We start from the raw sequence: 57671 nt of genomic DNA, 5'->3' as shown, positions 1-57671 counted from the left end.
GTCAGTGTCAGAGATTCTGGAAGTTCTACAGGGATTTCAGATGCTTTCTTGTCGCCTGATAAAATTTTTGCTGCCATTAGACCTGATTGGTAGCCGATGTCATAGTAGTTGAAACCGCTGGCTGCTACTGCACCGCGTTTCATTGAATCAAGTTCCCCAACAAACAATGGGATCTTCTTTCCGTTTGCTACAGAGATTACTGATTCAAGTGCAGATACGACAGTGTTGTCCGTTGGCACGTAGATCGCATCAACACGGCCTACGAGAGACTCAGCTGCCTGCTTGACTTCGGCAGATGTTGAAATGGAAGCTTCCACTACTTTCGCTCCATTTGCTTCTGCAAGCTTCTTCACTTCCTTCAGCTGAACTTCGGAGTTCTGTTCACCAGCATTGTAGATCACACCGATTTTCTTGGCTCCGATTTCATTTGTCATGAAGTCGATGGTTTTTTTCGTCGCATCTGGATGGTTATCAGTCGTACCAGTGATATTGTCGCCAGGCTTGTCGAATGCTTCTACAAGTCCCGCTCCCACAGGATCTGTCACAGATGTAAAAATGATTGGTATATCCTTTGTTGCATTAAGTGCTGCTACAGCGCTCGGAGTTGCGTTAGCAAAGATCAGATCAACCTTGTCGCCGACAAAGTTGTTGGCAATCGTTGCTGTATTGTTCATGTCAGCTTGTGCGTTCTGGAAGTCATATGTTACATTTTCACCTTCCTTAAAGCCTTTTTCCTCGAGGGCCTTTTTAAAGCCTTCTGTCGCCGCATCTAGTGATGGATGCTCCGCGAATTGGGTCAAACCGATTTTGTATTGATCTTTTTCTGCTGAACCATTTGATGATTCTTTTCCTCCACAGCCAGCCAATAGCAAAGCACTGGCTAGTACAAGAGAAATAGCTTTTACTGATTTTTTCATGTTAATCCCCCTTGATTTTTTTATAAACCGGCTTTGATTTATGTATGTTTAATACTTTTAGACAGCCGGAACGCACCATTTTTAATTTGACTTGGAACTTTTTGAAAGCGATTCCAAAAAGTATGATATTTACTATAGACACCGTAAATATAACGTTATATTAACACCAGCCCATTATAGTGTCAATAATATTCCGAAAATTTAGTATGTTGAGATTTCGCTTTACTTTTTTTCCACCCTCTTGATTAGGAGCTAAATATTCTCCAAGTATAATAAAGTTCTTTCGGTTACTTTACCGCTTTTATGCATAAAAGTAAAGACGTATTTATTATTTTTTCTGATTAATTTAAATTTTTCTTTAGGCTCCTTAAATTAAACTGTTGATTTTCGTTCCAGGCACTTCGCTTTCCGCTGGAAGAATATAGAAAAGACCAACTGCCGTCTTTTTCATAAGCAATTCTTCCTTGGGGCTGGCGCTGAGCCTCCTCGTCGCTTCACTCCTGGGGGGTGCAAATGATTCCTCACGTGAATCATTTCACCTAGGTCTCATCTGACTAGCTGGGCCCGCAGGAGTCTGCGCGCCTTCCACTACAATCAACAGGTGTAAAAATTACATTGGATTTTACGGAGCCTTTATTATAAGAAAAAGCATGCCTCCTTTTAGAAGCATGCCTCTTAGAATTATAATAAAGCCTCTGCGATCTTCAATCGTTCTTTTGCTTCCATTACCATCCGCTCAACCAATTCCTGTACGGTTGGAATGTCAGTAATCAAACCTGAAACCTGGCCGCCATTCATGAAACCGGTTTCTTCGTTTCCTTCCAGTGCGCCTTTTTTATGTATGTCCTCTGTCGTCAGTTCTGCAAACTCATCGGGTGTGATTCCCTGTTTTTCCGCTTCCAGCAATTTTCCTGCATAAGATGTATTCAGCAGTCTTCTTATTTTTCCAACAGACCTGCCAACGATAACTGTTTCATGATCGTTTGCCTGCAATAGCTTTTGTTTATAAACTTCATGAAATGGAGCTTCCTCAGTAGCGATAAAACGGGTCCCCATTTGTACACCGCTTGCTCCCAGTGCCAGCATGGCCGCCAGCCCTTTTCCATCCCCAATACCGCCAGCTGCTACAACAGGAATGTTTACCTGGGCGATAATCTGCGGAATGAGCGCCAAAGTTGTAGTTTCGAGATTCGAGTTGATCCCAGCAGCCTCAAATCCTTCTGCCACTAAAACATCTGCTCCTGCAGCTTCTGCTTTTTTCGCCTGTTTAACAGATGCAACAACGGTTATGACTTTGATTCCAGCTTCTTTCAGCTTGGGAATGAAAGGCGCAGGATTGCCTGCTGATAAAGTGACGACCTTCACCCCTTGTTTGACTGCCAGCTTGAGGATATCCACCACATTGGGTGAAACACTTAAAGCAATATTCACCGCAAAAGGCTTTTTGGTCCTTTTATTGGTTTCCATAATAATATGTTCCACTTCTTCAGCAGCCATTGTACCGGCTCCAATGGTTCCTAATCCTCCAGCCTCTGAAACGGCCGCTGTCAAAATTGCATTGCTGATGTTCCCCATTCCACCCTGGATGATTGGATATTTTATGCCCAGAACAGAAGTGATTCCATTCACAAAAATTCCCCCTTCGTATTATTAATGTTATACTAATTTTAAAATTAAGACAATTAAGAAAAGGAGTGGCTATCGTGATTTTATCTTATTTAGAGAAAAAGCCGGCAGTTCATGAAACGGTATTCAAGGCACCGGGAAGCTATATTATCGGAGACGTCAAGATTGGAAAAAATTCGAGCGTCTGGTTCAATGCCGTTTTGCGGGGAGATGAAGATACGATTACAATAGGCGAAAGCTGCAGTATCCAGGACAATGTAACCTGCCATCTGTATGAAGGCTCGCCACTTGTCATAGAAGACGAGGTGACTGTTGGCCATAATGCAATCCTTCATGGCTGTACCATCAGGAAAAGATGTATTATCGGAATGGGATCCACGATCCTTGATGGAGCGGAAATCGGAGAGGAATGCATCATCGGGGCCAACACCTTGATCCCTGCCGGGAAGAAGATTCCGCCACGCTCTCTGGTAGTGGGTGCACCTGGTAAAGTAGTTCGGGAAATCGGCGAAAAAGATTTGGAACTGATTCAGCTTTCCATCGAAACATATGTCCATAAGGGCAAGGAGTACCGTGAAACACTTAAAGAATCAAAGTAATTGGAAAAAGCCTGGCATTGGCCAGGCTTTCGTTTTCATATTAAACCCACTTAACGATATCATCCAGTGGTCTTCTCGTTTTCGGCTTTGGCTCATTCACACGATAACCAAACGCACACATAACCGAAATGCCAAAGTGACCATCTTCAAGCAACCCTTCTTGTTCCAGCAGCTTGTTCATTTTTTCAAAATTAAAACCTTCAATTGGACAGGAATCAATGCCAATTTGCGCCGCTGCTGTCATCATATTGGCCAGGGCAATATAAGTTTGCCTGCATGCCCAATCAAAAAGCGGACGATCACCATCAAGCAATTTAAAATCAGACTTTTGGAATTCCTCGATTCGCTTCAGGTAATTGGCCATGAATTCCTCAGGCATCTTTTTCTTATTTCTGAAATGATCCTGCAGGTATTCTGAGTTATATTTTGTATCAACTTTCGTCCTCGCAAGGATAATCACAAAATGGCTTGCCTCCGGAAGCTTGCCAAACGCTCCCCAAGCGGTATTTTTAACTTTTTCACGCAACTCTTCACTCTGAACAACAAGAAATCGCCATGGCTCAAATCCAAAAGAACTTGGAGATAATTGTCCAGTCTCGAGGATAAACCGGAAGTCTTCCTCTGGAATCTTTTTGGCTGGATCAAATTGCTTTGTGGCATGCCTGAAATTGAAAGCATCGAGAATCTCCTGCTTCAAAGCCTCTTTGTCTTGCATATGTATCTCTCCTCCAAGTTTTGTTTTTTTAAACTTATCATATTTCTTTATAAATTTCCTACAAAAAAGGATACGCCTCAACTACTCTCCCTTTTCTCCCTTTGGTGGATTCAGCCTGCGAGAGTGAGTTCAGGATGGCTTCCTCGGTTGCTTCAGCTGCAGCCGTGAAAAGCTCGTTCATGAAATGATGGTCATCCCTAATCTGGCTGCTTGTGCAAAGAAATTCTTCTGAATGATGCGTGGTTTTGTTGGCAGTTGAAAAAGCAATGACAATATCCCCGCTTCCATGGCTAAAATGACTTCCGGTCCGGCCAAGACCAATTCCGCATCTTTTTGCCAGCCGCAGCAGCTGGCGGTCACTTAACGGGGCATTGGTTGCCAGGATGATGATGATGGAACCATCTGCTGTTTCGGATAATCCTGTTTTTATTGCCTCAATACCATACTTTCCTGCCATGAACTCTTCTTTTTTGCCAAAATTACTTAGCACCAGGCAGCCAACCGTATAAGCACCGGTATGATCAATCACCCTTGACGCCGTTCCTATTCCGCCTTTATGACCGAAGCAAACCATCCCTTTCCCCGCTCCAACGGCACCTTCTGCGGCAGGAGTCGGTGAAGCCTTCTTTATTGCTTGTATTGCATGGTGAGATTTTACCGGAAAAAGGCGGATCGAGTTTAAATAGCTGTCATTACATTCACCCACCACAATATTAATCGTACCGGTCGTCTCGCCAATCTCTTCATTTTCAGCAAGCATGTATTCCAGAGTACCCTGAGTGACTGCCGGTACCGCAAACGTATTCGTCAGCATTACGGGCGACTCGATTGTTCCAAGTTCATTTAGCTGGACAAGCCCCGTCGTTTTGCCAAAACCGTTAAGGACATAGCTGGCAGCCGTAACTTTCTCTCTGAACAAATTTCCGCCGTGCGGCAGAATCGCCGTCACACCGGTACAGGCATACTCCTCACCTTTATCATCCAGTGGTTCATCCAGTGTCACATGGCCCACCATTACTCCAGGAACATCGGTTATACAATTGTTGGCTGCAGGGGACATCCTGCCAATTACAAAGCCTCTGTCTCTTATTTTCATGTTCATTCTCCTAGATTCTATTTGTAGAAAACCAGTTACGTTTTCTTCTAGTGGAAATCGATAGTTGCTTCGGGCATTCTCCTGCTGGGTTTGTTGAAGCTTTGTACGAACCTGAAGCTACTTCGGACAGCTTTTTGCTTTTCCTCCTGAAACCTGTCCGAACTCCGCGCTACTTCGGACAGCTTTTCTCCTTCTTCCCTTAAACCTGTCCGAACCTGAAGCTACTTTGGACAGCTTTTCTTCGTCTTCCTCTAAACCTGTCCGAACCACGGGCTACTTCGGACAGCTTTTCTCTTTCTACCCCTAAAGCTGTCCGAACTCCGGGCTACTTCGGACAGCTTTTCGCTTTTTCTCCTGAAACCTGTCCGAACCTGTAGCTGCTTCGGACAGCTTTTCTCCTTCTTCCCCTAAACCTGTCCTAACTCGGCGCTACTTCGGACAGCTTTTCTCCTTCTTCCCCTAAACCTGTCCGAACCTGTAGCTACTTCGGACAGCTTTTCTCCTTCTTCCCCTAACCCTGTCCGAACCTGTAGCTACTTCGGACAGCTTTTCTCCTTCTTCCCCTAAACCTGTCCGAACTCAGGTATACTTCGGACAGCTTTTCTCCTTCATCCACTAAACCTGTCCGAACTTGAAACTACTTCGGACAGCTTTTCTCCTTCTTCCTTTAAACCTGTCCGAACTCGAAGCTACTTCGGACAGCTTTTCTCCTTCATCCACTAAACCTGTCCGAACCTGAAACTACTTCGGACAGCTTTTCTCCTTCATCCACTAAACCTGTCCGAACCTGTAGCTACTTCGGACAGCTTTTCTCCTTCATCCACTAAACCTGTCCGAACCTGTAGCTACTTCGGACAGCTTTTCTCCTTCTTCCATTAAACCTGACCGAACACGCGACTACTTCGGACAGCTTTTCTCCTTCTTCCACTAAACCTGTCCGAACCACGGGCAACTTCGGACAGCTTTTCTCTTTCTACCCCTAAACCTGTACGAACTCCGTGCTACTTCGGACAGCTTTTCGCTTTTTCTCCTGAAACCTGTCCGAACATGAAGCTACTTCGGACAGCTTTTCTCCTTCTTCCATTAAACCTGACCGAACATGAAGCTACTTCGGACAGCTTTTCTCCTTCTTGCCCTAAACCTGTCCGAACTCGGAGACTAAAAGAAAGCCATCCAGGACGGATCGAGGATGGCTTGATGCTACTCTAAGATATACGGGTGGTCCATAACATTGTAGTCAACGTCTTTATGCTTGATTTCATTGCCATCTTTAAAAACAGATTCAAAGAAGCGGGATGCTGGTTCTGCGAGTTCTTTATAGTATTCACTGAATAAAGCTGCTGCATGGCTGCCGAGCCATTTTTCCGGCAGAAGTTCTTCAGGGAGTCCTGGGTCAAAGAAGAGGAATTTCCTGTATTCATGGACCAGCTTGGTCCGTTCAACGAAGCATTCAGCGTCGGTCATGCTGCCTTTTTGAATCTTGTTTTTATCGATGATGTATTTTTGGCTGTATTCACTGATAAATTCCTGGTACTTTGCGTTTATTTCAACAAGGTCCCAGCTCTTTTCCACCAGTCGCTGGTTTTCATGGGGGCCTTTATACTCGGCAACGAAGAAATCAACATATTGTTCTATTTCGTATTTCTCAATTAAGTCCTTGACCTGTCTTTCAAGATTGTTGGCCGAGATCCAGAAGCTGTTCGACATCGAACCAAAGCCGCTCCAGATCAGTTCCTTGCGCAGCTCGTCCCGGACGTTGCGGATTTCCTCGGGAATCGTATACATAAGGATTCTCCATTTGCCGTCCCATTCTTCTGGCTTCAATTTGAAAATACGCTTACCTGCTTCATCGATTCTTTTCTGGCCGCGCGGTGTCAGCGAGTAATAACTTTTGTTCCCGATTTTCTCAGCCTGCACCCACCCCTGCTTATTCATGCGGGAAATTGCAGCCCTCACCGACTGGTCATTGTGTCCAAATTCATTTAGCAACCTTATCAAACTGCCGATCCAAATCTTGCTGCCATAGTGGGAAATATAGTCTCCATACAGGGTGAAAATCATTGATCGTGTATTCAAATTTTCTGTCATCCTCATTCATTTTTAATAGTCGTTATAAAACCGTTATAAAACATTTTACAGTATAATCACTATTTTGCAAAAATAATGCGCTTAAATGTGAAAAAACCACAGGGATTTCTCCCTATGGGTTATTGCGCAGTGAAAACTGGCTTTCGTTTTTCACTGAATGCGTTCAATGCTTCTACACGGTCTTTTGTCGGTATTGTTACCTCATACGCCTTCGATTCGATGGCGAGACCCGTCTGCAGGTCAGTACTGCTTCCATGCTGGATCGCATACTTCGCTTGCCTTACCGCAATTGGTGCGTTCTGCAGAATTTCCTCGGCTAATTCCTTGCAGGCAATCATGACTTCCTCTTTAGAGGTAACGGCAGTGAGAATTCCCAGCTCATAAGCGGTCTCAGCTGAGATTTTCCTTGCTGTTAAAATCAATTCCTTCGCCTTCATCTCTCCAATCAGCCTTGACAGACGCTGTGTACCGCCTGCACCTGGAATGATCCCCCAGCTCACCTCTGTCATTCCCATTAAGGCGCTATCTGCGGCAATTTTAAAATCACAGGCGAGCATCAATTCGAATCCTCCGCCAAATGCAAATCCGTTAACAGCGGCAATCGTTGGCTGGGGCAGCTCTGCAACAGCGCTGAAGACATCACGGATTTTTTTCACATTGCGGCGCACTTCTTCCTCGGTCAGATGCTTTCTTTCCTTTAAATCCGCCCCGGCACTGAATGCTTTCTCTCCAGCGCCTGTAAAAATGACCACTCTTACATCCGAATCCGTATGGAGTCTGTCAATCAGGTCCCCAAGCTCCACCAACGTTTCATAATTGAAGCAATTCAATGAATCCGGGCGGTCGATCGTGACATATGCGATGTGCTTTTCTTTCTGGAATTTGATGTTGTTCATTTATTTCTCTCCTATATTCTCGATAATTGTCGCGATTCCCTGGCCAACGCCAACACACATCGTCGCAAGTCCGTACTTGGAATCCCGTTTTTTCATTTCATATAAAAGGGTCGTTAAAATTCGGGCACCGCTTGCCCCAAGCGGATGGCCAAACGCAATTGCTCCGCCGTTGACATTGACCTTAGACTGGTCCAACCCCAGCTCTTGGATGCAGCCGAGGGATTGGGCAGCGAATGCTTCGTTCAGTTCGATCAGATCCATTTCGTCAACAGACAATTTCGCACGCTTTAATGCTTTCTGGACAGCATAGACCGGCCCCATTCCCATGATCGAAGGCTCAAGGCCTGCAGTTGCGGACACAACATATTTGGCCAGCGGCTTCAGCCCCAGCTCTTCCGCCTTCTCACGGCTCATTAGCAGCAGTGCAGACGCGCCATCATTCACTCCAGATGCATTCCCCGCTGTAACAGTACCATCCTTGAACAATGGCTTCAGCTTGGACAGTTTCTCGATTGTCGTGCCTGGTCTCGGATGTTCGTCTGTGTCAATTACCGTTTTATTGCCTTTTTTATCTTCATACACAACAGGAACAATTTCATTTTCAAACTTCCCTGCCTCCATCGCTTTTTGGGCGCGAAGCTGGCTTTCTGCTGCAAATTCGTCCTGGGCTTCACGTGAGATGCTATATTTTTTAGCAACATTTTCTGCAGTCTCCGGCATGCTGTCAGTTCCGTACATCTCCTTTAGCTTGCTGTTGATGAAACGCCAGCCAATCGTTGTATCAAACATCTCCATATTGCCGCGCGGAAACTCTTTTTCAGGCTTTGCCATCACAAGCGGGGCCCTGGTCATGCTTTCCGTTCCCCCGGCAATGAAGATATCGCCTTCTCCGGCCAGGATCGCCCTTGCTGCATAGTTGACCGCATCCAGTCCTGAACCGCATAAACGGTTGATCGTTGTCCCGGCAACCTCCACCGGCAGACCGGCCAACAGACCTGACATCCTCGCGATATTCCGGTTATCCTCACCAGCCTGGTTGGCATTGCCCAATACAACTTCTTCGATTCCAGCGGCAGGCACGGCTGGATTACGCTCAACCAATGCCTTGATGACAATCGCACCTAAATCATCAGGGCGGATATGACGGAGACTGCCGTTGTATCTTCCAATCGGAGTCCTGACTGCATCTACAATCACAACTTCTCTCATCCTGATCCTCCTCTATTTTGCCGTCACTGATTCTCGGTAGTCATATACACCGCGCCCAGTCTTCCTGCCTAGACGGCCTGCTTTGACATATTGCTCAAGCAGTGGTGCTGGACGGTATTTTTCACCGAGTTTCTCATGAAGGTATTTTAAATTATTCAGGCGTGTATCCAGACCTACAAGATCGCCCAATTCAAATGGTCCCATTGGATAATTCAGTCCTAGCTTGATCGCCTTATCGATATCCTCTGGCGTGCCCAATCCTTCCTGCAGCATATAAAATGCTTCGTTCCCGACGAGCGCGCTGATTCGGCTAGTCACGAAACCGGGGAATTCATTGACAATAACCGTTTCCTTGCCCATTTGGATGGCGGCCTGCTGGATTGCCTCTGCTGTCTCATCGCTCGTTTCCAGACCGCGGATGATTTCAACTAGTGGCATTTTATGGACCGGGTTAAAGAAATGCATCGCAATGACCTTCTCAGGACGCTTCGTAAAAGAGGCGATTTCCGTAGGGCTCATTGTCGATGTGTTGGATGCAAACAGGCAGTCTGACGGTGCATGCTGGTCAATTACTTCAAAAATCGTCTTTTTGATATCGATTTTTTCCGGGACAGCTTCGATTATTAGATCTGCATCCTTCACGTTCTCAGCGAGAAAGTTGGAATAAGATAATCTGGATTTTGCAGATTCTGCATCGTCTGAGCTGATTTTACCGCGGGAAATCCCCTTTTCAAAGATGCTGTTGATTTCCTGTTCAGCCTTGTACAGTTGTTTTTCATCAACATCGATCAATACTGTTTCAAATCCGCCCAGGCAGCTGACGTAGGCTATGCCTCGGCCCATTACACCTGAACCGATTATGACGAGTTTTCTCATTATATATCCTCCTTAATAAAGGCTGTTTTCGTTAGAAAGTTGTTAAAATCCTAAAGCCTATTTTAACGCGACCATTGCTAATTTATATGTCGGTACCAAGTCTGCAAGCTCTTTTCTCATAATCAGCTTTAATTTCTGAAGAAAGTTTGGTCATTTCAACCTTATTTTGCAAGCAATAGCAACAAAGTTTGAAAAAAGAGCCTTTATAAAAAACTGAAAGGCGAGCACCCGAATCGAGGAGTGCTCGCCTCATTTTTTATACGTTAAACGGGTTTAGCGGGCGGCTGCCGTAGTAAGAGACGATACTCTTTGTTTCTGTATATAAATCAAGTGTTTCAATGCAAAGTTCGCGGCCGAAACCAGATTGCTTGTAGCCTCCGAATGGCGTGCCTGGGAATGCTGAGAATGGGCAGTTGACCATCACGATTCCTGCCTGGATCTGCTTGGAAATCCTGGTCGCTCTGCCGTAATCCTTTGTCCAGATTGCAGAACCAAGGCCATATTCACTGTCGTTGGCCAGTTTGACTGCTTCTTTTTCGTCCTTGAACTTCATGACGACTACAACCGGTCCGAAGATTTCTTCTTTAACAGCTTTCATGCTGTGGTTTGTTTCAGCAATGATGGTAGGCTCATACCAATAGCCATTTTCAAAGCCTTCCAGATTGGCAGCCTTTCCTCCAGTCAAAACTTCAGCACCGTCTTCAATAGCTGATTTCACATATCCATCGATTACATTCAACTGGTCTTCACTGATGACAGCTCCGACATGTGTTTCTTTATCGAAAGGATTACCAAGCTTTAGCTGCTTTGTTTTTGCCACGAATTTCTCGATGAATTCATCGTATACATCTTCATGGACGTATAAGCGTGAACGGGCTTCACATGATTGGCCAGTATTATAGAAGATTCCAAACAGGGATCCATCTACTGCAGCATCAATGTCAGCATCGTTAAAAACAATGCTTGGTGATTTTCCGCCTAGCTCAAGTGTTACGCGCTTAAGAGTCTGGGAAGCTCTTGCCATGATATCCTTGCCGATAGGCGTTGAGCCCGTGAATGCAACTTTGTCGACTTTATCGTGTTCGACGAGATAGTTTCCGACGACAGAGCCGGAACCTGGGATGACGTTCACTACTCCTTCCGGAACACCAGCTTCGATGCAGATTTCACCAAGGACGATGGCGGTCAAAGGTGTCAGGGAAGCTGGTTTAATGATCACGGAGCAGCCGACAGCAATAGCCGGAGCAACCTTCCATGCCGCCATCATCAAAGGATAATTCCAAGGAATGATCTGGGCACATACACCAACCGGCTCTTTTTCAGTGATATTCTGGAATGCACCAGGCATGCTGTTGACAGCACCGCGGTGGCTGACGATCGCACCTGCGTAAAACTCGAAATCTTCAATAGCCTGCATCACCTGTCCCTGTGCGGCAGCAAGAGATTTACCAGTATCAAGAATCTCCAATTCTACTAATTCATTAAAACGGGAGCGCATAATGGATGCGATTTTATTAAGAGTCCGTGAACGTTTGTTGACAGGGAAATGGCGCCATTTCCCGAAATCGAATGCGTTTCGTGCTGCCTGGACAGCAAGCTCCGCATCCTCTTTAGAAGCTTTGGCAACGGTGGCGATTTCTTCGCCAGTAGCAGGATTATATACCTTATATGTTTCGCCATTCGCGCTGTCCTGGCGACCTCCATTGATAATCAGCTGATATGTCTCTCGTTTTACCGCCATTGGTTCGAATTTTTGTTCTTTTACTGTCGTCACGCGTAACATCTCCTTTTAGTGGATTGATCGTTTATTCACCTTTGAAAACAGGTTTTCTTTTTTCCATGAACGCCTGGACGCCTTCCTTATGGTCAGCTGTCTGTCCGGCAATCCGCTGGCTCTGGGCATCTCGTTCAAGATACTCTTCAAAGCTTGAATGCCAGCTGGCTTTCAGATTTCTTTTGATCAGGCCGATTGCCTTCGTTGGCATACCGGCAAGCCTTTCTGCGAATGCCGCGACATTTTCATTCCAGTTATCCAATGAGTAGACTTCTGTTATCAGTCCTAGATCCTTTGCCTTTTCAGCAGGAACCTTCTCACCAAAAACAGCCAGTTCCATTGCTTTTGCATGACCGATCAGACGAGGCAGGTAATAAAGGTTTCCTGCATCAGGCACGAGGCCAACATGGATAAATGCTTCTACAAAACTGGCTTTTTCCGAAGCGATCCGGAAATCGCAGGCAAGTGCAAGGCTCATGCCGGCACCGGCCGCTACACCATTGACAGCGGCAATCACCGGTTTTTCACAGCGGTCCAATTCAAGAAGCATTGGGTTATATCTTTTTCGAAGCACTTCCCCGTGATCCATGTCATCAGACACGCCAGCCAAATCCTCCCCCGAACAGAATGCCCTGCCTGCACCAGTGATGACCAGGGCACGGACTTCTTTGTCCCTTGATGCAGTCCTGATTGCCGACTGGATCTCCCTGTTCAGCTGCTCTGTGAAGGCATTCAATTTATCAGGACGGTTCAGGGTGATGTAGGCTACCTTGTTCCGCACTTCATACAAAACGGTTTCGAACACAGCTATGTACCCCCTTATCTTCCCTTGAATTCCGGCTTCCGCTTTTCCTTGAAAGCCTTCATGCCTTCCTTCTGGTCTTCAGTGGCAAAAAGCATATAGAAATTCTTGCGCTCATATTGCATGCCTTCGTACAGAGAATAGTCCACTGCCTTCAGTACTGATTCCTTGATCAGCCTGACGGCGATTGGTGCCTGATTTGCGATTGTATCCGCAAATTTCAGCGTTTCCTCCATCAATACTTCCTCTGCAAAGGTCGAATTGATGATTCCGAAATGAAGAGCTTCTTTTGCAGTTATCCGCTTGCCGCTGAGAATCCATTCCATTGCTTTCGTTTTGCCGACTAGCTTGGTCAGGCGCTGTGTTCCCCCGGCACCAGGCATGACACCCAGGTTGACTTCAGGGAATCCGAACTCTGCATTCTCAGCAGCAAACAGCATATCGCAGCAGAGTGCCAGTTCAAACGCACCGCCAAGCGCGAATCCGTGGACAGCACCGATGACCGGCTTCTTAATCCAGGCTAATCGATCCCAGTCGGTGAACTGGTTTAATGTTTCCATGCTGATGGCATCGGCATCCACCATTTCTTCGATATCCGCACCAGCTGCAAACGCCCTTCCTTTTCCTGCGAGGACGATGACTTTAACTTTTGGTTCATTATCGTAAGCTTCCATCGCGGAAAGAACCTCTGAAACCATTTGCCTGTTCAGGGCATTAAGAACTTTTGGGCGGTTAAGCACAATCAGGCCAACTTCCCCTTTGACAGACGTTTCAATCAGTTCATAGTTTTTATTCATTCACTTCTTCACCGATCATCATCGTGACCAGATCACCTGCAAAGCTCATGACATCCTTGCCGGACGCCTTTCCTTCCGCTGATTTCATGCCAGCCTTCAGCGCTTCATGATCGTCATAATACATTTCGCACATCAAATAATATTTGCCTTCCCCACCCATTGGGCTGCCGACGATGCGGGTTACGTCCATTTTGCGGAGGCCAGGAATTTTAGCAGTCATTGGTGCATGCGTTTCGAAATAATGCTTGTCGAATGCCTCTTTGTCCTGTGGATGCTTATAAATCGCGATTAGTTTTACCATTAATAATCTCTCCTTTTGTAAAATAAATGTTTTAATACCAAAGTGAATTTATGCGCAGATACTTGAAGCTATTAATCAATTGATCTGACATTTTAAGTCACATCAATGTTGATACCGGTTTCATTGCCTCAAATGGGTTTTTACAAGACTTGCAGTAGAGTATACTGCGGCATGCTGTCGGACCAAAAAGGTTATCCATTGTTGTATAAGTCGACCCGCAATATGGGCAGTCCGCCTGCCACTCGCCTGTCTCAGCAATATGCCTCGGCGGCGGAGCGATGCCGAATTCCTTGAGCTTTTCCCTGCCAGCTTCACTAACCCGATCAGAGGTCCAGGGCGGATGGAAAATGAATTCCACCTCTACCTTTTCGACTCCCTCAATCGCGGAAACTGCTTTGACAACATTGTTTTTAATGATATCAAGCGCCGGACACCCCATGAATGTCGGCAAAAGCTTGATCAAGACACCGTACGGCAGGACTTGAAGCTCTTCTACCATACCAAGCTCGAGAATCGAAACACTATCGATTTCAGGATCCCTAACAGTTTGCAGTGCATCGTAAACTTTATCTCTCAGCATCTTTCATCACCAGCTTGCTGCCGGATCAAAGTTATAAACCTCACCCAATGTATCAAGAGCTGTCTCTAAATCTGCTGTATGTTCGCCATTTCGCCCATTTCCGCTCTTCATCCCGAATTTCTCCGGAATGCCAAGGTTCAGTGAATCGAACATTGGCGTCATCATTTGGACCCACTTAGTCTTAAGTGCTGCCTCAGAATCTATTAAGCTATGTTCCTCAAACTCTTCACCTTTGGCTCCGAACGAAAACAAGCCATCAAGCTCTTCAAACACCGCTTCAATTGCAGCTTCCATTCTTAATCTTGCTTCCCCACCTGCACTGATAAGCTGCGAAAACCAGGTCTTCCAGTGCAATAAATGATAGTACAGCTCCATATTGATTTTGACAGCTGCCTCGGCCAGTGGCTGGTACGAAGAATTCTTCAATGATTCAATCTTCACTTTCTTGGCCTGTGCGTAAAAAAAGTTCCTGACGACCGCAAATGCCCAGTCATAGTGAGGTTCCGTCAGATAGGTTCCAGGACCATTCACCTTTTCCAACAGGACAGCATTCTTTCGTTCAGCTGCCGGCCTTGCATGCGCAAGCCTGTCAGGGTCACCCGCTCCCAAATCACTTAGAAGCTGATAGAACATCGCGGCGTGCCCCATCGTATCCTGGCTGATGGATGAAAACGCGACATCCTCCTCAATATGTGGTGCGAGGCCCAGCCACTCCGAGCCACGATAGGCAATGATGAAATCGTCATCGGCCAGCTGGAACAGGAGTTTATGAACAGCATCGCAGTAAGCTTTATTTTCCAGTGCATCTTCAAGTGCATATTTCATGTCCCCTGTTTCCCTCCCCACGACAGAATTTCTTTTTCATCAAGCATCTCCTGCTCATAATGGCGCCATTTCTTTTTCAAATAGCCATAGCCTTTCGTATTGCGGTAGTCCTTATTATCAAGCCTTTGCAATGTTTGCCGTTCTTCGAGCGACATCTTCCTTACATCATCCCGTTTAACCACCCAAATATCGGCAACTGGTTCGCGGCGCATAAAGTTTTCCTGTGCCATCACGAGCGCCAGCTCATGGTTCGGAGCGAGCAATGAGAATTGATATTGCATCGGCGATGTATCCGTCCGCTTGCTGAATACCTCAAACTCCTGGTAAAATCCTTTCCCAGACATGAATTCATCCCCTTTCCCTTGAAGTCAGAGGGCAGTTGGATCTGCCCCATCTGTTTTATGCTTGAGCGCTTAACGCATCGATTACCCATTTATTGTTGCTGTAGGAAATCTCCCTTAATCTAAGACGCTCCTTAGATTTTGGCCCATTGTTCTTGATGATTTGCTTGAACTTGCTCCAATCCGGCTGCTTGTATTGCCACATGCCCGACTCCTGGTCAAAATGCATGGTTTCATCTGGAAGCTTCAGGCCAAGCGAAAGGACCCTCGGGATATACTTTGTGAAAAAATCCTGGCGCAGGTCTTCATTTGTTTTGGTTCTGATCCTGTATTTAATCGTCGTATCCTGTTTTGAAGCTCCTGTTGTCGATGCATCCCCGGGTCCAAAGAACATTAACAGCGCTTCCCACCATCGGTCAATCGAATCCTGGATCATCGCTTTTTGCTCATCTGTTCCTTCAGCGAGCGCCATGATGATCGCCTCTCCATGCTGGGCGTGGAAAACTTCCTCTGCACATATGCGTTTCAATGCTCTTGCATATGGACCATAAGAAGCATCAAGCATATTCGTCTGGGTGATGATTGCCGCTCCGTCCACAAGCCATCCGATCAATCCGGCGTCCCCCCAGGTCTTCGCTTCCATATGAAACACGTTGTGGAACTTGAGGTCACCGGACAGCAAATCTTCGATGATGTTTTCCCTTGATTTTCCTAGAGGCTTCATCAAATCCTCTGCCACTCTTAATAGCAGCTGCCCGTGGCCCATTTCATCCTGGACCTTTGCCATGATTCCAAGCTTTCTTTTTAATGAAGGAGCTTTAGGTACCCATTCCTTTTCAGGAAGTGCCCCCATAATTTCACTGATGCCATGCATTGAAATCAGCTTAATCAGCGTCATCCGGTAGTCTTCCGGCATCCAGTCATCCGCCTCGATTTTTTCTCCAGCTTCGATCCGCTTCATAAAATGCTGATATTTTTCCTCATCCGTCAACTGGTCGAAGGAAATTGTATTTTCCATGCTGTTTTGCCTCCTTATGATTCCGTTCCAATTGCTTCCTTTGTTTTATCGATGATCCGTACTGCTTTCCCTTCAGAACGAGGGATAGTTTTTGGACGGTGGACACGCACCTCCATCGAAATCAGGCACTGGCTTTTAAGCAGCGATTGAATCCTTTGCTCGAGCTGATAAACCATATCGGAAATCGGATCCTCACCAATCAGGGTAAAGTATTCCTCATTCATCTCAACATGCAGTTCCAGAACCTTTAATGTCCGCTTCTGTAAAATTTGAATCTGGTAATGAGGAGCCAGTTCCGGGACTGTCAACATGCAATGTTCGATTTGTGAAGGGAAGACATTGACACCATTGATGATCAGCATGTCGTCGATCCTGCCCTTTACTCGCGACATTCTCACCGTTGTCCTGCCACAGCTGCATTTCTCCCTCGTCAGCGACGCGATATCTCCTGTCCGGTAACGGATCACCGGAAATGCTTCCTTCGTCAGGCTTGTGAAGACCAGTTCTCCTTCTTCCCCATCAGGTACTGGTTTTAATGTTTGGGGGTCGATGACTTCTACGTAAAAATGATCTTCTGCGACATGGAGCCCTGCCTGTGCTTCATGACACTCATTCGCGACACCAGGCCCAATCACTTCACTAAGCCCGTAAATATCACATGCTTTGATTCCCAGCTTTTCTTCTAGCGTTTTTCTCATTTCTTCTGACCAGGGTTCCGCACCGAATATTCCATATTTCAGTGATGTGTTACGAGGGTCCTTGCCCATTTCCTCCATCGTCTCAGCGATGTTCAGAATGTATGAAGGAGTTCCGCATATGACTTCCGGTTTAAAGTCTTCAATCAGCATGATTTGTCTCTGGGTATTCCCACCAGATACCGGAACTGTCACCATTCCCAGCTTTTCACTTCCGTAATGAAGCCCGAGCCCGCCGGTAAATAGGCCGTATCCATAGGCATTATGGAGGAACTTCCCTGGTTCACCGCCAGCCAGAGCGATTGCCCTCGCGACAATTTCTCCCCACATATCAAGATCATTCTGGGTATAGCCTACAACTGTCGGCTTTCCGCTTGTACCAGATGAAGCATGCACCCTCACAAGTTCACTCTGGGAAACAGCAAACAATCCAAATGGATAGTGGTCACGCAAATCCTGTTTCTCGGTAAAAGGAAGCGCTTCCAAATCTTTCAGACTGTTCAGCATTTCAGGAGAAAAATTAGCTTTTTCGAATTTCCTCTGGTAGAACGGTACTCTCTGAGCTACTTTTTCCACTACTGACTTAAGCCTTTGCAACTGAATTTCCTCAATAAACTCTCGGCTCTTCGTTTCGATTTCATGTAAAATCAAGATTCCGCCCCCTGCATTACATAAAATTTTATTTATATAACGTTATATTACCGTAACACAATAAATGTGTTATATATTTTAAAACAAAGATAACGTGTAAATAGGAAAAAGTCAATTATTTTTCTGAAAATTTTAATTTTTGATTGTGAGTTTTATCCAACCGATGGAAAAAGTAGTGATTTGCGGGGATTTCGTTGTGATTAAAGAGCTTTTCGTAGTGATTGAGCGGAAAAACGTAGTGTTTATAGATAAAAAAATTAATGTTCGTCGATAAAAACACAGTATTCATTGATACCAACGTAATGTTCATGGATAAAAACTTAGTATTTTTTGATAACAACGTAGTGTTCAATAATTAAATGACTAGAATTCACAGATCAAAGGGGAGTGTTTACAAAATAACTTAGGAGATGCCACATTATTTTGTTACCTTACACTTTTAAATGAATCTGATTTCTGCTTTTCAAACAACCATAAAATAAAAAAGGTCTCTTGATATCAATATCAAGAGACCATATAGATCCTATTAATACATGCTCATATACTGTTCGCGTTCCCAAGGGTGAACCTGTGTGCGGAACATATCCCATTCAATCTCTTTTGCTTCAATGAAGTGTTCAAGGATATGGTCGCCCAGTGCTGCGCTGATTACTTCATCTTTCTTCAGCTGGTCAAGGGCAGCTGCAAGTGTTGCCGGCAGATCGTCGATTCCTTCTTCTACACGCTCTTCTTTGTTCATCACGTAGATGTTGCGGTCGACTGATGCTGGAGGAGCCATCTTCTTCTTGATGCCGTCAAGTCCTGCAGCCAGCAATACTGCCATAGCAAGGTATGGGTTAGCAGCCGGGTCAACACTGCGAACCTCGACACGTGTGCTCAATCCGCGTGATGCAGGGATACGGATCAGTGGTGAGCGGTTCTTTGCGGACCATGCTACATAGCAAGGTGCTTCATAGCCAGGAACCAGGCGCTTATATGAGTTGACTGTCGGGTTTGTTACGGCTGTAAAACCAGCAGCGTGCTTCAATGTACCTGCGATGAACTGGTAAGCTGTTTCACTTAGTTCAAGTCTTTCATCGGATGGATCATAGAATGAATTTTCGCCGTTGCTGAACAATGACATATTGCAGTGCATTCCTGATCCGTTCACACCGAACAATGGTTTTGGCATGAATGTCGCATGCAATCCATGTTTACGTGCGATTGTTTTTACAACAAGCTTGAATGTTTGGATCTGGTCACAAGCAGTTAGTGCATCTGCATATTTGAAGTCGATTTCATGCTGTCCAGGAGCTACCTCATGGTGTGATGCTTCGATTTCAAAGCCCATTTCCTCTAGCTCTAGCACGATATCACGGCGGCAGTTTTCACCAAGGTCAGTCGGTGCCAGGTCAAAGTATCCTCCATTATCGTTCAATTCAAGTGTTGGCTCGCCATTTGCATCAAGCTTGAACAGGAAGAATTCCGGTTCTGGTCCAAGGTTGAAGTTCGTGAAGCCAAGCTCTTCCATTTCCTTCAGGATACGCTTCAGGTTTCCGCGAGGGTCGCCAGCGAATGGTGTGCCATCAGCATTTTTGATATCACAGATCAAACGGGCAACTTTCCCCTTTTCTGCTGTCCAAGGGAAAATAACCCATGTGTCCAGATCAGGGATCAGGTACATATCAGACTCTTCGATTCGAACGAAGCCTTCAATTGAAGATCCGTCGAACATCATTTTATTATCAAGTGCTTTTTCAAGCTGGCTGATCGGAATTTCAACGTTCTTGATTGTTCCCAAAATGTCAGTGAACTGCAAACGAATGAATTTTACATTTTCTTCTTTTGATAAACGAATAATATCTTCTCTCGTATACTTCTTAGCCATCCTAAATTTCCTCCTAAAATTTAAACTTTATCAATAGTACATTAGTGAAAGAATCTCGACATGTCGCCTCGATCTGTTGATCGGTTGAAGCGGCCTGCCTGGAGCAGTTCTTTGCGAAGCAATTTTCTTAAGTCTGCATCGGAAAGATCCCGTCTCGTTTTTTCGGCTTGTTTCTTCTCAGCAGCACTCAAGTGCGCTTCTTGTTTTACATTAAATATTTTCTTGATGCCTGCCATGTTGACACCCTGGTCAATCAAATCTTTGATTTCTAAGAGTTTGTCTATATCATTCAAGGAAAAGAGGCGTTTGTTTCCTTCGGTTCTAGCCGGAGAAATCAATTCATGCTCTTCATAGTAACGGATTTGCCTGGCAGTCAAATCTGTCAGCTGCATGACAATCCCGATGCTGAAAAGCGGCATATTCCGGCGAATTTCACTTCCGCCCATTATGATTTCTCCTCCTTCCTCTTAAGATAATCTCATTATATTCAATGTAAGGTATCTTGTCAAACATATGTTAGATTATCTAACATGAAAAATCATAAAAAAACAACAGGACCAATTTAGCAAGCGCCCTGTTGTATATTTACCTATTTTAATAAGATTAAACCTTTTTCAATCAAAGAATCAATCGCGATCAGAACTGCCATCTTCACATGTGAATAGGTCAATCCCCCCTGTACATATGCTACATATGGCGGCCTGATTGGTCCATCCGCAGTCAATTCAATGCTTGCACCCTGGATGAATGTACCAGCAGCCATGATGACATCGTCTTCATAACCCGGCATGTAGGCTGGATGTGCAGTTACATGAGAATTGATTGGGGATGCATACTGAATGGCCTGGCAAAAGGCAACCATTTTGTCTCGGTCATCAAATTGGACAGCTTGAATTAAATCAGTACGCTCCGCATCCCATTTGGGAGATGAATTCATTCCTAAGCGATCAAGCATCGCAGCCGTGAAAACAGCTCCCTTCAATGCCTGGGCGACAATATGCGGTGCCATGAAAAAGCCCTGGTACATTTCCTGTAAAGAATACAGGGAAGCCCCCGCTTCAGCACCAATTCCTGGGGAAGTCATCCGGTAGGAACAGGACTCTACATATTGTGTTTTGCCCACAATGTAACCGCCAGTCTTTGCAATTCCACCACCAGGATTCTTGATCAACGAACCTGCCATCAAATCAGCACCGACATGGCATGGCTCCAGTTCTTCCACAAACTCACCATAACAATTGTCAACAAATACGATGACGTCTGATTTTATTTCTTTCACAAACCTGATCATTTCGCCGATTTGTTCAACTGTGAACGATGGACGAGTCGCATAGCCTTTCGAGCGCTGGATACCAATCATTTTCGTTTCGGGCTTGATTGCTTTTTTTACCGCGTTCCAATCGATCTCGCCTTTTTCTGTAAGGTTGACAGTATTATAGGAGATGCCGAATTCTTTCAAGGAACCATTTCCTGTTCCACGAATGCCGACAATTTCTTCAAGTGTGTCATAAGGCTTTCCAGTGATGTATAAAAGCTCGTCTCCAGGACGAAGGATCCCAAACAGCGCAATTGAGATCGCGTGTGTTCCTGAAATGATTTGGGGGCGAACAAGTCCCGCTTCAGCACCGAACACCTCTGCATAAATCTTTTCGAGTGTTTCTCGTCCAGCATCGTCATAGCCGTATCCAGTTGTCGGAATAAAATGCGAATCACTTACACGATGTTTCTGGAAGCTTTGCAGCACCCTGAATTGATTGGTGTCGATTCGTTCTTCAATTCCCTTGTGCACTCCGGCAATTTGCTGTTCCACTTCACTGATTAGCGGCTGCAGCATATGCCCGTTCTTCAATTGTGTATACATGTTGCTCTCCTATCTAATAACTCATTTTAAATTGTATATCGCTTTAGCTGACCGGTTATTTGATGATCAGTTAAAGAGAACCCTCTGCATACATAGCCTTGTTTTTCTTCGTCAAAGGCGAGTTCACGGAGAATGGTCTCATTTTTCAGCTGAGCCAGCAGTTTCCCCTCATCAGATGGCACCAGGACATGGAATGGCTCCATCATGCTTATGATCGTCTGTTCAATCTTCAGGAGCAGGTTCCTCCGGTCTTCCTCACTGAACGCACTTATGAATGCCGTCTCGTTCTTGGCGTTTGGCACGAAATCCTGATGGGCGATATCCCGTTTATTGTACACGGTAATCTGGGGTATCTGATGGACTTCGAGATCCTCCAACAGTTTATTGACTGTCTGCTCATGGGAAAAATAATCCTCATTTGACATGTCAACAACATGAAGGAGTAAATCCGCTTCACGGACCTCTTCCAGAGTGGAACGAAATGCGGCTATCAGAGTTGTAGGCAGGTCCTGGATGAATCCAACAGTGTCCGTCAGCAGCGCTGTAAAGCCACTTGGCAAAACTACTTTCCTTGTCATCGGATCCAAAGTTGCGAACAACTGGTTTTCCTCGAATGAGTCTGCTTCAGTCAATCGATTGAACAATGTAGATTTTCCTGCATTTGTGTAGCCGACAAGTGCAATCTGGAAGGCCTTGTTCTTTTTCCTTCTTTCCCTGTAACGATCCCGATGCTGGACGATGACTGACAGCTGATTTTTGATGTCATCAATCCGTCTGCGGATATGGCGGCGGTCAGATTCCAGTTTTGTTTCCCCGGGTCCTCTGGTACCGATACCTGCACCGAGCCGTGACATTTCAGTCCCCTGTCCGCCAAGCCGCGGGAGCAAGTATTGGAGCTGGGCGAGCTCAACCTGGAGCTTCCCTTCCTTCGATCTCGCCCTTTGCGCAAATATATCTAGAATCAGCTGTGTCCGGTCAATGATCCTGGCCTTCAAGCCAGCTGACAGATTCCGATTCTGGCTGGGCGAAAGCTCATCATTGAATATGATCAGGTCCGGCTCGAGTTCGTCAACGAGCGCCTGCAGTTCTTCTACCTTGCCTTTCCCTATGTATGTAGCAGGATGGATTTTGGGCCGCTTTTGAATAACCTGCATCAGGACATTTCCCTTCGCGGTTTCCGTTAGCGATTCAAGCTCCTCCATGGAATACTGAAAACGAAGATCATCTTCCTCCGTCGTCTGGCAGCCTACAAGAATGACTTTTTCGAATACATTATCCTGTTCCACGCAGCACCCTTCTCTCCTTATATAGCTAAAGACATCATACCAAAATACATCGTCAAATAAAAATTTTGAAAACAGCGGAGAAATACGTTGTAAATTGGAACAGACATGATAAAATCAATATGTTTGCATTTTCATATTTTAGTATTATGACACCATTTGAACAAGAGGAGAAATAAGGATGACATGGGAAGTTCTCAGCATGATCGGAACAATAGCATTCGCAATCAGCGGAGCGATCATTGCGATGGAAGAGGAATACGACATCTTCGGAGTTTATATATTAGGGATCGTGACAGCATTTGGAGGCGGGGCAATACGAAACCTCCTCATCGGGGTTCCGGTTTCGGCGTTATGGGATCAGGGAATATTCTTTAATTTGGCGTTGCTTTCAATCACCATAGTCTTTCTGTTTCCCCGCAATCTTTTAAAACACTGGCAGCGATGGGGCAATTTCTTCGATGCGATTGGACTTGCAGCCTTCGCGATCCAGGGAGCGATTTATGCTTCCAATATGGGACACCCATTAAGTGCAGTTATTGTAGCAGCTGTTTTGACCGGAAGCGGCGGTGGAATGATCCGCGATCTCCTGGCAGGCAGAAAACCACTGGTGCTGAAAGCTGAAATTTATGCAGTATGGGCAGTGCTTGCCGGCCTGGTCATTGGACTGGGAATGGCAGATAAAGCAGTCGAACTTTATGGACTATTTATTGTCATCACTGCCCTTCGTGTCCTTTCCTACACATATAAGTGGCATTTGCCCGTACGGAAATTGGGAGTTAACTAAAGACGAACCAAAAGAAGCAGAGCCGAAAAAATGGCTCTGCTTTTTGATTTGCTGTTCAAAGATCTATATGATTTTCCGCCCCATCTGGCCAATTGCATAATGAATACCATGCTGCAGGGTCTGGAAGCAATCGAATTTCGCGAGGTTGATGTTGGACTGTGTAATTTCAATTCCCAGCGTGGATGAAATGCCTACGAGAATTGTCTTCGTACCGATGAGCCGTGCAGCTGATCCGATTTTCTCGATTAGACTTACGGCATGTGGTCCGATTTCCTGGTCCAATCCTGTTAAATCCAGGACAAGATAACTTGCTTTATAGGATGGAAGTCGATTCAGTGTCTTGACAATCAGCTGGTCTGCCCTTTCTTCATCATATTTTCCAATAAGCGGGACAACCACGATTCCTTCGAGGACAGGGATGATTGGAGAAGAAAGCTGATGGACCAACTCTTTTAATTCAGCTGTAGTTTCCTCGACCAGGGATTCCAGCTTCTTGATTTGTTCAGACTCTTTCTTGCGGGCCAGCTGATGGATATTATCAGCAATGGTCACGCTGGACGGAAAATACTCAATTACGCTGTATTCATGTCCTTCAAGTTGATGCTGCTTGATTTCATACCAGATATTCGTTCCAAATAAGCCGGAAAACACACCTGCATAATGTGCAGGCAGGAAGCTGCCTCCCTTTTCCTTTCCCTGGGCGACATTCACTTTATGCTCCCAGCTGTCCTTCATAATAGCGGTAAATGTTTTTGTCTCAAAATCCAGGTCCTTGATGATTGTCAGGCCCCATCCTGCTGAAGCATATGTATTGGTAATCATCTCAGCTGCTTCTGCGACACTGACTTCTTTCATCTTTTCAAAATATTGTCCAACTACAAGACCCTGGCGGAATCCTGTGGATTCAAACACAAGATTGGAAGCTTCTTCACCTGATATTTCTTCAATTGTATCGAAAAAGGTTTTCATCGCGGAAGAGATCCAGAAAAGAACGGCATCATCACCTTCAAAGATGAATCTTCCCGATTTTATATCCCATCCAAAATCAATACCTTTGATATCATAATGATACTCATACCCCATCATTCATTAACTCCTTTATCTCTGTCTAATTGGTTTTGCCAATTTTGTTATTCCCTCAAAGAAACACCATACTATTTACCCAGTTAAGCGTTTTTTAAACATACCGATTAATAGTTTGTCCAATTCTTCTGTAAATCGTTCAGGATATTTGAAGCACTAAAAAAGGGATTCCAGCTCCCCGGAATCCCTTTCGTTATTATTTTATTTTAGAAATGACATGATTGAATTTGGATCAAACCCCAGTACCCAGTTTCCATTGACATTGGATTGTGGCACACCCATTTGCCCTGTTGCATTTACCAATCTTTGTGCTGCAATCGGGTCTTGCTGGACATTCACTTCTTTGTAGGAAATCCCTTTATCATCCAGGAAATTCTTCAGCATTGTGCAATAAGGACATGTATTCGTTGTGTATACGGTAATTTCGTTCATTTCTAAATACCCCCGTTAAAATTTTAATATACCCATATGGGTATATTAACAAGAATGAAAAATAATGTCAACAGGATTGCTGACATTATTTCCCCTTTTGATCATCCGAAAAAACGAGATCATTGCTCCTCAGCGTCATCAGTTCATGGCGGTCATATTGATTCTGCATAAGCAAGCGCATGGCCTGTGCCCTGATCGATTTTTCAATGACGTTCCTGACATATCGTCCATTCGAGAAAGCTGCAGCACCAAGGGTAGATTTCACTGTTACTAGATGTTCCCTTAGTTTCCGTTCGGCCTCATGGCTCAAGCTATATTCTCTTTCCTTCAGCATCCGCTGGCCGATTTCCATGAGCTGGTCGATGGAGTAGTCGGGGAAGTCTATGACCAGCGGAAATCTTGAATGAAGGCCGGGATTCAGGGTCAGGAAAAAATCCATTTCCCGCGAATAACCCGCCAGAATTAAGATGAATTCGTGCTGCTTATCCTCCATATGCTTTACCAATGTATCGATTGCTTCCTTGCCGAAGTCTTTCTCTCCCCCACGGCCCAGTGAATATGCCTCATCTATGAACAGAATTCCCCCCATCGCCTTCTTTATCAAATCCCTCGTTTTTTGTGCTGTGTGTCCAATGTATTCCCCAACAAGGTCCGCTCTCTCTGCCTCGATCAAATGTCCTTTTGACAGGACATTCATCTTGAGGAAAAGCTTCCCGATAATCCTCGCCACCGTAGTTTTACCGGTTCCCGGATTTCCTTTGAACATCATATGGAGAGCCTGTTTTCCGGCTTTTAATCCCATCTCTTCCCGCTTTTTATTCACATAGATCCAGGCATAGATTTCTTTGATCATCCTTTTCATTTCTTCCATGCCAACCAGGGCGCCGAGCTCTTCCTCTATTTCCTTCAAAGCTGTATGCTCCTGCGGGATGGACTTTGGAACCAGCTGCGGCTCAGGCAATTCCTTCGTCAACGCCTTTCTTTTCTGGGCGTTCAATACAATGCTGATTTGACCGTTGTTTTTCTTGCGTAGCGGTTGGTCCAAAGATATCACCTCTCATTCTGAAAACAATATACGCATTATCGCTGTATATGTGATATTCACCTATGAATCATGAAGGTCATTTTTGATTATTTTTTCATAGATTTTTTGGGATGGTATCTCGACAAAATTCCAGCAGGACTTTTATTTTTTGTCATATTATGCGGTTTCCCAAGAAATAAAACTTCTATATTTATATGTATTCAAGGACGATGGAATTCATTTTTAAAATAAACATTTAATCTTTACCTCTTACTTTTATGCATCTTGCCAAATAAAAAAACCCGCAGTCAGCGGGTTTCCTTCATGAGTTATTAATTAAGCCTGTCCCTCGAAATCGATCTGGACATTTTTTTGCGGCGCAAAGGTTGAAATGGCATGCTTATACACAAGCTGCTGTTTTCCTTCTGATTCGAAAAGGACGGTAAAGTTATCAAATCCTTTGATTTGTCCTCTCAGCTGAAATCCGTTCAATAAAAATACGGTCACATTGATGTTGTCCTTGCGTAACTGGTTTAAATACTGGTCCTGAATGTTCACTTGTTTCATGGGCGGGATCCTCCTCTTTTATCTCTATTATTATGTATTCGCTTTTATCTTGAGCTTTCCTTCAATGAACTGGGAAATTTCAGCGAATTTTTTTTCAGCGCCATTAGACTCTGACATATCAAACCATTCCACATTCATCTTGTTTCGAAACCAAGTTAGCTGCCTTTTTGCATAGCGGCGGGAATTTTGTTTTAAATTTTCAATAGCTTCCTCCAGGCTAACCTTCCCATCAAAGTATTCGTAAAGCTCTTTATAGCCAATTGCCTGGATCGATTGACAATCCTTCAATCCATTATCATAAAAATACTTTACCTCATCGAGAAGCCCTTGCTCCATCATAAGGTCGACACGGAGGTTAATCCGGCTGTAAAGCAATTCCCTTTCCATTGTCAGCCCAATGATCGCAGTATTATACATCAACTCTGTTGACTGGTTTGCCTGCAATTCGCCCGCAGTTTTTCCAGTACAGTGGTTGATTTCGAGCGCCCTGATGACCCGGCGGATATTATTGGGATGAATTCTGGATGCACTTTCCGGATCCACAATTTCCAGCTTCCCATGTAGAGATTCCGGGCCTTTTTCTTTCGCTTCATTCTCTAAGCGGCGGCGAAAATCCGGGTCGGAAGGCGCCTCGGTGAAATGATAATCATAAATAGCGGACTGAATATATAATCCGGTACCGCCAACAATCATCGGTATCTTCCCGCGTCCGCTGATCTCATGTATTTTCTCGCGGACGATTTCCTGGAACTCCGCAGTTGAAAAACCTTCATCCGGGTCTTTCACGTCAATTAAATGATGGCGGATTCCTTCCATCTCTTCCCGGCTGATCTTAGCCGTTCCGATATCCATTCCTTTATAAATCTGCATGGAATCCCCGCTAATGATTTCACCATTGTACTTTTTAGCTAGTTCGATACTTAACTTTGTTTTGCCAACAGCAGTCGGCCCAATTAATACAATCAGATTCTGTTTCTCTTCCAAAAAATTTCACACTGCCTTTTCATTGAGGGTGTCAGATCGTTAAATCTGACATCTTACATTTATTTTACCATTAAGTAGAAAGCAGTTGAACATCTATGCATTATACCCCTTTTTTACAAGTATTATTCTCATATATCATTTCTTGATAAAATTTTCCTAAACCTTTACAGTTACATAACGATTCGGTAACAAAAGCCCTTTCACCCCCAGAATCATGGTAGTTTAATAGAAGTCTATGATGGTTTTATAATTTATAGGGAACTGGGTGAACACAATGTTATCTACTACAGAAATCGGAATTGATTTAGGTACTGCAAATACTCTTGTATATAGTAAAAATAAAGGAGTCGCCCTTAACGAGCCTTCAGTTGTGGCGATTGATACTGAAACCAAAAATGTTCTTGCTGTCGGCAAGGAAGCGAAGGAAATGATCGGAAAGACACCTGGCAAAATCGTTGCCATCCGCCCTTTGAAAGATGGAGTGATCGCGGATTTTGATGTGACGACCGAAATGCTGAAACAAATTATGAAGAAAGCCTCCAAAAAAGGCGGTTTTTCACTTCGTAAGCCAGATGTAGTCGTCTGCACACCATCTGGTTCGACAAGCGTTGAGCGCCGTGCAATTCAGGATGCTGTCAGAAATGCCGGCGCCAAAAAGGTCCATCTGATTGAGGAGCCGGTAGCTGCGGCGATTGGGGCTGGCCTTCCTGTTGATGAACCAGTGGCAAACGTTGTTGTTGATATTGGCGGAGGTACGACTGAAGTAGCGATTATCTCTTACGGAGGCGTCGTAGCCTGCCACTCGATCCGAATCGCCGGAGACAGACTTGACGAGGATATCATTCAATATGTACGCAAGGAATACAATGTACTGATCGGGGAAAGAACCGCTGAGAGAATCAAGATGGAAATTGGTTACGCGCTTGTAGACCATGAGAAATTGGAAATGGACATTCGCGGCCGTGACCTCGTAACAGGACTTCCAAAGACTGTTACTCTTAATTCATATGAAATCAGGGATGCCATCAAGGAATCTCTTCTTCATATCATGGAAGCGATCCGCGCGACTTTGGAAGATTGCCCCGCTGAATTGAGCGGAGATATTGTTGACCGCGGCGTAATCCTTTCTGGAGGCGGCGCCCTGCTGAACGGTATGCAGGATTGGCTCGGAAGCGAAATGGTTGTACCTGTCCATATCGCTCCAAACCCGCTGGAATCTGTAGCAATCGGCACAGGGAAAGCACTGCAGTATATCCATAAACTTCAGCCAGCTGTAAGATAAATATCAGATTCTAAAAAAAGATCGCTATTTAGTTAGCGATCTTTTTCTATTCATTCTGTTAAAACACAACTATTTTCAACTAGATCCTCATCTTACCAGATACCTTTTATGTCACATAGTGTATATGAATATTTGTAAATCCTGCTCATATCTTTGTAACACTTGCAATCTATTTGATTCCATAGCATCTATCTAAAACTGTGTTGATTTAATCTTTCAAATACTTTTCCTGAATGATTTTTATATGATGAAGTTCATGTCCTGCAATCATATAAGCGATCGTTTCCACTGTTACTTCAAATCCATTGGCATTGCCCTTGTTCTGTAAAGATTTTTGTGGCAGGCCTTTCAACAAACTGATCGTTGCTCTTCTAACATTTTGATAGTCTTCCAGCAGATCAGCTATCGGTCGTTCATTAAAGGAAGCCTCTTGTACATATTCATTTTCGTCGAATCCCATCAAAGGACTCTTGTCCCCACGGGCAATACGGAGGATTCTATAGTTCATGATCCTTTCGGTATCAGTTAGATGTCCCAATACTTCAGATAAAGTCCATTTTCCTTCTGCATACCTGTATTCAGCCTGTTTTTCTGTGACCGCAGAAAATATTTCCTGCGTCGATGCCATTTGTCCGTTGAGGATTTGGATTATGTCGCCTTCTGGTATCAATTGAACATAACTCCTCATATATACTGGAAACTCTTCTAGATCTGGTCGTTTTAACATTTGATCGCCACCTTTCTTCGTTCGATTTCTAAATTCGTTATAATGTGGTTTATTCCTCTTAAAAAATAAAAAAAGGCACCAGATGCAGTGCCTTCAGGAAATTTAAATTCACTCTGATTGCTGCTTTCTTAGCCTGTTGAAATAAAGGAAAACCGGAAGCGGAATGACAATAAAGCCGAGACTCTTGATGATTTGGTTGATTGCCCTGTCCTTTTGCCGCTTTTCTTCCTCTTTAACATAGACCTCATAGTTACTCCGCAGTTCTTGTTCGCTCATTTCGGTTTTTGAACCTTCTATTTTACCAGCTATCGTCAATTGCTTATATTCTGTAAAACTTTGATAATAGCCTGACGGGCTTGCAAGATCAGCTGCCGCCATGAAATTTGACACCCCTCCGCCTATGACCATCATCAATGTTGCAAATAAAACTAGATAAGTGTATAAATGTCTAACCACTTTTTCTCCCCCCTGCTCCTTATTTTTAACTGCAAAAGCTACAATAAAAACGAGTACCACAATCGGCATGATTGTAAATAATAACGAAAAGGCAACCAATGAATCTCCCCCCTCCTTCTATCATATTAAAATCAGCTGGTATGGATGATGATTTGTAATTATTTTTCTATTAGTGTAATTTTACACCATTTTATACATAAATTAAAGCATTTTTATCCTATTGATGAAAATCTTTCATTATTAATAAAAAAAACAGTGTCTCCTTTTGGGAAACACTGCTTTCTAGCATTACATTACTCTTTTGAACATTTTCTCCATTTCATAGGTTGAATAATGGACGATTATGGGCCTGCCATGCGGGCAAGTGAAGGGATCAGACGAGCGGCGTAGTTCATCAAGCAAAGCCTGTATTTCATCCATACGCAAGTGATGATTCGCTTTAATGGATGCTTTGCAGCTCATCATGATCGCTGCTTCCTCCCTGAGCTTTTTAATATCCACCTTTTTCATCAGCAAAAGCTGTTCGATCATGTCTTCAATCAGCTCTTTTTCCTCGCCGCGGGGAAGCCACTGTGGGTGCGAGCGGACAATGAAACTGTTGTAGCCAAATGGCTCCAGGAATACACCGACCTTCTCAAGTTCGTGTTGATATTCACTGATTTTCATGCATTCATCGGCAGAATATTCAAGTGTAATCGGAACAAGCATTTCCTGAAGCTCTGTTGCCACCTGGCCGACCTTTTCCCTGAAATATTCATATTTGATCCGTTCCTGGGCAGCATGCTGGTCAATGATATATAAGCCACGGTCATTCTGGGCAAGTATATATGTTCCGTGCATTTGCCCGATTGGATATAAAGGAGGAACCCGGGAGGATGTCACCTCTGGCTGGTTTTCTGGAACGTCAATAAAAACCTCAGGTTCACTCGCGTTTTTGCCATCATCATCTTGTTCATCCCTTGCATCGAACTTCGTCTCCATGAAGGGCTCCTGGGCTACGAAGGCATTTTGCCAGTTTGGCATCTCTGTTTTTGGGAAATCCTGCTGTCCTGCTGCTTTGTAACGCCCGCTCAGTTCTTCTGCTTTTTCCTCAACGAAAGGTTTGCTGGCCATAGAGCTTTGCCCATTATCTTGCTGGTTAGCAGGATTCTCCATGTGGTCAAGTTCCATAAAAGTTTGTTCCGATTTGGGTTTTTCCTGTTTTTGTGCAACAAACCCTGCTGGGATCAGCTCTTTCGTTTTGAAAGCATCCTTAATCACGCTTGACACAAGATTATTAAGTTCCTGCTCCTTGCTTAAACGCACTTCCATTTTCGAAGGATGGACGTTCACATCAATGAGCAGCGGGTCCATTTCGATGTTAAGCAGGACAACCGGATACCGGCCAATCGGAAGCAGGGTATGATACCCTTCCTGGATTGCCTTCACCAGCGCATAGTTTTTGATAAAACGTCCATTGATCATCGTCGATATATAGTTTCTCGATGCCCTTGTAATCTCAGGCATTGAAATATAGCCGCTGATTTTATAATCCAATGACTCACCGGAAATGGGAATCATGGATTTGACCATATTGATGCCATAAATAGCAGCGAGCACCTGGCGAACGTCTCCATTTCCGGTCGTCTTCAATAGCTGGCGCCCATTATGGACAAGCCTGAATGAAATAGTCGGATTCGCCAGTGCCAGACGATTCACGACATCTGTGATATTGCCGAGCTCTGTATGGATGGTCTTCATATATTTAAGTCGTGCCGGTGTGTTGAAAAACAGGTCAGAGATACTGATATCCGTTCCTTTTCGGCTGTCTGCCTTTTCTATTGATTCGACTTTGCCGCCTTCGATCAACACTTTATTGCCTTCCAATCCGGTAGATGTCTTCATTTCAAGTCTCGAAACAGAGGCGATACTTGGCAGTGCCTCTCCCCTGAAGCCGAGTGTCCTGATCCGGAATAAGTCGTTTTCATTCTTGATTTTGCTGGTAGCATGCCTTTGGAAGGCGATAAGAACATCCTCTTCCTCGATGCCATCACCATTATCTGTAATCCGAATCCTTGCAAGCCCTGCTTCTTCCAAATCGATTTCAATTACAGTACTGTTGGCATCGATTGCGTTCTCAAGCAACTCCTTTACAACGGAAGCCGGACGTTCAACTACTTCACCGGCTGCGATTTTATTCGATAGTGCATCATCCAGTTGCAGGATCTTTCCCATTTCTTCACCTCCAGCAATCTTGATTTTTTTATTTTAAGGCTCTGTTAAACAAGGCTGTTGATTTTCGTTCCAGGCGCTTCGCTTTCCGCGGGGGAAGAATGATGAAAAAGCTCAAGTGCCAGCTTTTTCAAAGACCAAATTCTTCTTGGCTGGCGCTGAGCCTCCTCGTCGCTTTGCTCCTGCGGGGTGCAAATGATTCCTCACGTGAATCATTTCACCTAGGTCTCACCTGACCAGCTGCGCCCGCAGGACATTGAATTGGCTTCCTCGAACCTGCCCACGCACGATGGAAATGCGTTAGCATTTTCGGAGGAGTCTACGCGCCTTCCACTACAATCAACAGGAATAAAAACAACGTTAGGCTTTAACAGAGCCAATTTAAAATAGTATCTTGTTATTCATTACTTTCTTAGCTTTTTTTGCAATTCATAAAGTATATTCATCGCCTGTAATGGCGTCATATCCAGAATCTCAAGTCCGCTCAATTGATCGAGGACCTGCTTTTCTTTCTTGCTGGCCTTATTGGTTTTTTGTTGTCCGGGCTCTTCATCAAAAAATGACAGTTGTGCTGCAGCTGCTGTTTCCCTGGCCTGAAGCGAACTTTGGTCTACCTCCGTAGATGCCATGACAGTATCCAGGCCATTTTCAAAGCCCACATCACCTGAAACCTGGCTGTCCGTCTGCTCTAGGATCTGCAGGATTTCCGCAGCACGTTCAATCAGTTCTGACGGCAATTCAGCCAGCTGGGCAACGTGGATACCGTAACTCTTATCCGCTGCGCCTTCTCTGATTTTATGAAGGAAGACGACCTTGCCGTTTTGCTCCACAGCACTGACATGGACATTTTTCAATTTATGCAGTTCCTTTTCAAGCGTAGTCAATTCATGATAATGGGTTGAAAACAATGTTTTTGCGCCAATTTTGTCATGGATGTATTCAATCATTGCCTGGGCGAGAGCCATTCCATCATAGGTAGATGTTCCCCGGCCAATCTCATCGAATAGAATCAGGCTGTCCCTGGAAGCATTAATAATCGCGTTCCTCGCCTCAAGCATTTCAACCATGAAGGTACTTTGACCTGAAACGAGATCGTCGGCAGCCCCGATTCGGGTGAACACCTGGTCAAAAATCGGCAGCTCAGCCTTCTCAGCAGGTACAAAGCAGCCAATTTGAGCCATGATGGCGGTCAATGCAACCTGGCGCATATAAGTGCTTTTACCAGACATATTCGGACCTGTGATCAGCAGGACTTCACGTTCATTATCCATATAGCAATCGTTGGGTACATATTCCTGCGCGTCCATCACCTTTTCGACTACAGGATGGCGTCCATCCTTCAAATATATTTTCCGGTCAGCGGAGAACACAGGTCTGGCATAATGCCTTTGTTCACTAAGTTCTGCGAACCCAAGCAGGACATCCAGTTCACTGAGCGCCTTTGCAAGTCCTTGCAATCTCGGAATATATTCTTTGATTGTTTCGCGTATGCCGGTAAATAGCTGGTACTCCAGCTCGACACTTTTTTCCTCGGCAGCAAGGATCAATTCTTCCTTTTCCTTCAGCTCAGGAGTGATGAAACGCTCTGCATTTGAAAGAGTCTGCTTTCTCTCATACTGTCCTTCCTGCAGCAAATGCAAATTCGCCCTGGTCACTTCGATATAGTAGCCAAACACCCGGTTATAGCCAACTTTAAGCGATTTAATGCCCGTCTTTTCACGCTCTTCACGTTCAAGCATCGCAATCCATGTCTTCCCATTGCGGCTGGCATCACGATACTGATCCAGCTGCTGGTCATATCCGTCACGAATGATGTTCCCCTCTTTTACGGAGATAGGGGGATTTTCCACGATTGCCTGTTCAAGCAAATCGGCAGCTTCCTCACAAGGATCTAGCCTTTCTGCCATCCTGGCAGCTTCCTCATGGGAGAGATTCTCCAGTATATCTTTCAGCACAGGAACCTGGAGCAATGATCTTTTCAACTGCATTAAGTCTCTAGGATTCAAATTGCCAAAAGCAACGCGGCCTGCCAGGCGTTCCAGGTCGTATACGTCCTTCAATTTTTCCCGTAATTCCTGTCGTTCGAAAAACTGGCCAACGAATAATTGAACCAGCTCCTGGCGGCGGCCGATTTCAGTTTTATCAATCAGCGGCCTGTTGATCCATTGCTTAAGCATCCTGCCGCCCATTGCTGTCATCGTCTCATCCAGCAGCCATAAAAGCGTACCTTTTTTCGCTGTGGAACGGATTGTTTCAGTAAGCTCTAAATTCCGCTTTGAAAAATAATCGATCTTCATATATTGCTGAACATGGTAAACTGAGACCTTTTGCAAATGGTCAAGACTTCGCTTCTGGGTTCGGTACAGATAATTGAACAGTCTTGAGACAGTGGTGATCAGTGCCTCATTATCCAGTTCCGCAAACAAATCTGAAAAACTCTCATTCACTTCGCTATTATCCTCTATTGAAAGAGCCAGAATGGATCGTTCCCGGAGCTTTTTCTGGATCTCTGGTGAAAGTGTGCTTTCGATGACGACTTCCTTTGCGCCAGACATCGATAATTCGTTGATCAGCTCATCAATACTTCCATTAATCAATGTTGCCCTGCTTTCTCCAGTTGAAAGGTCGCTGCAGGCAAAACCGAATTGATTATTAGAAAATACAGATACAGTGGCAATGAAATTATTCTCTTTTTCAAGAAGCCCTCGCCCTTCCATCACTGTTCCGGGCGTAATCAATTGGACCACTTCACGCTTCACGACGCCTTTGGCTGTCTTCGGGTCTTCCGTTTGTTCACAGATGGCCACTTTGTACCCTCTGTTTATCAATTGTTCGATATAGTTAGGAGCAGAATGGTATGGAACTCCGCACATCGGAATCCGTTCCTCACCGCCGCCCTCTCTGCTGGTCAGTGTGATCTCAAGTTCCTGGGATGCCTTTAGCGCATCCTCAAAGAACATTTCATAAAAATCTCCCAGACGGAAAAATAAAAAGGCATCCTGGTAATCTGCCTTCACTTGCAGGTATTGCTTGATCATAGGGGTATATGCAGCCATATTATCCTCCAAAATTCACATTGCGTAGTTGTTGAGTTTATACTCACGTTTACCATTTCATATACTTCTCTGTTTTAAGGAAGAGAAGCACCTCTGATTTTACCTTTTCACGGTTCTTTCCCTTTTTCAGACAAAGTAAAGAGCCGCTGTTTCGACTCTTATTCTAAATATCTATTATAACTCGACAAATTATAATTTTCGATAGAATCCACTTAAAAAGAATTACCAGCCCATAAATGGACTGGCAAAAATTCAATCAAATTTCATTTTCCTTAAGCCAATAGTAAAAAAGATCGTACTGAAAGTGAGCAGTACCAGTGTGGAGCTGACAATTGCCGGGGTATAAAGGCTGCCACTGACGATCTCCCGAAATCCTGTGATCATCCAGCTCTGAGGCACTGCTTTGGCAATCTGCTGCATGAACTCCGGTACAATCTCAATCGGCCAATAGACTCCCCCAAGCATACAGGTACTGACAATCAGTACTGCACTTAATGCCCCAGACTGTTGTCTGGTTTTCACGATGCCAGCCATCATCAGGCCAAAGCCAACAATCGTTATGATCACCAATGCCGCAAAAGGAGCAAAATAAACCAGATTTCCCCAGGAAGAACCATAGGTCAGGTTCATCACCGCCATCAGTACGGATAATTGAATAGCTCCCATCAAGAAATAGGAGATTAAATACCCTGCCATGACCTGGAATTTGGTAGCAGGAGATGTGAGCAGCCGCTGCCAGGTTCCGCCGATTCTTTCGTCAAGGATGGCTGATGCAGCTCCTGAAATACCAAACATCATAAACATGATGGTAAAACCAATCGCCAGCATTCCCACAGACTCTGATTCTGATTGCTCTTTTTTGGCTATTTCCCTGTTCACCCCAATCGGATCCTTTGCTGCCACTTCGCCAATCATATCAAAAGCTTTCTCTTTGCCTTGAGCCGCGCTGACTTCCATTGACTGTCCAACTGTCCTTCCGACTCCTTTGATATAGTTGTTCAAAGCAAGATACTCCTGGGTTTTTCTTTGGACAATCATTTGAAATAGAGGTTGTTCCTGTTCATAATTTCCAATCATTGAATCAGCCATGACCACTGCTGCGATTGCTTTCTGGTTGTCGACCGAATCTCTTGCTGCTTTTTCACTAGCCCGCTGCCATTTGTACTGGCTGTTAGAGGATAAGAGCTTCATGATCGAGCCATCCACATCCTCTTTTGATTCTACCACCATGACCACTGGCTTATTTTTTTCAGAGGATCCACCTGAGCCAATTCCGCCAAAAATCAAGCTGAACATAATGGGCATGACAAACATCAAAATGAGTGCGGAAGGTGTCTTAAACAATGTTTTCAGATGTAAAACCGCAATGGAGAACACTTTAAGCATGTGAAGCCCTCCTTTTTACAGAAAGGGATGCAAACGCAAGTACAATCGAACCGACTCCGATGGCAATTAAAATACCAGCTTCCACTAACACTTGCCACACGTCTGCCCCGGTTATCAAATCAAGGAATGTCTGGAGTGCAAGAGCATTGGGAAGGATTTTCACGACTGAATTCATCCACTCCGGAAAAACATATAACGGGACCATGCTTCCCCCAACGGCCGCCATAATCTGCGTGCCAAGCATACCAGCCGCATTGAAGGTTTTCTCTGTTTTCACAAGCGTGCCCAGAAGGACTCCCAGCCCGCATACGCTAAAAACGAAAGACTGGCCAACCACCATGACACCCAACATCGAATTTCCCCAATCAACTCCGTACAGGTATCTTGTTCCGATAATGATGATGAAAAATTGAATTGAGGACATGAACAGCAAACCGATGAATTTGCCTATAAGGTAATCAGTATTGGTCAACTTGGTGATCAGCAGACGATTAAAAACATCTTGTTCCTTTTCTTCAATCATTGTGCTTACACCCGTAATAACGGTCATAAGTAAGAACATCACTCCCATACCTGCTGCATAATACTGGAACGAGCCAACGGGCTTCTGTTCCTGCTTCACTGCAACCTCTTCGACAAGGTCAAAAGTTTCAATGGCAGGCAGAGCAAATTCAGTAACGGACTTTCCAGGGTCTGGAAGACCAGTAACCTTTATGGCTGCCATATTAACGGCAGCACCCTGCGCGAATTGCAGCACTGCGCTCTCTACGATCGACGACTGGATCGAAGCAGATGGAATGGAGATGATTCGAACTTTTGATTCTTCACCTAAAATGATATGATCAGAAAAATTTGGTGGAAGAATGACTCCCACGGAGATGGCCTGCTGCTTTAATTGATCGTTTAATTCGTCTTCACCCATTGCCTCAGCAGAGATAAGATCTGGCAGTCCTTCCATGAAGACTTCTTCCTCTAAAACCTTGCCAAGTGGACCTTCATCAAGATTGACAATTCCAATCTTGAATTCTTTGATGGGAGCTTCTTCTTCATTTCCCATCATATTGCCGAATACTGCGCCAAGAATACCAATTAATAAAATAGGCATGAAAACAAGTGTCAGCAACGCTTTTTTGTCTCTTCCAATCAGGAGCGCATCCTTCAATGCCAGCCACCAAAATCCCATGATAATCCCCCTCAGTCTCTTAAGCTTCGTCCGGTCAAATGGAGGAAGACACTTTCAAGATTTGGTTCAACGATCTCAACAGATGTGATATCGAATCCTGCTCCAGTAACTGTCTGAATCAATTCACTCAAGACCTTTTGCGGTTCATTATGAAAGATGGCTAGTTCACTTTCTTGGATAGCCAGATCCTCTTCAGGCACTAATTGGCTCAGTGCCTTCTTTATGTTCTCAGGTTCGTGCGCTTCCGAGAAATTCATGACAATCCGAGAACGATCACCGATTGTCTCCCTTAATTCAGAAATTGTTCCTGAAGTGATGAATTTTCCGTGGTCCATAATGCCAATCTTTTCACAAAGATACTCGACTTCCTCCATATAATGACTTGTATAAATGACTGTCATTCCTTCTTGATTCAGCTTTTTTACTGTTTCAAGGATGTGGCTCCGTGATTGGGGATCGATCCCTACAGTCGGCTCATCCATGATTAATAACTCAGGATTATGTAATATGGCAGCTCCAATATTGACTCTCCGCTTCATTCCTCCAGAAAAAGTCTCAACCTTTTCCTTTGCCCGATCAGCCAGCCCGATGATTTCCAGCACATCGTTTATCCTCTTTTGCAGGTTTTGTCCCCTTAAACCGTACATCCTCCCCCAGAAAGCAAGGTTTTCCCTTGCACTCATCGTTTGGTAAAGAGCTATTTCCTGTGGAACTATTCCTAAAAGTCCCTGTCCTCTCTTGGGTTGCCTGATCATATCAATGCCAGCAATCTCGATGCTTCCCGAACTTGGAGGAAACAGTCCGGATACCATCTGGATTGTCGTTGTCTTACCAGCGCCATTAGGGCCAAGCAGACCAAATGATTCCCCCTTGTTAACAGAAAAAGAGACATTTTTTACAGCCTCAAAATCTTTGAATCTCTTGGTTACCTGATTCACTTGAAGTACTTGCAACACAAAACACCTGCTTTCGTACTATTATTCTTCCATTATCGCAAAAAAAATCCCAGCATGAAATAATCCCAAAAAAAAATGGACATTTCATCAAAAAATCACTTTGGATTACAGCCCTTATTTATATAGTAAAAAAAACAGGACATTTTTTTGCCCTGTTGTTAAGAGTAAAATACATTGTATTTCCTTGCAGTTTCAACCCATTCATAACGCTTGTGGGTACCGAGCTTCTCACCGATTTTCTGTCTGTGATTTTCAACAGTTTTGACGGAAATGTCAAGCCTTTCTGCTATATCTTTTTGCGAGTATCCTTTAACAGTCAGTACGAAAACCTCTTTTTCGCGTTTTGTTATCGGGAGGTCGACCAGATTAAAATGATCCCCTTCTGAACTATCTTCCCAAACATATGTATCGAACACCTTTTGATTTGCCAAAATCTGATCAAGGGATTGGATGAGATCATCCCGCTTCAACTGTTTGATTAAAAAGCCGTCAGCTCCTGCCTCATAAGCTTTTTTCTGGTAGACTATATCATCGTGCATTGAAAAGATGACAATCTTGGCCTCCGGCAGCAATTTCCTCAATCTTTCCAGAGTTGACATACCATCCAACCCGCCGGGCATCGAAAGGTCCAGCAGGACGAGGTCTGCCGGAAAATTCTCCGCAGCTTTTACAGCTTCATAACCATCACAGGCACAGATCCTTCCATCAATGCAAAATGATTGTTGAAGAAGCATGCTCAATCCATCCCTGACAATCTCATGGTCATCGATGATCATTAAGTTCACTTTCCCTCTCTCCCTCCGCTTTGATCAAAGATACAAATCCTTCCACCCTTGTCGGCCCGCCCTCTTTGCTAAGCCACTTGATATCTCCATCAAGCATTTTACAGCGCTCATACATATGCTTTAAGCCAAGTCCTTTCTTTTTACAGCCTTCTGATAAGAATCCGATTCCGTTATCGTATAAATTGAAAAAGACATATTGATAATAGGTTTTTAAATGAATGGAGACATAGGTTGCTTGACCGTGGCGAACCGCATTGGCAACACTTTCCTGGATGACCCTGAATAGATGGAGCTCTTTTTCCGGGTCAAGCTCCTGTTTTTTATCCAGCTCCATTTCAAGGAAGATTTCTATCTGATATAATTTCCGCCAGTCCTTAACAGCCTGGCGAAGTGATTTTTCGAGGCCGATATCGTAGACAATTTCTGGCCGGAGACTTTTGGTCAGCTGTTTGATATTTTTAAGCGTTTTTTCCATGACATTCATCATATTGAAAAGATGGTGCTGATATTTCTCATCGCTGAATCCCTGCTTTATGACCTCCAAGCCAAGGAATATACTATATACGCTTTGGCCGATATGGTCGTGCAATTCCCTGGCAATCCTCTTCCGTTCTGCTTCTTGGGCAAGCAGCGTCTCCCGGACAAGCAGCTCATGGAACCTGGCGCGTTCGCTGTTTTCATTCTGCACTGGCTGTCGGATGCGCAGGACATAATAGGTTACTTCAGCTATTATCAGTTTTTTCAGGGACATTTCAAACTCTTCAAGTCCTTCATATACAGCCAGATGGGAGTTAAAAGAAGGAATTGGCTCATCAGCCGTAAGAATACAGCGGTTCTCATCCTCATTCACTTCACGTTCCTGGCAATAAGTGCAATATGGCACCTTCTCTCCAAGTTTCCAGCCTGTCATTTCTATAGCCTTTTCATTAAGGTAATGAATCTTCCGCTCTGTATCCATTACAATCATACCCTCAGGCAAATGATTCACAATATCTGCCAAATATTCTTTCTGCATCAACATAGCAATCCCTCGCAACTGCGGTATCTTTACAACTCTATTGTAACCTCTGTTTTTGTGGGTAAAATGTTTTGTTTATTAACATTGAGTGACATCTTCCCATTGCTGTATAAAAAAAAGACCCGCATAGAGTCCTCTGATTCATCCTTATAATTTTTTTTGGTATTTGCTATGATGGTCCGTTTCGCCCAAATATTCAAAGCCGTTGTCTAAATAAAACTTGTTCAATTTCCTGTTATCCGAAACGCAATCTAATTTGAGGAATGATTTGTCTGTTGATATGTTTTGATGAATCCAGTCCAATAGTTCGCTTCCCACACCGGTTCCTATCAATTCTGGAGAAATGGCCAATCTGTGCAAATAAAGTGAATCCCGGGCGAAATCTTCACCAAAGATATGATGATCCCATTCACTCTGGTTTTCCGAAATAGTAAAGGTAGCAATCACTTCATCTTCATTCAAAACGATATAAGTTTCCATCTTCTTTACCGCATGCAGGATTTCTTCATCATCCCCGCCACTAAGAAGGTATCGCCACTGATTGATATCATTGTCCTTCATCCACTGTGCGATTCGCTTTAAAAACTGGACCACCTTTTGACCGTCATCCATTCCGGCAATTTTTATCTGAGATTCCTTGAGCAAAATACCACCCTGCTTTCAATCTTTTGTATAGGCTCTTTTCTCAAACATTGTTGCTATTGAATACAAATTAGGATGGAACTACCTAAGTTTCTTCACAAAATTCACGCTTAATATGAGAAAAGAGCTTGCCAACTTAGTCCCGACCAACAAAATGGCTTTTATCACGTTAAAATCGGCTTTAGGATTTTAACAACAATCTTTACGAATACAGCCTTTGTATAAGATTTCGCGATGAAATGTGATTTTCCTCTAAAAAAAACAGGCTGGTATCAGCCTGTTCATAAATTGGGCTATTTCAATGATTTAAGGACTTCCTCAATATCCTCCTGGACCATTTCAGCAGCTTTGGCCATTGTCCTGACATCCCTTGAGGCCCAGTAATCATAAAGCCGTGCCAAATCATTCCGATTATACACCTGATTCCCATAGTGGCTGTAAAAATAAGCCACCAAAAGGTTCACAACATTTGCCGGAAGCTTGTTCCGTGTCGAAATCGAACGAAGCGCAATATTCTCAAGCCCGCGGATGTTATGGTTGGTGATTTTTTCAACTACTTCGATCGGTTTGGCAGTTTCACAGAAAGAAAGGAATTCTGGATCAGTTATTTGTCTACTCATAGTAAATCTCCTGCTTTTTTTTTCATATAGCTTTAAGCGCATTTTCCAAAAGTTCAATGTCATTGGCAATTGATCTCTTTATTGTCACATCTTCACAACGCTGAAAATCTTTTTTCAGCTTTCTTAATTCTTCGTGGAAGATCTGAAATTCATAGTTGATATCCATAATCACCCTCATTATTCTTTGCTGTTCTATGAAATATTTTCCCACTAAATGCTTCCATCAAACTATTTTTATGTAAGGAAAAGGTGATTAAGCTAACATTACCATTAAGCAGGTGTGAAAGAAAAGAGGTAATTTGGGTCATTTGATTTTCCCAATTGGCACGGATTCTCCTTCTTTCACCATATTCTAAATAGAATGCAGATGGTGACTCTTAGCCAGCTTCAAAACTTTTCGGACAGACCAGCGCTGGTGCTCATGAAATAGTTTTTCAATGGCTTCGTCCAATTCGATCCATTCCAAGTGGTGGTCTAGTTCAGCAGGCCCATCGGCTTGTCCCGCAATTTTAGCTAAATAGAAATCTCCTTCGGACAAATAATGTTGTTGGTCATTTTTCGAATAAAAATATTGCTTCGCTTTGCCAATCCATTCACCGACTGTAAGAATCATGGCGGTTTCTTCTATACCTTCCCTAACGAGACATTCCTCGTGAGTTTCACCATCTTCCAAGCCGCCACCTGGAAGGAAATACTTCCCATCATCAGTCCGGATCAAGGCGATTTGCTTCCTTTCATTAAAAATCAATCCATAAACTCCTGGTCTCCATTTGTAACTGATGTCTGCTTCCTTTTTACCAAAGATTATCATATTCGTATCCTCTCAGTTTATAAGGTGCATTTTAAGTCATTATTGCTGGAAATCCCTTTTAATGTCAACAAGTTGAACATCGATAAGGATTCAGCTTAATTATTGGTTTTTTAAGGTGATAATTCTTCTGCAATCGGGAGTTTTTTTGAACACGATTATAGTTCAGACATTTTCGGATGTTGACCGCATGGTTTTGTTGTCTGAACACGCACCTACTTTACACATTTCGAGTTGCTGAAGCCAGGCTTTTGTCCGAACATGGTCCTACTTCAGACATTTCTAGCGGCTGATGCCTGAGTTTTGTCCGAACATGGACCTACTTCAGACATTTCATGCTGCTGATGCCTGAGTTTTGTCCGAACATACTCCTACTTCAGACATTTCGAGGTTCTGAAGCCAGGCTTTTGTCCGAACACGACCCTGCTTCAGACATTACCAGCTGCTGACGCCAGGCTTTTGTCCGAACACGACCCCACTTCAGACATTTCCAGCTGGTGATGCCTGAGTTTTGTCCGAACATGGACCTACTTCTGACATTTCCAGCTGCTGATGCCTGAGTTTTGTCCGAACATGGACCTACTTCTGACATTTCGAGTTGCTAACGCCGGACTTTTGTCCGAAGACTACCCCACTTCGGACATTTATAGCTGCTGACGCCAGGCTTTTGTCCGAACACGACCCCACTTCAGACATTTTCAGCTGGTGATGCATAAGTCTTGACCGAACATGGACCTACTTCAGACATTTTAAGCTGCTGATGCCTTAGTTTTGTCCGAACACGACCCTACTTCAGACATTTCCAGCTAATTATGCCTAGGTTTTGTCCGAGAAAAAGACAAATTAAAAAGCGTGAAATCTTATATCAAGATTTCACGCTGATTCGTTTTGTTCTTATAAAAAGATGACAGGTACTGCTGCGGCTAGCAATAGATAACGAAGGATGAAGCCTCCGGTAAGAACTGCGCTTTCGGTTATGAGGGTTGCGGCAATCCCGCTTGTACCTCCGGCTGCAACTTCCAGTCCTGCGCGGCTGGTGTTCAGCTTTTTGAAGTTAAATAACTCCAGACCTTCGATGATGATTGGCACAATCAGCCCTATTGCAATCAAGCCGACCCAAAAAATTGTGCTGTATTCGCCAGTCAGCAGCATGGATACCGATTGGGCAGCCGATTCATTGGTTGAAGATGTGATCAAGAACATTGTGAATATCAGGAAGACTTCAGCAATCAGCAGCGATAGGTGAATTTTTTTGATGGACATCACATGATGGATGACTTTTTTATCCATTATCGATGCCGCAAGCATCGTCCCGGCAATCCCTGTTGAGAAGGCAGATACAACAAACAGGATAGGCAAAATGGCCGTGTTCCAAAGTGGTACAGCACCAATGACACCAATTAGGAAGCCTGTATAAATTGCTGTTGCAACAGCAAAAACCATGCCGACGTATTCGATTATTTTGTTTGTTTCTTTTTTCAACAATTCCATCACGGCCATGTAGGCTGCAGCCATCATAAAGAAGCTGATGAAATAAGTCCCAATGGTCATGACTGAATTGAAATTCGTGAACAAATAGATGAAGCGCAATGGATCTTTCAATCCTGCCTCTGCATCGACAATGAGAAGCAGTAGACCTATCCCCATCAGGATTGGACTGATCAGCCTGCCAGCAAAACGGACGGCAACAGCATCAGGATATTTCCTTGCTGCATAGGAAGAGGTTAAGAACGCCCCTGCACTCAGCCCGGCAAGGAATAAATAAGCTGCGATAATAGTTCCCCAAACCATTTATAATCACCTCACGTAATAAATTTTTGCCTTCCCTAAATCCGGTCTCAAAGGCTGGGCATTCAATTTTACAATCGCCTTTGATACTTCACTGTTCGGATCATCAAGGTCACCGAAAATCCGGGCATTGCTAATGCATGTTGTGACACAGGCCGGCTGTTTTCCTTCCGCCACAAGTTCGGAACAGAAACGGCATTTTTCCACTACTCCCGTCTCGTGATTCTGTGTTCTTGCTCCGTAATGGCAAGCAACCATACAATATTTGCAGCCTATACATTTTTCTGAGTCTACAAGTACGATGCCTTCTTCTGTTGTGTAGGTAGCCTTGGTCGGGCAGACACTTACACATGGTGCATCCTCGCAATGCTGACATTGCACAGGGATGATTTCGTTCTTTACGTTCGGGAAAACGCCCGTTTCTTTTTCGTAAAATTTAATAAAGGACTCTGCGACCGCAAGTTCATTCTGCATCTGGCAGCTCACCCGGCATGCGTAACAGCCGACGCATTTTCTTGTGTCTATCACCATTCCATAGCGTGCCATCAGCCATTCACCTTCCTAACCTTCACGATTACTTCGTGGATATTTCCTGCTCCGCTCCATTTTTCAAAATCAAAGGGTACATGTTCCATGTAGCCAAAGCCCACACCGTATCCGGTCTTTAAATCCTTGGAAGTTATCCCATAGTGGCTTGGAACAAAGATTGCTTCCGGATGGATCCTCTCCGTTACTTTAACACGGATTTTGCTGGTGGCTTCGCTGGATTTCACTTCAACCATATCCCCATCCTTTATTCCCAGCGCTTTGGCACGAACAGGGTTGATCCAGATTCTTTCTAAATCATAATCTTTAGTAATCTGCATCAAGATTGGGATATTCGCAGTTTGGGTATGGCTATGGATTGCCTGTTTTCCTGTGATTAACCGGAAAGAATCATCTGCAGGACTAACTTTTGGCTCGATCCATTCGACAATTGGGTTAAAACCGGCTTCTTTATACGTTTCACTGTAGAATTCAATTTTTCCAGATGGTGTCTTTACTTTCGGCATTTCACCCATCGTAATTTCCTCAGCAGGGAACATGATGGTGCCTTTTTCCCTCAGCTGCTTATAAGATATACCTGTTGGTGCAAGCATTGCTTCGTTCAATTCATCCAGCGTGAAATTGAAATATTGGCCGACACCGCAGGCTTTTGCCAGCTCTGTATAAATCTCATGGATCGGCTTTGTCTTAGGATGGACTTTATCAACCATCTGCTGTCTTAAGGCGATTCCCGGTACTTTACCGGATAACTCTTCAATGACCTCATCACGCTCGATATAGGTGACTTCCGGAAGAACATAATGGGCTAATTGAGCCGTTTCAGACATTTGGACATCAATGGCTACAACCAAATCCATTTTTGAAAATGCTTCTTTCATCACTTTTGGATTCCCATAGCCAAGGGCAGCATTTGAATGGTAGTAAATAGCAGCCTTCATTTTGCCTTCCAGTGCTTCTTTCGCAACGATTGTTGCGACACCGCTACCCTGGTAAGCAAGAGGGAATTCCTTTTTGCCTGCCTTTGGTGACTCTGGTTCTTTCGGGTTTGGATATTTCACCTCATCTAATTTGCCCAGGTGGGGTTTAGCTCCAAAGATACTTCCGCCTTTTTGCTGGTAATTACCCAGTAAAGCATTGAACATGGCGACGGCGCGGCCGGTTTCTGTGCTATTTTCATAGTTGCAGCCAAATGCGCCTCTCCAAGATTGTTCAATCAGGGCTTTTGGTTTTGCTTTCCCCATATCGATTGCAATACGGGTGATATCCGCAGCAGGAATACCAGTGATACCCTCTGCCCATTGCGGAGTGTAGTTTACCAATTCTTTGGCATATGCTTCAAAACCAACTGTATACTTTTTAATAAAATCCAAATCATGAAGGTTTTCCTTGATAAGAACATGTGACATTGCCAGCACGAGGGCAAGGTCAGTACCTGGACGAATGGCCAGCCACTCAGTAGCGAGATTGCCCGTGTTATTCAATCGCGGATCCACGATGACAATCTTTGCTCCATTGTCCCGTGCAGCTGCCAAAGACTGGACCGAACTCGGACGGATTCCATCGCCGTAGCTTCTGCCAATGAACATAATATATTTTGCATTGCTGATGTCCGCACTGGTAGCAGTCACTCCGACTGTATGAAGAAAACCCGCATCTCTTGAATTTGAACAAACGACATGATGTGTATAATAATTGGCCGAGCCCAGCGCATTAATAAATCGTGGAGAATAGAACTTTCCTGTAGCTCTTGGGTCTTCTGTGAGCGCCACCGCCTCGGGACCATGCTCTTTGATGATCTTATTTAATTTTTCAGCAATTTCTTTATAAGCCTGCTCCCAGGTAATGGGCTCGAAGTTATTCTTTCCATCCCGTTTCAGCGGCTGGGTCAGCCTGTCTTGAGAATAAACAACCGTCGCATACCCATGTCCTCTGGCGCAAAGCTTTCCTTTGGAATATGGATGGTCTGGATGCCCGGTAAGCTTCCATAAACGCCCATTCTTGATGTGGCCAACCATTCCGCATTTGCTGGAGCATGCATTGCATGTACTGGGAATTTCTTTAATTTCCGCGTTAGCACTAGCTTTTACATATTCTTTAGACCATTCATTAAAGCCAACAGTCCCCGCAGATGCCAGGGCAGCTGTCGCGGCAGAAGCTTTTATGAATCGCCGCCTTGATAGTTTTGTTTCTAGCATTATACTAGCCCTCCTTTTTCTCTTGACCCTTTTCCGCCTTCAGTCAGGCAGGCTGCTTCACAAACCTTGAACAGATCAAACCCAGCCTTCCCTCTTTGCAATCGTCTCATTGCTCGCACCGAAAGCATCACCACCTTATGTTGCAGACCTTTTTAATTATCCATTTTCTGCTGCGCTTCAATAACTTTTATTAAAAAACGAGTAATCCCTTCATAGAAAGAATGGATCGATTTTTCTTTAAGTTTTATTTCAAATTCACTCAGCCAGTCCAGGTGATCCTCAATGAACTCTCTGCTGAATTTTTCAGGAGCATGTTCGATGAAGTATGCTGCCAGCTCAAGCAGAATGGATATATGATCGGGAATGCCTTTGTACTGCATTGGAATTTCCATTTTCAGTTCATTTAAGAGGAAGGTAATGTGCAGGGCCGGATCACCTTGCAGGTAGCCTTTTTCCCGAGCAAATGGAAGAGTACAAGTTTCATCCTGGGTCCACGGTTTATATAGCGACTCTATCGGAAGGACGGCTTTCTCTTCTGCTGACCCGATCGCCTTTTTATGTATTTTGCATAATTGTTCAAAGTCATCAGGCAAGATCCCGTCTAATGAAGATTCAAAACCATATAAATCCCTGGCCAGTAACTCTAGCCTTTTCAGTAAATGGTTTTGCTCCATCTCTTTCCAGGTCTCCAAAACAGGCGGCTTATATAAGTCTGCAATAATGTTAAAAACCACCGCAGTTCCGGCTCTCTTTTCGATTGACTCAATCATCTGGTTACACCACCTTTCGATTACATCTTCACTATATTTCAAGCAAGTTTGTGAAACAACAAACATTCTGTGGAGAATAGCCTTTTAGTATGTGAAGGATTTCACCTAATAAGACTGGAAGATTTTCATTGACCTTCCCGCCATACACTGTGCTAAGTCCGCTCTAACCTGCTTTTTTTCTATATTTGTGCTAGAGGTTTTGTGAACATTCCTTAACATCTATATGAATTTCTGGCGAACACGACTTTTTTAAAAGACTTTAATCGTAGAATGGTAGTGTAGTAAAAATGAATGTTGAGGTGACCTTCAATGTCGCTGATTGGCAATTGGATTGAAAGCTTGAGTTATGAATTGGAGATTTCCTCCTCCTGTACAAGAAAAATCAGTCACATGAGTTCCTGTACAGCCTGCATAGACGAATGCCCCACAGAAGCCATACGTGTGGAAAATGGCGAAATAAATATTAGCAAACAATCATGCACGACTTGTGGTGTCTGTATCACGATTTGCCCGGTACAGGCGATTAAAGGACAGTCACCACCAAGGAGAATCATCCAAAATCATATTTTATTGGAGAATGGTTCTGCTTTACCTACTGTCACTGAACTTCTTTATTATCATAAGAAAGGAATACGACGCGTCCATGATCCATTGATGTGCGAGGAGCTAAAGGAGAAAGTCAAGCGGACAAATGAACTGCTCGCGAAAATGGAATTTGAGCCACTATCCCTCGTAAATAAAGTTGAATTAGATATAGGAGATCAGCTCCTGATATCAAGACGTGCCTTTTTTGCCAAGCTTACTTCAGACAGCAAAAAGACCGTTCTTTCTTCTATGACTCCAATCAAATGGCGGTTCAATGAAAGCAGCTTCAAAACCTCGAACCTTTTTAAAGGTTGGTCATTTTATGAGGTAAAGTTGAATCAAGAGGATTGTACATTATGCGAGGCATGTTTTGCGATTTGTCCCTCTGATGTATTCCGCCTTGTTGATGATTCATTGAAACTTACGGATCATAACTGCAGCGGCTGCCGTCTTTGCAGTGACATATGCAGAGAAAAATCAGTGCAAATCTTCCCTAAAGTCCATAAAAGTGATGAAGAGAGATTCCCGGTCATCAAAACTAACTGCCAAAAATGCCATACTCCCTTCCATTCCTGGAGAGCAGCAGAATTATGTCCAATTTGCAGCTCTGTTGAAAAACCGAATTTCTTCTTATAAATACATGAACGAAAACAGGCAGCAGCGACCCCGGGTTACCTTACAGGGTAGCTGCTGCCTGTTTATTGCGTAAAAAAAAACTAGGAAGTAGAAGCTTCCTAGTTCGATGTTATTCTTCCTCACCAAGCAGGAAGTCTGGGTTCAAGTCTTCAAATTCATCGTCATCGACTCCGTGACCCCACTCGTCCTCGTCACAGTCACATCCGCCTGGGTGAGTGACGACACAAACCTTGGTTTCACCGATGACTTCGACCAGGAATTCCCTTTCGACGTGAACGATGATTTTGTTGCCATTTGGCGAAATGACCGCTTCGATGCAGTTAGGCTGCTGAAGGACTTCAACGAGCACATCATGGTCATCCATGCAATCTGGATCACGGTACTTAAGCTTGATGACATCGCAGTAAGTTACTTTCTCCGTGACTACTTCTGTTTTTGTATTATCATCAAAGGAGTACCAGATGTTGGCTTCGTAGGACCCGTTTACCTCAACCACTTTCCCTACTTTCTTTGCCTTGTACTTATGGTTTATGACCCAAGCGCCAAGAATGCTGCTTGGATGATGCGCTGGGTTGATCGTATGATTGGACTGTGTGAATTTACGTCCTTTCGCTACGACGGCTTTCGTGATAATCTCTCTGTAATCTCCCATGCGAGCGAAACCTCCTCAATCTTTTTCAATTCATCCTATGCGTGATATTAGACTAGTGTGCGATTAATTTTAGAACCGCTGTTAAAAATTTAGGCATAGTTCATTGTATGCCCACAGGCGATGAATGTTCCCGATTGATGAAAGATGATGGGTAATTCATTTGAGCATTCACTGGAGTCCATTTATAGTGAGAAACCTGAAAAAGAAAGCAAAATAATGTTTTGCACTTGTAGACGGAAAGCTCTTTTTCGCATGGCTCTGTTAAAGTTCAATATTGGTTTTACACCTGTTGATTGTATGTAGTGGAAGGCGCGTAGACTCCTCCGAATTTTTCCTCATGCGTTGGCGAGTTCGAGGAAGGTTCTCAATATTCTGCGGGCGAAGCTGATAAAGTGAGGCCCCGCTGGAGCAAAGCAACGTGAAGGCTCAGCGGAAAGCGAAGCACCCGGAACGCATATTAACTGTCCTGTTTAACAGAGCCTTTTCCATAAAAAAGACACCTGCTATAAACAGGTGCCTTGTTTTAACTAGTGATTTAATGTTCGTGGGTGTGGCAGCTTGCTCCGTTCTGGAGTGAAGCGCCGGTTTCGCCGCGGAGGATATCTCCTCCGGTTGATACAACGATTTCATCTGTAACAGTATTAGAAATAGTCGTTGCGACCATCTGCAGCAAGTCATTTACATCGATCTGGGATTGCTTGAATTCCTGTACTACCGGAATTGCGTCAAGCTGCGCTTCTAAGGAAGCGATTTTTTCCTCGGTCTTTTTCAAAGCTTCTGTTTTTCCGTAATGCTGGAAGTTTACAGCTTGTTTTTGAAGACCTTTTATAGAAGAAATAAGCGTTCTTACTTTTTCATTCTCATGAATTTGTGCTTCAGCACGCTTAAAAAAGTCCACTTCTTCTGTTTCAGCAATCATTCGTGCGATTTCTCTTGAACGTTCGATAATGTCATCTTTATTGTATTTTGCCAACTTACTTCACCTCAACTGGTTCGTTTTCTTCTACCATTTCCCCGTTTAAAGACCATGTTTTTGCATCTGTGATCTTTACTTTGACGATTTTGCCGATTGCCGACTTAGGAGCTACGAAATTGACGAGCTTCAACTTGCTTGTATATCCCGCAAGTACATCCGGATTGTTTTTGCTTTCGCCTTCGACCAGTACCTCAACAATCTGATCTTGATACTTCTTCATCGACTGGGCAGACTGTTCATTCACAAGTGCATTCAGACGCTGAAGACGCTCCTTTTTCACTTCCATAGGAACATTATCCTGCATTTTCGCTGCTGGAGTTCCCTCTCTTGGAGAGTAGATGAAGGTATACGCTGATTCATAGCCAACCTCACGGACGAGTGACAATGTCTCCTCGAATTGTTCATCCGTTTCATTCGGATATCCGACGATGATATCCGTTGTCAAAGTGGCATTCGGAATGGCTGCCTTAATCTTGCGTACAAGTTCAAGGTATTGTTCACGCGTATACTTCCTGGCCATGATTTTCAATACATCGGTAGAACCTGATTGCACAGGAAGATGGATATGGTCCATCAGGTTTCCGCCTTTTGCCAGGACTTCTATCAAGTGATCATCGAAGTCACGTGGATGGCTCGTAGTGAATCGAATCCTCGGGATATCGATTTTACGGATTTCATCCATCAGGTCTCCCAGTCCGTATTTAATATCTGAGAAGTCTTTTCCATATGCGTTTACATTCTGGCCCAGCAGGGTAATTTCCTGATAGCCCTGTGCCGCAAGCTGGCGTACTTCCTGGATGATATCTTCCGGACGGCGGCTTCGCTCTTTGCCCCGTGTATAAGGAACGATGCAGTATGTGCAGAATTTATCGCAGCCATACATAATGTTAACCCATGCCTTGATATTGCCGCGGCGTACCTTAGGAAGGTTTTCAATGACATCCCCTTCCTTGGACCAAACTTCCACGACCATCTCTTTGGACATGTATGCTTCCTGGAGAATATTCGGCAGGCGATGGATATTATGCGTACCAAAAATCATATCAACCTGGTTATAGGTTTTCAGGATTTTATTGACGACAGATTCTTCCTGTGACATACAGCCGCATACACCCAAAAGCAGATCCGGTTTTTCACGTTTCAGATGCTTTAAATGACCAAGTTCACCGAACACCTTGTTTTCAGCGTTTTCCCGGATTGCGCATGTATTCAGCAGGATGACATTTGCATCCTCGACACTGTCAGTAGGCTCATAGCCTAACCCAAGGAAAATACCAGCCATGACCTCAGTGTCATGTTCGTTCATCTGGCACCCATACGTACGGATATAGAATTTGCGGCCTTTTCCCATCCCGATGAATTCTTGTGGGATGTCGAAGTCCTTATGGTACTTTACCTCTTCTTTTCCGCGCTTTTTCGCATCCTTCAAAGAAGGAGCAGTATATACTGTTTCAAAGTACTTGCTATAATCCTTGCTGGATTTTTTGTCCGAAGAATTTTCAGTTTGTACTTGCTGTCCTTCCAGGCGTTGATTTTCGTTCATGACAGATCTCCTTTCAATAGAAAGCTTGCAGGCAGCATAGATTCCCGGTAATTTTTCCTGGGAAGCATACTGAACTGCATTCTACTTGCAAAAAGGGCGATATTTTACCCTGAAATTATTAAATATACACATTATAATAGTATAAACTCTTGAATCAATGAAAACAATAGTATGCATTGGAAATACAGCATTCACGGTAAAAAAAGCCGACTCAATCATATTACCTTATAACTGTCATTATAGTAGTGATACTTATCACTATAAATCATTTCGCAAGTTTTCAGTTTCATACTCTTACTGAAAAATAAAACCCCAATCCATGATGATTGGGGTTTTATTGCAATGTGCAGATTTATTACATGAATTCAGCAACAAGCTTATCAAAATGAGCCTGGTCAAGCTTAAGGTCTGCTTTTGAAAGCGGAGTTTCAGAATAACCGCTAACCAGATCCTGATAAGATTTTTGCTCTGTATTTTGATAGATTAGGCCAGTAACCAAACCTTTATGTTCCATCAAAGTCTGCATAGCCGCTTCACGATTTGACGGGTCATAACCTTCAATGTCGCTCAGCTTTGTCAAGTTTTCCTTGAACCAGTCATATGTGTTTACCTTGTTGTAAGTTACACAAGGGCTGAAGACATTGATCAGCGAGAAACCTTCATGCTTAATACCTGCTTCAATCAGGGCAGTTAAGTCTTTCAGGTCAGTTGAGAAACTTTGTGCCACAAAAGTAGCACCAGCTGTCAAAGCCAGTTCCATAGGGGAAATAGCTTGCTCGATGGAACCAGCAGGTGTTGATTTTGTCTTGAATCCAGCTGCCGAACGCGGAGAAGTTTGTCCCTTTGTCAGACCATAAATCTGGTTGTCCATGACAATGTAAGTGATATTGATGTTACGGCGGATCGCATGGACAGTATGTCCCATACCGATCGCGAAACCGTCCCCGTCACCACCGGAAGCGATAACCGTTAAATCACGGTTCGCCATCTTCACACCTTGTGCGATTGGAAGTGAGCGGCCATGGATTCCGTGGAAACCGTAAGAATTGATATATCCAGAGATACGGCCAGAACAGCCAATACCTGAAATGACGGCCAGATCTTCGGGTTCAAGACCAACGTTAGCAGCAGCACGCTGCATCGCTGCCTGTACAGAGAAGTCTCCGCAGCCTGGGCACCAGTTTGGTTTTACATTATTGCGAAATTCTTTAAAAGTCGCCATCCTAGAACAACTCCTTGCATTTTGTGTGGACTTCCTGCGGCAAGAATGGATTTCCGTCATACTTGAGGATCTTGTGGATCTTCTCGTGTCCTCCGACATTCATCTTCATGATGTTCGCAAGTTGTCCTGTCGCATTGTTTTCAATAACTGCCACTTTCTTAGCAGAATTTACAAGCTGCATCATTTCATCGGCAGGGAATGGGTGGATCAAACGTACATGAGCATGGTTTACTTTCAAACCATCCTTCTCCAGTCTTCCCATTGCCTCTTCGATTGCACCTCTAGTAGAGTTGAAACCTACGATTAAGAGATCAGCTTCCTCATGCGGAGCATTTTTATGGATTGGCGTATCGAACTTCAGATTGCTGATTTTGCGGAAACGCTTATCCATTTGGGCAATGCGGTTCGCAGCAGATTCTGAAGGCTTTCCTGTTTCGTCATGCTCAACACCAGTAACGTGGTGGATTCCGTTTTTCATGCCTGGAATGACACGAGGTGAAATACCATCTTCAGTTACTTCATAACGCTTGAAGTACCCTTTATTCTCAATTTCAGGAAGTTCTTCTGTCGCCAGCTTGCCTCGGCGGATTTCCACTTTATCAAAATTAAGCGGCTCGACTGTTTGCTTTCCAAGTGAAAGCTGAAGGTCAGTCAGGACGATAACAGGGCATTGATACTCTTCAGCAAGGTTGAATGCTTCAGCTGCATCATAGAATGCTTCCTGGACCGTACTTGGAGCCATGACAATCTTAGGGATTTCGCCGTGCGTTCCATAGATCATTGCCATAAGGTCTGATTGTTCCTGTTTAGTAGGAAGACCTGTTGATGGACCGCCACGCTGTGTATCAACGATAACGATCGGAGTTTCAGTGATTCCGGCAAGGCCGATTGCTTCCATTTTCAAAGAAAGGCCAGGACCCGCAGATGCTGTAATCGCACGAACTCCGCCATAGTTGGCACCGATTGCCATTGTAGCAGCAGCAATTTCATCTTCTGTCTGGATGACAGTTCCGCCAAGAGCCGGCAGCTTCTTGATCAGATATTCCATGATTTCTGATGCAGGCGTGATTGGATAAGCAGCCATAAAGCGGCAGCCTCCTGCTACTGCACCCATTGCGATTGCGTCATTGCCGATCATGAACAGACGTTTCTGTCCATCAGCCTTTTCAAGCTGCATCGTCTCGGCGCCCGACAATTGTTCCTTCGTATATTCGTAGCCAGCTTTAATGGCTTCCATGTTTTTATCGACAACCTGTTGTCCTTTGCGTCCGAAGATTTCCTGGACGACTTCCTCGAAAACCTGGATGTCCAAGTCAAGGATTGCACTTGTCGCACCAATCGCGACCATGTTCTTCATAAGAGATGTTCCAAGTTCAGTAGCTATTTCCGTAAATGGAACCGCATACAATGCAGCTTGAGTATCTTCTGGCTTTTTAGGATCAAACTTCGCATCAGCCAAAATGACGCCTTTCTCATGCAATTCCTTGTAGTTAACATCGATCGTTTCCTGATCGAACGCTACAAGAATATCTAAATCGTCAGAAATAGATCGAACCTCTGTAGTGCTTACCCGAATCTTGTTATTTGTGTGTCCGCCCTTGATACGTGATGAAAAGTGACGGTAGCCATACAAGTAGTAGCCTAGACGGTTCAAAGCAATAGAGAAAATTTCCCCGGTAGATTCAATTCCTTCTCCCTGCTGTCCGCCAACTTTCCATGAAAGTTGATTGATCATCTCTTACACCCCTTTAGATATGTAAAAACGCTTCGTTATTAAGTGTAGCACTTTTCCAAGTAATTCACTAGAATTTAGTGGGTATCTCTAAAACCCCTGTCAAATCTAGTAAATGGATGGTACTAAACGCTTTCAATTCTAGACCTATGTGAAAAAAAAAGCAACCCTTTCAGAATAATTCTTGACGAAAATATGAATATTTTTTTATTTGTTAAAATATTTTAAGTTTCCTGCATTCTGGCCCTCTTATTCAGGGACTGAAACCTGTTGTGTCTATTGATTTCAGCTGTTTTTCAACGGAAGTTTGGACGCCATATTGTCAAAAAGAAACTTTCGGACTTGTATATCAGTATAATATTTTTGCAATTCGTTCCAAAGGTTCTCATATTGATCATTTCCCGATAGATTCTTCACCGTAAATTCTATACCGTCAAAATCGGAACCGAAGCCTACATGATTTTCTCCTCCAAGAGTACAGACATGTTCCAGATGGCGGATTATATCATCAATCGATGCCGATTCCTTTTTACCCGATAAAAATTCCGGGACAAAGGTGAGGCCCATGACAGAATCCAAATCGATCAGCGCTTTGATTTGTTCGTCCCTCAAATTCCGCGGATGCTGGCATTTCGTATAACTGTTTGAATGGGACGCAAACACACGGTCTGATACTTCCAGCACATCCCAGAACCCCCTCTCGGATAGATGGGAGACATCACAGGCTGTTTCCGTTTCATTCAGGAGCTGGACAACCTGCCGGCCAAATCTCGTCAGCCCTGCCCCCCGTTCCTCTAACGCCCCGTCGGCGCAATAATTTCCAAAGTTCCACGTCAATCCTACGGAACGCACCCCAAGCCTTAACAGCGTTCGCAGCTTCAACAAATCCTGACCAATGGCATCACAACCTTCAAGAGTCAGGACAGCACCTATTTCTTGTTCAGTGAGGTCATTAATCTCTGCCCTGTTAGTCACAAGCTTCATTTGGGGATTCGGCGATAGAACCTTTTCATAGAACAAATCTACCATCCTAAGTGCTGCCTCGAATTTCAAATCAGGATGGACCGATTCGGGTACATAAATGGCGAACAACTGGACTTTCGTTCCTGAAGCATTCAGCTTTTCCAAATTGACCTGTAATTCCCCTGCTTTAACATAATCAAGTGTCGGATCCATTAATAGTTTATAGAGAACATCACAATGTCCATCATAGATTTTCAAAAGAATTCCCCCTTGTGCCCATTATACAAGAAAATAAAAGAAACCTGCTTGCACATGCAAACAGGCGAGTATATCAATAATTTCTTATGTGTTTGATATTTACTTTATCGGGGTTCAACAATCAACTTAATGGCTGTCCGCTCTTCGCCATCAATCAGGATATCAGTAAATGCCGGGATGCAAATTAAATCAACGCCGCTGGGTGCTACGAACCCTCTTGCGATCGCTACTGCCTTAACGGCCTGATTTAATGCACCCGCCCCAATTGCCTGAATTTCTGCGCCCCCTCTTTCGCGCAGTACTCCAGCAAGCGCACCAGCTACAGAATTAGGATTAGATTTTGCTGAAACTTTTAATATCTCCATTCCTGGCTCCTCCTTATTTTGTCCCGTACCAGATGTCCTGTTTGTGGACATCCAGGTTAGTCTGTTCCACTGCTACTATATTCAGGAGGAAGCCCACATATGACCTTCAGTTAAAAAAAGCATTGCAAGTGATGACTTTGATTCTGTTTTTTTGCATGGCAAGGCTTTTTTATAATGGTAATTCCCTTTAGAACCGGGATCACACCCCTGTTATGATGCTATTCGGGCGGAATGGTGACCTTATGCGGACTCTTTTCTCTTCATAAGGGTACCTCTCGGGGGCAATGGTGCCCTTATGTTGACTCTTTCTTCTTCATAAGGGTGTCTCTCTGGCGGAATGATGCCCTTATGTGGACTCTTCACTCTTCAAAAGGGTATCTCTAGGGTGGAATGGTGACCTTATGTGCACTCTTACCTCTTCATAAGGGTGTCTCTCTGACGGAATGGTGCCCTTATGCGTTTTCTTGCCTCTTCATAAGGGTGTCTCTTGGGCGGAATGGTGACCTTATATAGACTCTTCACTCTTCATAAGGGTGTCTCTCTGGCGGAATGGTAACCTTATGCGCAATCTTCACTCTTCATAAGGGTGTCTCTCGGCGGCAATGGTGACCTTATG

At 44.1% G+C, this 57671-nt stretch carries 54 protein-coding genes (1 of these 54 running past the window's edge); 4 read left to right on the top strand and 50 right to left on the bottom strand.

Translation table 11 applies throughout. The features are described 5' to 3' along the window. Together QNH36_RS09755 and QNH36_RS09750 are read right to left on the bottom strand one after the other, a co-directional pair. A protein-coding gene (locus QNH36_RS09755) for an ABC transporter substrate-binding protein (RefSeq protein WP_144476024.1) crosses the window boundary here: on the bottom strand, nt 1–917 show its 5' portion. Its footprint begins 82 nt before the window's first position; only the first 917 of its 999 coding nucleotides appear in the window; the start codon lies at nt 915–917; its stop codon lies beyond the left edge, outside the window. A 681-nt stretch (nt 918–1598) separates the two neighbouring features. Next, a complete protein-coding gene (locus QNH36_RS09750; protein ID WP_283905099.1) occupies nt 1599–2546 on the bottom strand; it encodes an NAD(P)H-dependent flavin oxidoreductase in 948 nt (315 codons plus the stop codon). 74 nt (nt 2547–2620) lie between these two features. Here QNH36_RS09750 and QNH36_RS09745 point away from each other — a divergent pair, with 74 nt between their 5' ends. Beyond that, nucleotides 2621–3142: a gamma carbonic anhydrase family protein gene (locus QNH36_RS09745; RefSeq protein WP_283905098.1), complete on the top strand. Its 522-nt coding sequence runs from the start codon at nt 2621–2623 to the stop codon at nt 3140–3142. A gap of 40 nt (nt 3143–3182) precedes the next feature. On the opposite strand, the gene QNH36_RS09740 is transcribed toward QNH36_RS09745, so the two are convergent. The 19 genes from QNH36_RS09740 to hflX all read right to left on the bottom strand — a co-directional run bounded on the left by QNH36_RS09740 (nt 3183) and on the right by hflX (nt 22820). Then, a complete protein-coding gene (locus QNH36_RS09740; RefSeq protein ID WP_283905097.1) occupies nt 3183–3857 on the bottom strand; it encodes an NAD(P)H-dependent oxidoreductase in 675 nt (224 codons plus the stop codon). 58 nt (nt 3858–3915) lie between these two features. After that, nucleotides 3916–4959: a DmpA family aminopeptidase gene (locus QNH36_RS09735; RefSeq protein WP_481825305.1), complete on the bottom strand. Its 1044-nt coding sequence runs from the start codon at nt 4957–4959 to the stop codon at nt 3916–3918. A gap of 1194 nt (nt 4960–6153) precedes the next feature. Next, a complete protein-coding gene (gene paaX / locus QNH36_RS09730; RefSeq protein ID WP_144476029.1) occupies nt 6154–7029 on the bottom strand; it encodes a phenylacetic acid degradation operon negative regulatory protein PaaX in 876 nt (291 codons plus the stop codon). Nucleotides 7030–7160: 131 nt separating this feature from the next. Continuing rightward, nucleotides 7161–7937: an enoyl-CoA hydratase-related protein gene (locus QNH36_RS09725; protein WP_144476030.1), complete on the bottom strand. Its 777-nt coding sequence runs from the start codon at nt 7935–7937 to the stop codon at nt 7161–7163. After that, nucleotides 7938–9146, bottom strand: coding sequence for a 3-oxoadipyl-CoA thiolase (gene pcaF, locus QNH36_RS09720; protein ID WP_144476031.1), 1209 nt, complete (start codon nt 9144–9146; stop codon nt 7938–7940). Between the two features lie 12 nt (nt 9147–9158). Further along, nucleotides 9159–10022, bottom strand: a complete 864-nt coding sequence (locus QNH36_RS09715; protein ID WP_285847972.1) for a 3-hydroxyacyl-CoA dehydrogenase — start codon at nt 10020–10022, stop codon at nt 9159–9161. A 256-nt stretch (nt 10023–10278) separates the two neighbouring features. Then, nucleotides 10279–11796: an aldehyde dehydrogenase family protein gene (locus QNH36_RS09710; protein WP_251541866.1), complete on the bottom strand. Its 1518-nt coding sequence runs from the start codon at nt 11794–11796 to the stop codon at nt 10279–10281. A 31-nt stretch (nt 11797–11827) separates the two neighbouring features. Continuing rightward, entirely contained in the window at nt 11828–12601 is a 774-nt protein-coding gene (locus QNH36_RS09705; RefSeq protein WP_251541868.1) for an enoyl-CoA hydratase-related protein, read from the bottom strand. Nucleotides 12602–12615: 14 nt separating this feature from the next. Then, nucleotides 12616–13395 (bottom strand): enoyl-CoA hydratase-related protein, encoded by a 780-nt coding sequence (locus QNH36_RS09700; protein ID WP_283905095.1) that lies wholly within the window; start codon nt 13393–13395, stop codon nt 12616–12618. Next, the gene (locus QNH36_RS09695; RefSeq protein ID WP_144476036.1) at nt 13388–13696 is read right to left on the bottom strand and encodes an EthD family reductase; all 309 of its coding nucleotides are present in this window, start codon (nt 13694–13696) and stop codon (nt 13388–13390) included. The genes QNH36_RS09700 and QNH36_RS09695 overlap by 8 nt, the downstream gene beginning before the upstream one ends. A 97-nt stretch (nt 13697–13793) precedes the next feature. Beyond that, nucleotides 13794–14276 carry a 1,2-phenylacetyl-CoA epoxidase subunit PaaD gene (gene paaD / locus QNH36_RS09690; RefSeq protein WP_144476037.1) on the bottom strand — a complete coding sequence of 161 codons (483 nt, stop codon included), beginning with the start codon at nt 14274–14276 and terminating at the stop codon, nt 13794–13796. A gap of 6 nt (nt 14277–14282) precedes the next feature. Continuing rightward, the gene (gene paaC / locus QNH36_RS09685; protein ID WP_144476038.1) at nt 14283–15101 is read right to left on the bottom strand and encodes a 1,2-phenylacetyl-CoA epoxidase subunit PaaC; all 819 of its coding nucleotides are present in this window, start codon (nt 15099–15101) and stop codon (nt 14283–14285) included. Beyond that, nucleotides 15098–15445 (bottom strand): 1,2-phenylacetyl-CoA epoxidase subunit PaaB, encoded by a 348-nt coding sequence (gene paaB, locus QNH36_RS09680; protein ID WP_144476039.1) that lies wholly within the window; start codon nt 15443–15445, stop codon nt 15098–15100. The genes paaC and paaB overlap by 4 nt, the downstream gene beginning before the upstream one ends. 55 nt (nt 15446–15500) lie before the next feature. Continuing rightward, nucleotides 15501–16460: a 1,2-phenylacetyl-CoA epoxidase subunit PaaA gene (gene paaA, locus QNH36_RS09675; protein WP_144476040.1), complete on the bottom strand. Its 960-nt coding sequence runs from the start codon at nt 16458–16460 to the stop codon at nt 15501–15503. A 14-nt stretch (nt 16461–16474) separates the two neighbouring features. Beyond that, nucleotides 16475–17806 carry a phenylacetate--CoA ligase family protein gene (locus tag QNH36_RS09670; protein ID WP_251541886.1) on the bottom strand — a complete coding sequence of 444 codons (1332 nt, stop codon included), beginning with the start codon at nt 17804–17806 and terminating at the stop codon, nt 16475–16477. Nucleotides 17807–18332: 526 nt separating this feature from the next. Further along, nucleotides 18333–19673: a type I glutamate--ammonia ligase gene (gene glnA, locus QNH36_RS09665; protein WP_144476042.1), complete on the bottom strand. Its 1341-nt coding sequence runs from the start codon at nt 19671–19673 to the stop codon at nt 18333–18335. A 41-nt stretch (nt 19674–19714) separates the two neighbouring features. Continuing rightward, on the bottom strand, nt 19715–20119 hold the full coding sequence (locus tag QNH36_RS09660) for a MerR family transcriptional regulator (RefSeq protein WP_144476043.1): 405 nt from the start codon (nt 20117–20119) through the stop codon (nt 19715–19717). Nucleotides 20120–20262: 143 nt separating this feature from the next. Then, nucleotides 20263–21534, bottom strand: coding sequence for a methionine gamma-lyase family protein (locus QNH36_RS09655; RefSeq protein ID WP_144476044.1), 1272 nt, complete (start codon nt 21532–21534; stop codon nt 20263–20265). Between the two features lie 26 nt (nt 21535–21560). Next, nucleotides 21561–22820: a GTPase HflX gene (gene hflX, locus QNH36_RS09650; RefSeq protein ID WP_283905094.1), complete on the bottom strand. Its 1260-nt coding sequence runs from the start codon at nt 22818–22820 to the stop codon at nt 21561–21563. Nucleotides 22821–22998: 178 nt separating this feature from the next. Here hflX and QNH36_RS09645 point away from each other — a divergent pair, with 178 nt between their 5' ends. Further along, the gene (locus QNH36_RS09645; protein WP_251541888.1) at nt 22999–23604 is read left to right on the top strand and encodes a trimeric intracellular cation channel family protein; all 606 of its coding nucleotides are present in this window, start codon (nt 22999–23001) and stop codon (nt 23602–23604) included. Nucleotides 23605–23667: 63 nt separating this feature from the next. Here QNH36_RS09645 and QNH36_RS09640 read toward each other — a convergent pair whose 3' ends face one another. The 5 genes from QNH36_RS09640 to miaA form a co-directional block, all read right to left on the bottom strand. Beyond that, entirely contained in the window at nt 23668–24687 is a 1020-nt protein-coding gene (locus QNH36_RS09640) for an STAS domain-containing protein (RefSeq protein ID WP_144476089.1), read from the bottom strand. A gap of 201 nt (nt 24688–24888) precedes the next feature. Continuing rightward, nucleotides 24889–25119: a glutaredoxin family protein gene (locus QNH36_RS09635; protein WP_283905093.1), complete on the bottom strand. Its 231-nt coding sequence runs from the start codon at nt 25117–25119 to the stop codon at nt 24889–24891. An 85-nt stretch (nt 25120–25204) separates the two neighbouring features. Next, complete coding sequence (spoVK, locus tag QNH36_RS09630) at nt 25205–26164, bottom strand: stage V sporulation protein K (RefSeq protein WP_251541890.1); 960 nt, start codon at nt 26162–26164, stop codon at nt 25205–25207. Nucleotides 26165–26479: 315 nt separating this feature from the next. Further along, complete coding sequence (hfq, locus tag QNH36_RS09625) at nt 26480–26710, bottom strand: RNA chaperone Hfq (protein WP_041966638.1); 231 nt, start codon at nt 26708–26710, stop codon at nt 26480–26482. Between the two features lie 30 nt (nt 26711–26740). Further along, entirely contained in the window at nt 26741–27694 is a 954-nt protein-coding gene (gene miaA, locus QNH36_RS09620; protein WP_283905092.1) for a tRNA (adenosine(37)-N6)-dimethylallyltransferase MiaA, read from the bottom strand. A 274-nt stretch (nt 27695–27968) separates the two neighbouring features. Between miaA and mreBH the strand changes: the two genes are divergently transcribed. Further along, the gene (gene mreBH / locus QNH36_RS09615) at nt 27969–28976 is read left to right on the top strand and encodes a rod-share determining protein MreBH (RefSeq protein ID WP_144476050.1); all 1008 of its coding nucleotides are present in this window, start codon (nt 27969–27971) and stop codon (nt 28974–28976) included. 208 nt (nt 28977–29184) lie between these two features. On the opposite strand, the gene QNH36_RS09610 is transcribed toward mreBH, so the two are convergent. The 17 genes from QNH36_RS09610 to QNH36_RS09530 form a co-directional block, all read right to left on the bottom strand. Beyond that, complete coding sequence (locus QNH36_RS09610) at nt 29185–29703, bottom strand: DinB family protein (protein ID WP_144474962.1); 519 nt, start codon at nt 29701–29703, stop codon at nt 29185–29187. Between the two features lie 108 nt (nt 29704–29811). After that, complete coding sequence (locus QNH36_RS09605; protein WP_283905091.1) at nt 29812–30258, bottom strand: hypothetical protein; 447 nt, start codon at nt 30256–30258, stop codon at nt 29812–29814. Between the two features lie 189 nt (nt 30259–30447). Further along, a complete protein-coding gene (gene mutL, locus QNH36_RS09600) occupies nt 30448–32373 on the bottom strand; it encodes a DNA mismatch repair endonuclease MutL (RefSeq protein WP_283905090.1) in 1926 nt (641 codons plus the stop codon). A gap of 401 nt (nt 32374–32774) precedes the next feature. Further along, nucleotides 32775–35426: a DNA mismatch repair protein MutS gene (gene mutS, locus QNH36_RS09595; protein ID WP_283905089.1), complete on the bottom strand. Its 2652-nt coding sequence runs from the start codon at nt 35424–35426 to the stop codon at nt 32775–32777. Nucleotides 35427–35678: 252 nt separating this feature from the next. After that, the gene (locus QNH36_RS09590) at nt 35679–36812 is read right to left on the bottom strand and encodes an ABC transporter permease (protein ID WP_283905088.1); all 1134 of its coding nucleotides are present in this window, start codon (nt 36810–36812) and stop codon (nt 35679–35681) included. Beyond that, nucleotides 36805–37995 carry an ABC transporter permease gene (locus tag QNH36_RS09585; RefSeq protein ID WP_283905087.1) on the bottom strand — a complete coding sequence of 397 codons (1191 nt, stop codon included), beginning with the start codon at nt 37993–37995 and terminating at the stop codon, nt 36805–36807. Before QNH36_RS09585 ends, QNH36_RS09590 begins: the two co-directional genes overlap by 8 nt. An 11-nt stretch (nt 37996–38006) precedes the next feature. Then, on the bottom strand, nt 38007–38948 hold the full coding sequence (locus tag QNH36_RS09580) for an ABC transporter ATP-binding protein (protein WP_144475013.1): 942 nt from the start codon (nt 38946–38948) through the stop codon (nt 38007–38009). A gap of 161 nt (nt 38949–39109) precedes the next feature. Continuing rightward, nucleotides 39110–39727 carry a response regulator transcription factor gene (locus tag QNH36_RS09575; RefSeq protein ID WP_260983514.1) on the bottom strand — a complete coding sequence of 206 codons (618 nt, stop codon included), beginning with the start codon at nt 39725–39727 and terminating at the stop codon, nt 39110–39112. Further along, the gene (locus tag QNH36_RS09570) at nt 39714–40757 is read right to left on the bottom strand and encodes a sensor histidine kinase (RefSeq protein ID WP_283905086.1); all 1044 of its coding nucleotides are present in this window, start codon (nt 40755–40757) and stop codon (nt 39714–39716) included. The genes QNH36_RS09575 and QNH36_RS09570 overlap by 14 nt, the downstream gene beginning before the upstream one ends. 144 nt (nt 40758–40901) lie before the next feature. After that, the gene (locus tag QNH36_RS09565) at nt 40902–41399 is read right to left on the bottom strand and encodes a GNAT family N-acetyltransferase (RefSeq protein ID WP_251541904.1); all 498 of its coding nucleotides are present in this window, start codon (nt 41397–41399) and stop codon (nt 40902–40904) included. A gap of 290 nt (nt 41400–41689) precedes the next feature. Then, nucleotides 41690–42016, bottom strand: coding sequence for a hypothetical protein (locus QNH36_RS09560; protein WP_283905085.1), 327 nt, complete (start codon nt 42014–42016; stop codon nt 41690–41692). Between the two features lie 22 nt (nt 42017–42038). Continuing rightward, a complete protein-coding gene (locus tag QNH36_RS09555) occupies nt 42039–42182 on the bottom strand; it encodes a hypothetical protein (protein WP_283905084.1) in 144 nt (47 codons plus the stop codon). 186 nt (nt 42183–42368) lie between these two features. Next, complete coding sequence (locus QNH36_RS09550; protein ID WP_283905083.1) at nt 42369–42827, bottom strand: NUDIX hydrolase; 459 nt, start codon at nt 42825–42827, stop codon at nt 42369–42371. 891 nt (nt 42828–43718) lie between these two features. Continuing rightward, nucleotides 43719–44615, bottom strand: a complete 897-nt coding sequence (nrfD, locus tag QNH36_RS09545) for an NrfD/PsrC family molybdoenzyme membrane anchor subunit (protein ID WP_144474953.1) — start codon at nt 44613–44615, stop codon at nt 43719–43721. A 6-nt stretch (nt 44616–44621) separates the two neighbouring features. Next, the gene (locus QNH36_RS09540) at nt 44622–45158 is read right to left on the bottom strand and encodes a 4Fe-4S dicluster domain-containing protein (RefSeq protein WP_283905082.1); all 537 of its coding nucleotides are present in this window, start codon (nt 45156–45158) and stop codon (nt 44622–44624) included. Continuing rightward, on the bottom strand, nt 45158–47353 hold the full coding sequence (locus QNH36_RS09535) for a molybdopterin-containing oxidoreductase family protein (protein WP_251541927.1): 2196 nt from the start codon (nt 47351–47353) through the stop codon (nt 45158–45160). The genes QNH36_RS09540 and QNH36_RS09535 overlap by 1 nt, the downstream gene beginning before the upstream one ends. Nucleotides 47354–47505: 152 nt before the next feature. Then, nucleotides 47506–48123: a TorD/DmsD family molecular chaperone gene (locus tag QNH36_RS09530; protein WP_251541934.1), complete on the bottom strand. Its 618-nt coding sequence runs from the start codon at nt 48121–48123 to the stop codon at nt 47506–47508. Between the two features lie 309 nt (nt 48124–48432). Between QNH36_RS09530 and QNH36_RS09525 the strand changes: the two genes are divergently transcribed. Beyond that, entirely contained in the window at nt 48433–49344 is a 912-nt protein-coding gene (locus QNH36_RS09525) for a 4Fe-4S dicluster domain-containing protein (protein ID WP_349654845.1), read from the top strand. A gap of 109 nt (nt 49345–49453) precedes the next feature. Here the strand turns inward: QNH36_RS09525 and QNH36_RS09520 are convergent, their stop codons facing one another. From QNH36_RS09520 to spoVS, 7 genes are all read right to left on the bottom strand, one after another. Next, complete coding sequence (locus QNH36_RS09520; protein WP_144474948.1) at nt 49454–49996, bottom strand: outer spore coat protein CotE; 543 nt, start codon at nt 49994–49996, stop codon at nt 49454–49456. A gap of 535 nt (nt 49997–50531) precedes the next feature. After that, nucleotides 50532–50969 carry a YlbF/YmcA family competence regulator gene (locus QNH36_RS09515; protein ID WP_144474947.1) on the bottom strand — a complete coding sequence of 146 codons (438 nt, stop codon included), beginning with the start codon at nt 50967–50969 and terminating at the stop codon, nt 50532–50534. A 1-nt stretch (nt 50970) separates the two neighbouring features. Beyond that, complete coding sequence (gene miaB / locus QNH36_RS09510) at nt 50971–52515, bottom strand: tRNA (N6-isopentenyl adenosine(37)-C2)-methylthiotransferase MiaB (RefSeq protein ID WP_144474946.1); 1545 nt, start codon at nt 52513–52515, stop codon at nt 50971–50973. Nucleotides 52516–52870: 355 nt separating this feature from the next. Continuing rightward, on the bottom strand, nt 52871–53737 hold the full coding sequence (locus QNH36_RS09505) for a 2-oxoacid:ferredoxin oxidoreductase subunit beta (RefSeq protein WP_144474945.1): 867 nt from the start codon (nt 53735–53737) through the stop codon (nt 52871–52873). Nucleotide 53738: 1 nt separating this feature from the next. After that, nucleotides 53739–55472, bottom strand: coding sequence for a 2-oxoacid:acceptor oxidoreductase subunit alpha (locus QNH36_RS09500; RefSeq protein WP_144474944.1), 1734 nt, complete (start codon nt 55470–55472; stop codon nt 53739–53741). Nucleotides 55473–55754: 282 nt separating this feature from the next. Beyond that, nucleotides 55755–56690 (bottom strand): dipeptidase, encoded by a 936-nt coding sequence (locus QNH36_RS09495; RefSeq protein ID WP_144474943.1) that lies wholly within the window; start codon nt 56688–56690, stop codon nt 55755–55757. A 104-nt stretch (nt 56691–56794) separates the two neighbouring features. Then, entirely contained in the window at nt 56795–57055 is a 261-nt protein-coding gene (gene spoVS, locus QNH36_RS09490) for a stage V sporulation protein SpoVS (protein ID WP_010193268.1), read from the bottom strand. Nucleotides 57056–57671 lie beyond the last annotated feature (616 nt).

Source organism: Mesobacillus sp. AQ2 (assembly GCF_030122805.1).
GTDB classification, from domain to species: domain Bacteria; phylum Bacillota; class Bacilli; order Bacillales; family Cytobacillaceae; genus Mesobacillus; species Mesobacillus oceanisediminis_A.
This window is presented reverse-complemented; position numbering and strand designations above follow the sequence as displayed.

Excerpts from the sequence above, each read along its gene's own strand:
- QNH36_RS09740 (WP_283905097.1), bottom strand. The coding sequence starts at position 3,857 with ATGCAAGACAAAGAGGCTTTGAAGCAGGAGATTCTCGATGCTTTCAAT.
- QNH36_RS09735 (WP_481825305.1), bottom strand. The coding sequence starts at position 4,959 with ATGAACATGAAAATAAGAGACAGAGGCTTTGTAATTGGCAGGATGTCC.
- QNH36_RS09725 (WP_144476030.1), bottom strand. The coding sequence starts at position 7,937 with ATGAACAACATCAAATTCCAGAAAGAAAAGCACATCGCATATGTCACG.
- pcaF (WP_144476031.1), bottom strand. The coding sequence starts at position 9,146 with ATGAGAGAAGTTGTGATTGTAGATGCAGTCAGGACTCCGATTGGAAGA.
- QNH36_RS09715 (WP_285847972.1), bottom strand. The coding sequence starts at position 10,022 with ATGAGAAAACTCGTCATAATCGGTTCAGGTGTAATGGGCCGAGGCATA.
- QNH36_RS09700 (WP_283905095.1), bottom strand. The coding sequence starts at position 13,395 with ATGAATAAAAACTATGAACTGATTGAAACGTCTGTCAAAGGGGAAGTT.
- QNH36_RS09695 (WP_144476036.1), bottom strand. The coding sequence starts at position 13,696 with ATGGTAAAACTAATCGCGATTTATAAGCATCCACAGGACAAAGAGGCA.
- paaD (WP_144476037.1), bottom strand. The coding sequence starts at position 14,276 with ATGCTGAGAGATAAAGTTTACGATGCACTGCAAACTGTTAGGGATCCT.
- paaC (WP_144476038.1), bottom strand. The coding sequence starts at position 15,101 with ATGAAATATGCACTTGAAGATGCACTGGAAAATAAAGCTTACTGCGAT.
- paaB (WP_144476039.1), bottom strand. The coding sequence starts at position 15,445 with ATGTCTGGGAAAGGATTTTACCAGGAGTTTGAGGTATTCAGCAAGCGG.
- paaA (WP_144476040.1), bottom strand. The coding sequence starts at position 16,460 with ATGGAAAATACAATTTCCTTCGACCAGTTGACGGATGAGGAAAAATAT.
- glnA (WP_144476042.1), bottom strand. The coding sequence starts at position 19,673 with ATGGCTAAGAAGTATACGAGAGAAGATATTATTCGTTTATCAAAAGAA.
- QNH36_RS09660 (WP_144476043.1), bottom strand. The coding sequence starts at position 20,119 with ATGGGCGGAAGTGAAATTCGCCGGAATATGCCGCTTTTCAGCATCGGG.
- QNH36_RS09655 (WP_144476044.1), bottom strand. The coding sequence starts at position 21,534 with ATGTATACACAATTGAAGAACGGGCATATGCTGCAGCCGCTAATCAGT.
- QNH36_RS09645 (WP_251541888.1), top strand. The coding sequence starts at position 22,999 with ATGACATGGGAAGTTCTCAGCATGATCGGAACAATAGCATTCGCAATC.
- QNH36_RS09640 (WP_144476089.1), bottom strand. The coding sequence starts at position 24,687 with ATGGGGTATGAGTATCATTATGATATCAAAGGTATTGATTTTGGATGG.
- QNH36_RS09635 (WP_283905093.1), bottom strand. The coding sequence starts at position 25,119 with ATGAACGAAATTACCGTATACACAACGAATACATGTCCTTATTGCACA.
- hfq (WP_041966638.1), bottom strand. The coding sequence starts at position 26,710 with ATGAAACAAGTGAACATTCAGGACCAGTATTTAAACCAGTTACGCAAG.
- mreBH (WP_144476050.1), top strand. The coding sequence starts at position 27,969 with ATGTTATCTACTACAGAAATCGGAATTGATTTAGGTACTGCAAATACT.
- QNH36_RS09610 (WP_144474962.1), bottom strand. The coding sequence starts at position 29,703 with ATGTTAAAACGACCAGATCTAGAAGAGTTTCCAGTATATATGAGGAGT.
- mutL (WP_283905090.1), bottom strand. The coding sequence starts at position 32,373 with ATGGGAAAGATCCTGCAACTGGATGATGCACTATCGAATAAAATCGCA.
- mutS (WP_283905089.1), bottom strand. The coding sequence starts at position 35,426 with ATGGCTGCATATACCCCTATGATCAAGCAATACCTGCAAGTGAAGGCA.
- QNH36_RS09590 (WP_283905088.1), bottom strand. The coding sequence starts at position 36,812 with ATGCTTAAAGTGTTCTCCATTGCGGTTTTACATCTGAAAACATTGTTT.
- QNH36_RS09585 (WP_283905087.1), bottom strand. The coding sequence starts at position 37,995 with ATGGGATTTTGGTGGCTGGCATTGAAGGATGCGCTCCTGATTGGAAGA.
- QNH36_RS09575 (WP_260983514.1), bottom strand. The coding sequence starts at position 39,727 with ATGATCATCGATGACCATGAGATTGTCAGGGATGGATTGAGCATGCTT.
- QNH36_RS09570 (WP_283905086.1), bottom strand. The coding sequence starts at position 40,757 with ATGTTGATGCAGAAAGAATATTTGGCAGATATTGTGAATCATTTGCCT.
- QNH36_RS09560 (WP_283905085.1), bottom strand. The coding sequence starts at position 42,016 with ATGAGTAGACAAATAACTGATCCAGAATTCCTTTCTTTCTGTGAAACT.
- QNH36_RS09555 (WP_283905084.1), bottom strand. The coding sequence starts at position 42,182 with ATGGATATCAACTATGAATTTCAGATCTTCCACGAAGAATTAAGAAAG.
- QNH36_RS09550 (WP_283905083.1), bottom strand. The coding sequence starts at position 42,827 with ATGATAATCTTTGGTAAAAAGGAAGCAGACATCAGTTACAAATGGAGA.
- nrfD (WP_144474953.1), bottom strand. The coding sequence starts at position 44,615 with ATGGTTTGGGGAACTATTATCGCAGCTTATTTATTCCTTGCCGGGCTG.
- QNH36_RS09540 (WP_283905082.1), bottom strand. The coding sequence starts at position 45,158 with ATGGCACGCTATGGAATGGTGATAGACACAAGAAAATGCGTCGGCTGT.
- QNH36_RS09535 (WP_251541927.1), bottom strand. The coding sequence starts at position 47,353 with ATGCTAGAAACAAAACTATCAAGGCGGCGATTCATAAAAGCTTCTGCC.
- QNH36_RS09530 (WP_251541934.1), bottom strand. The coding sequence starts at position 48,123 with ATGATTGAGTCAATCGAAAAGAGAGCCGGAACTGCGGTGGTTTTTAAC.
- QNH36_RS09525 (WP_349654845.1), top strand. The coding sequence starts at position 48,433 with ATGTCGCTGATTGGCAATTGGATTGAAAGCTTGAGTTATGAATTGGAG.
- QNH36_RS09520 (WP_144474948.1), bottom strand. The coding sequence starts at position 49,996 with ATGGGAGATTACAGAGAGATTATCACGAAAGCCGTCGTAGCGAAAGGA.
- miaB (WP_144474946.1), bottom strand. The coding sequence starts at position 52,515 with ATGAACGAAAATCAACGCCTGGAAGGACAGCAAGTACAAACTGAAAAT.
- QNH36_RS09505 (WP_144474945.1), bottom strand. The coding sequence starts at position 53,737 with ATGGCGACTTTTAAAGAATTTCGCAATAATGTAAAACCAAACTGGTGC.
- QNH36_RS09500 (WP_144474944.1), bottom strand. The coding sequence starts at position 55,472 with ATGATCAATCAACTTTCATGGAAAGTTGGCGGACAGCAGGGAGAAGGA.
- spoVS (WP_010193268.1), bottom strand. The coding sequence starts at position 57,055 with ATGGAGATATTAAAAGTTTCAGCAAAATCTAATCCTAATTCTGTAGCT.